Source organism: Bradyrhizobium iriomotense, assembly GCF_018130765.1.
Lineage (GTDB): Bacteria > Pseudomonadota > Alphaproteobacteria > Rhizobiales > Xanthobacteraceae > Bradyrhizobium > Bradyrhizobium iriomotense_A.
Genome location: NZ_JAFCJZ010000005.1, coordinates 225,326 through 282,996 on the forward strand (window position 1 = coordinate 225,326; position 57,671 = coordinate 282,996).

The 57,671-nt window shown below is 64.7% G+C and carries 51 protein-coding genes (2 of these 51 running past the window's edge); 28 read left to right on the forward strand and 23 right to left on the reverse strand.

Going from position 1 to position 57,671, the window contains the following annotated elements; all coding sequences use genetic code 11:
* The 6 genes from JQ635_RS11975 to JQ635_RS12000 form a co-directional block, all read left to right on the forward strand.
* A protein-coding gene (locus JQ635_RS11975) for a GNAT family N-acetyltransferase (protein ID WP_211410060.1) crosses the window boundary here: on the forward strand, window positions 1-330 show its end. 507 nt of this gene lie to the left of the window's left edge; 330 of the gene's 837 nt are visible here — the last part of the coding sequence; its start codon lies off the left edge, out of view; the stop codon is at window positions 328-330.
* A 12-nt stretch (window positions 331-342) separates the two neighbouring features.
* A complete protein-coding gene (locus tag JQ635_RS11980; protein ID WP_211410061.1) occupies window positions 343-1,722 on the forward strand; it encodes an aspartate aminotransferase family protein in 1,380 nt (459 codons plus the stop codon).
* 271 nt (window positions 1,723-1,993) lie between these two features.
* Entirely contained in the window at window positions 1,994-3,598 is a 1,605-nt protein-coding gene (locus JQ635_RS11985; protein ID WP_211410062.1) for an ABC transporter substrate-binding protein, read from the forward strand.
* An 86-nt stretch (window positions 3,599-3,684) separates the two neighbouring features.
* Entirely contained in the window at window positions 3,685-4,635 is a 951-nt protein-coding gene (locus JQ635_RS11990; protein ID WP_211410063.1) for an ABC transporter permease, read from the forward strand.
* Window positions 4,632-5,486 carry an ABC transporter permease gene (locus JQ635_RS11995; RefSeq protein WP_211410064.1) on the forward strand — a complete coding sequence of 285 codons (855 nt, stop codon included), beginning with the start codon at window positions 4,632-4,634 and terminating at the stop codon, window positions 5,484-5,486. The genes JQ635_RS11990 and JQ635_RS11995 overlap by 4 nt, the downstream gene beginning before the upstream one ends.
* The gene (locus tag JQ635_RS12000) at window positions 5,483-7,144 is read left to right on the forward strand and encodes an ABC transporter ATP-binding protein (protein ID WP_211410065.1); all 1,662 of its coding nucleotides are present in this window, start codon (window positions 5,483-5,485) and stop codon (window positions 7,142-7,144) included. Before JQ635_RS11995 ends, JQ635_RS12000 begins: the two co-directional genes overlap by 4 nt.
* Window positions 7,145-7,156: 12 nt before the next feature.
* On the opposite strand, the gene JQ635_RS12005 is transcribed toward JQ635_RS12000, so the two are convergent.
* Window positions 7,157-7,633 (reverse strand): Lrp/AsnC family transcriptional regulator, encoded by a 477-nt coding sequence (locus JQ635_RS12005; RefSeq protein ID WP_018642567.1) that lies wholly within the window; start codon window positions 7,631-7,633, stop codon window positions 7,157-7,159.
* Between the two features lie 235 nt (window positions 7,634-7,868).
* Between JQ635_RS12005 and JQ635_RS12010 the strand changes: the two genes are divergently transcribed.
* A complete protein-coding gene (locus tag JQ635_RS12010) occupies window positions 7,869-9,194 on the forward strand; it encodes an NAD(P)/FAD-dependent oxidoreductase (protein ID WP_211410066.1) in 1,326 nt (441 codons plus the stop codon).
* Window positions 9,195-9,241: 47 nt separating this feature from the next.
* Here the strand turns inward: JQ635_RS12010 and JQ635_RS12015 are convergent, their stop codons facing one another.
* On the reverse strand, window positions 9,242-9,976 hold the full coding sequence (locus JQ635_RS12015; protein WP_211410067.1) for an IclR family transcriptional regulator: 735 nt from the start codon (window positions 9,974-9,976) through the stop codon (window positions 9,242-9,244).
* Window positions 9,977-10,230: 254 nt separating this feature from the next.
* Here JQ635_RS12015 and JQ635_RS12020 point away from each other — a divergent pair, with 254 nt between their 5' ends.
* The 5 genes from JQ635_RS12020 to JQ635_RS12040 all read left to right on the forward strand — a co-directional run bounded on the left by JQ635_RS12020 (window position 10,231) and on the right by JQ635_RS12040 (window position 17,896).
* The gene (locus tag JQ635_RS12020) at window positions 10,231-11,577 is read left to right on the forward strand and encodes an MFS transporter (protein ID WP_211410068.1); all 1,347 of its coding nucleotides are present in this window, start codon (window positions 10,231-10,233) and stop codon (window positions 11,575-11,577) included.
* Between the two features lie 19 nt (window positions 11,578-11,596).
* Complete coding sequence (locus JQ635_RS12025) at window positions 11,597-12,928, forward strand: NAD(P)/FAD-dependent oxidoreductase (RefSeq protein WP_246583466.1); 1,332 nt, start codon at window positions 11,597-11,599, stop codon at window positions 12,926-12,928.
* A 56-nt stretch (window positions 12,929-12,984) separates the two neighbouring features.
* Window positions 12,985-15,036, forward strand: coding sequence for a hydantoinase/oxoprolinase family protein (locus tag JQ635_RS12030; RefSeq protein WP_211410070.1), 2,052 nt, complete (start codon window positions 12,985-12,987; stop codon window positions 15,034-15,036).
* Between the two features lie 13 nt (window positions 15,037-15,049).
* Window positions 15,050-17,059, forward strand: coding sequence for a hydantoinase B/oxoprolinase family protein (locus tag JQ635_RS12035; RefSeq protein ID WP_211410071.1), 2,010 nt, complete (start codon window positions 15,050-15,052; stop codon window positions 17,057-17,059).
* A gap of 96 nt (window positions 17,060-17,155) precedes the next feature.
* On the forward strand, window positions 17,156-17,896 hold the full coding sequence (locus tag JQ635_RS12040; RefSeq protein ID WP_211410072.1) for an ABC transporter substrate-binding protein: 741 nt from the start codon (window positions 17,156-17,158) through the stop codon (window positions 17,894-17,896).
* A 109-nt stretch (window positions 17,897-18,005) separates the two neighbouring features.
* On the opposite strand, the gene JQ635_RS12045 is transcribed toward JQ635_RS12040, so the two are convergent.
* From JQ635_RS12045 to JQ635_RS12085, 9 genes are all read right to left on the reverse strand, one after another.
* On the reverse strand, window positions 18,006-18,641 hold the full coding sequence (locus JQ635_RS12045; RefSeq protein WP_211410073.1) for a response regulator transcription factor: 636 nt from the start codon (window positions 18,639-18,641) through the stop codon (window positions 18,006-18,008).
* Between the two features lie 168 nt (window positions 18,642-18,809).
* Window positions 18,810-19,439 carry a response regulator transcription factor gene (locus JQ635_RS12050; RefSeq protein WP_211410074.1) on the reverse strand — a complete coding sequence of 210 codons (630 nt, stop codon included), beginning with the start codon at window positions 19,437-19,439 and terminating at the stop codon, window positions 18,810-18,812.
* 60 nt (window positions 19,440-19,499) lie between these two features.
* A complete protein-coding gene (locus tag JQ635_RS12055; RefSeq protein ID WP_349631857.1) occupies window positions 19,500-20,705 on the reverse strand; it encodes an ATP-binding protein in 1,206 nt (401 codons plus the stop codon).
* 391 nt (window positions 20,706-21,096) lie between these two features.
* Window positions 21,097-21,345, reverse strand: coding sequence for a hypothetical protein (locus JQ635_RS12060; protein WP_211410075.1), 249 nt, complete (start codon window positions 21,343-21,345; stop codon window positions 21,097-21,099).
* A 14-nt stretch (window positions 21,346-21,359) separates the two neighbouring features.
* Window positions 21,360-22,163: an outer membrane beta-barrel protein gene (locus tag JQ635_RS12065; RefSeq protein WP_246583467.1), complete on the reverse strand. Its 804-nt coding sequence runs from the start codon at window positions 22,161-22,163 to the stop codon at window positions 21,360-21,362.
* 176 nt (window positions 22,164-22,339) lie between these two features.
* The gene (gene arcA / locus JQ635_RS12070) at window positions 22,340-23,605 is read right to left on the reverse strand and encodes an arginine deiminase (RefSeq protein WP_211410076.1); all 1,266 of its coding nucleotides are present in this window, start codon (window positions 23,603-23,605) and stop codon (window positions 22,340-22,342) included.
* 14 nt (window positions 23,606-23,619) lie between these two features.
* Window positions 23,620-25,053, reverse strand: a complete 1,434-nt coding sequence (locus JQ635_RS12075; RefSeq protein ID WP_211410077.1) for a basic amino acid/polyamine antiporter — start codon at window positions 25,051-25,053, stop codon at window positions 23,620-23,622.
* Between the two features lie 164 nt (window positions 25,054-25,217).
* Window positions 25,218-28,283: an efflux RND transporter permease subunit gene (locus JQ635_RS12080; RefSeq protein WP_211410078.1), complete on the reverse strand. Its 3,066-nt coding sequence runs from the start codon at window positions 28,281-28,283 to the stop codon at window positions 25,218-25,220.
* Window positions 28,280-29,368 (reverse strand): efflux RND transporter periplasmic adaptor subunit, encoded by a 1,089-nt coding sequence (locus JQ635_RS12085; protein WP_211410079.1) that lies wholly within the window; start codon window positions 29,366-29,368, stop codon window positions 28,280-28,282. The genes JQ635_RS12080 and JQ635_RS12085 overlap by 4 nt, the downstream gene beginning before the upstream one ends.
* 350 nt (window positions 29,369-29,718) lie before the next feature.
* On the opposite strand from JQ635_RS12085, the gene JQ635_RS12090 reads away from it, so the two are divergent.
* A complete protein-coding gene (locus tag JQ635_RS12090) occupies window positions 29,719-30,222 on the forward strand; it encodes a DUF1269 domain-containing protein (RefSeq protein WP_211410080.1) in 504 nt (167 codons plus the stop codon).
* An 18-nt stretch (window positions 30,223-30,240) separates the two neighbouring features.
* Here the strand turns inward: JQ635_RS12090 and JQ635_RS12095 are convergent, their stop codons facing one another.
* Window positions 30,241-30,951, reverse strand: coding sequence for a Bax inhibitor-1/YccA family protein (locus JQ635_RS12095; RefSeq protein WP_211410081.1), 711 nt, complete (start codon window positions 30,949-30,951; stop codon window positions 30,241-30,243).
* A gap of 265 nt (window positions 30,952-31,216) precedes the next feature.
* On the opposite strand from JQ635_RS12095, the gene JQ635_RS12100 reads away from it, so the two are divergent.
* The 13 genes from JQ635_RS12100 (at window position 31,217) to JQ635_RS12160 (ending at window position 46,309) form a co-directional block, all read left to right on the forward strand.
* Window positions 31,217-31,447 carry a DUF6894 family protein gene (locus JQ635_RS12100; protein WP_211410082.1) on the forward strand — a complete coding sequence of 77 codons (231 nt, stop codon included), beginning with the start codon at window positions 31,217-31,219 and terminating at the stop codon, window positions 31,445-31,447.
* Window positions 31,448-31,599: 152 nt separating this feature from the next.
* Entirely contained in the window at window positions 31,600-33,033 is a 1,434-nt protein-coding gene (locus tag JQ635_RS12105) for a basic amino acid/polyamine antiporter (protein ID WP_211410083.1), read from the forward strand.
* A 30-nt stretch (window positions 33,034-33,063) separates the two neighbouring features.
* Window positions 33,064-33,303, forward strand: coding sequence for a hypothetical protein (locus JQ635_RS12110; RefSeq protein WP_211410084.1), 240 nt, complete (start codon window positions 33,064-33,066; stop codon window positions 33,301-33,303).
* A gap of 29 nt (window positions 33,304-33,332) precedes the next feature.
* Window positions 33,333-34,451, forward strand: coding sequence for an AI-2E family transporter (locus JQ635_RS12115; RefSeq protein ID WP_211410085.1), 1,119 nt, complete (start codon window positions 33,333-33,335; stop codon window positions 34,449-34,451).
* Window positions 34,452-34,461: 10 nt separating this feature from the next.
* Entirely contained in the window at window positions 34,462-35,061 is a 600-nt protein-coding gene (locus JQ635_RS12120) for a hypothetical protein (protein WP_211410086.1), read from the forward strand.
* Window positions 35,062-35,547: a DUF992 domain-containing protein gene (locus JQ635_RS12125; protein WP_211410087.1), complete on the forward strand. Its 486-nt coding sequence runs from the start codon at window positions 35,062-35,064 to the stop codon at window positions 35,545-35,547.
* A 39-nt stretch (window positions 35,548-35,586) separates the two neighbouring features.
* Window positions 35,587-36,657, forward strand: a complete 1,071-nt coding sequence (locus JQ635_RS12130; RefSeq protein WP_211410088.1) for an HlyD family secretion protein — start codon at window positions 35,587-35,589, stop codon at window positions 36,655-36,657.
* Window positions 36,654-39,431 (forward strand): ribosome-associated ATPase/putative transporter RbbA, encoded by a 2,778-nt coding sequence (rbbA, locus tag JQ635_RS12135; protein WP_211410089.1) that lies wholly within the window; start codon window positions 36,654-36,656, stop codon window positions 39,429-39,431. The genes JQ635_RS12130 and rbbA overlap by 4 nt, the downstream gene beginning before the upstream one ends.
* A complete protein-coding gene (locus JQ635_RS12140; RefSeq protein WP_211410090.1) occupies window positions 39,432-40,544 on the forward strand; it encodes an ABC transporter permease in 1,113 nt (370 codons plus the stop codon).
* Window positions 40,545-40,701: 157 nt separating this feature from the next.
* Entirely contained in the window at window positions 40,702-41,271 is a 570-nt protein-coding gene (locus JQ635_RS12145) for an HdeD family acid-resistance protein (RefSeq protein ID WP_211410091.1), read from the forward strand.
* 365 nt (window positions 41,272-41,636) lie between these two features.
* Window positions 41,637-41,879: a hypothetical protein gene (locus JQ635_RS12150; protein WP_349631858.1), complete on the forward strand. Its 243-nt coding sequence runs from the start codon at window positions 41,637-41,639 to the stop codon at window positions 41,877-41,879.
* A gap of 39 nt (window positions 41,880-41,918) precedes the next feature.
* Window positions 41,919-43,160, forward strand: coding sequence for an efflux RND transporter periplasmic adaptor subunit (locus JQ635_RS12155; protein ID WP_211410092.1), 1,242 nt, complete (start codon window positions 41,919-41,921; stop codon window positions 43,158-43,160).
* A complete protein-coding gene (locus JQ635_RS12160) occupies window positions 43,157-46,309 on the forward strand; it encodes an efflux RND transporter permease subunit (RefSeq protein ID WP_211410093.1) in 3,153 nt (1,050 codons plus the stop codon). The genes JQ635_RS12155 and JQ635_RS12160 overlap by 4 nt, the downstream gene beginning before the upstream one ends.
* Window positions 46,310-46,417: 108 nt before the next feature.
* On the opposite strand, the gene JQ635_RS12165 is transcribed toward JQ635_RS12160, so the two are convergent.
* The 9 genes from JQ635_RS12165 to JQ635_RS12205 all read right to left on the reverse strand — a co-directional run bounded on the left by JQ635_RS12165 (window position 46,418) and on the right by JQ635_RS12205 (window position 54,586).
* Window positions 46,418-47,356 (reverse strand): SMP-30/gluconolactonase/LRE family protein, encoded by a 939-nt coding sequence (locus tag JQ635_RS12165; RefSeq protein WP_211410094.1) that lies wholly within the window; start codon window positions 47,354-47,356, stop codon window positions 46,418-46,420.
* A gap of 17 nt (window positions 47,357-47,373) precedes the next feature.
* Window positions 47,374-48,111, reverse strand: coding sequence for an ABC transporter ATP-binding protein (locus tag JQ635_RS12170; protein WP_211410095.1), 738 nt, complete (start codon window positions 48,109-48,111; stop codon window positions 47,374-47,376).
* The gene (locus tag JQ635_RS12175) at window positions 48,104-48,886 is read right to left on the reverse strand and encodes an ABC transporter ATP-binding protein (RefSeq protein ID WP_246583468.1); all 783 of its coding nucleotides are present in this window, start codon (window positions 48,884-48,886) and stop codon (window positions 48,104-48,106) included. Before JQ635_RS12175 ends, JQ635_RS12170 begins: the two co-directional genes overlap by 8 nt.
* Complete coding sequence (locus tag JQ635_RS12180) at window positions 48,883-49,857, reverse strand: branched-chain amino acid ABC transporter permease (protein ID WP_349631859.1); 975 nt, start codon at window positions 49,855-49,857, stop codon at window positions 48,883-48,885. Before JQ635_RS12180 ends, JQ635_RS12175 begins: the two co-directional genes overlap by 4 nt.
* Window positions 49,850-50,740, reverse strand: a complete 891-nt coding sequence (locus JQ635_RS12185; RefSeq protein WP_349631860.1) for a branched-chain amino acid ABC transporter permease — start codon at window positions 50,738-50,740, stop codon at window positions 49,850-49,852. Before JQ635_RS12185 ends, JQ635_RS12180 begins: the two co-directional genes overlap by 8 nt.
* Window positions 50,741-50,742: 2 nt before the next feature.
* The gene (locus JQ635_RS12190; protein ID WP_211410098.1) at window positions 50,743-51,642 is read right to left on the reverse strand and encodes an NAD(P)-dependent oxidoreductase; all 900 of its coding nucleotides are present in this window, start codon (window positions 51,640-51,642) and stop codon (window positions 50,743-50,745) included.
* 4 nt (window positions 51,643-51,646) lie between these two features.
* Complete coding sequence (locus JQ635_RS12195) at window positions 51,647-52,396, reverse strand: SDR family NAD(P)-dependent oxidoreductase (protein ID WP_211410099.1); 750 nt, start codon at window positions 52,394-52,396, stop codon at window positions 51,647-51,649.
* 97 nt (window positions 52,397-52,493) lie between these two features.
* On the reverse strand, window positions 52,494-53,699 hold the full coding sequence (locus JQ635_RS12200) for an ABC transporter substrate-binding protein (protein ID WP_211410100.1): 1,206 nt from the start codon (window positions 53,697-53,699) through the stop codon (window positions 52,494-52,496).
* A gap of 74 nt (window positions 53,700-53,773) precedes the next feature.
* A complete protein-coding gene (locus tag JQ635_RS12205) occupies window positions 53,774-54,586 on the reverse strand; it encodes an HpcH/HpaI aldolase/citrate lyase family protein (RefSeq protein WP_211410101.1) in 813 nt (270 codons plus the stop codon).
* Between the two features lie 111 nt (window positions 54,587-54,697).
* Between JQ635_RS12205 and JQ635_RS12210 the strand changes: the two genes are divergently transcribed.
* Window positions 54,698-55,381, forward strand: a complete 684-nt coding sequence (locus JQ635_RS12210; RefSeq protein ID WP_211410102.1) for a GntR family transcriptional regulator — start codon at window positions 54,698-54,700, stop codon at window positions 55,379-55,381.
* On the forward strand, window positions 55,378-55,953 hold the full coding sequence (locus JQ635_RS12215; protein ID WP_211410103.1) for a cysteine hydrolase family protein: 576 nt from the start codon (window positions 55,378-55,380) through the stop codon (window positions 55,951-55,953). The genes JQ635_RS12210 and JQ635_RS12215 overlap by 4 nt, the downstream gene beginning before the upstream one ends.
* Before the next feature lie 174 nt (window positions 55,954-56,127).
* On the opposite strand, the gene JQ635_RS12220 is transcribed toward JQ635_RS12215, so the two are convergent.
* Window positions 56,128-57,144 (reverse strand): ABC transporter substrate-binding protein, encoded by a 1,017-nt coding sequence (locus JQ635_RS12220; RefSeq protein ID WP_211410104.1) that lies wholly within the window; start codon window positions 57,142-57,144, stop codon window positions 56,128-56,130.
* A gap of 39 nt (window positions 57,145-57,183) precedes the next feature.
* On the reverse strand, window positions 57,184-57,671 hold the 3' portion of the coding sequence (locus JQ635_RS12225) for an ABC transporter permease (protein WP_211410105.1). Its footprint extends 304 nt past the window's final position; 488 of the gene's 792 nt are visible here — the last part of the coding sequence; its start codon lies off the right edge, out of view; the stop codon is at window positions 57,184-57,186.

Here is a 57,671-nt window from a genome sequence, read left to right on the forward strand (position 1 = left end):
GCGGAAGTCGGCCAACTGGCTGTGCTCGATCGTGGCCACGGGATCGCTGGATTTGCGGCGTCGCGCAGCTTCGGCAGAGGTGAAGTGATCGGACCCGTGGTTGCAGCGAATGCCGATGACGGAAAAGCTCTGCTCAGCTTTTTCCTGGCCCGAAGCGAAGGGCGTTTCGTTCGCGTGGATACTGCCGAAGGCGCGCAATTGAGCGCCTGGCTCTCGGAGCATGGGCTGGCCCAGGTGGGCGACGGCATCGCTATGCAACGCCCCGTCGCGGTGCAGTCCAGCCCCTCCCCATTCACGACATTCGCCCTCGCCAGCCAGGCTTTTGGGTAGACGGAGACTTTGATGCTGAGCAATTCGCTGATCGAGCTCGACCGGGCTCACCTCATCCACCCGGTCGCATCCTACCGGGGGCACGAAGCAGCCGGCGTCAAGGTGCTGAAGTCGGCCAGGGGAGCGACCGTGACGGACGCTTCCGGACATCAACTGATCGACGGCTTCGCCGGACTCTGGTGCGTCAATGCCGGCTACGGGCATGAGAGCATCGTTGCGGCCGCTGCCAGCCAGATGCGGGAGCTTCCCTACGCGACAGGCTATTTCAGCCTTGGCTCGGAGCCCGCGATCCGGCTCGCGGCCGAATTGGCGCAGCGCGCGCCTGGCGATCTCAACCATGTCTACTTTACGCTCGGCGGCTCGGATGCCGTCGACAGCACGGTCCGCTTCATCCGCTATTACTGGCACGCGCGGCGCGAGCCGCTGCGCGAGCATTTCATCTCGGTCGAACAGGGCTATCACGGGTCTTCGACCGTCGGTGCCGGGCTGACGGCCCTGCCCGCCTTCCATGCCGGATTTGGCGTGCCGCTGAGCTGGCAGCACAGAATCCCCTCGCACTATGTCTATCGCAATCCGGCCGGCGAGGACGACGACGCCATCATCGCAGCCTCGCTCGCAGCGCTCGACGCGAAGATCGAGGAGATCGGCGGCGCGCAACGCGTCGCCGCGTTCTATGCCGAACCGATCCAGGGCTCGGGCGGCGTGCTCGTACCGCCGAAGGGCTGGATGAAGGCCATGCGCGCGCGATGCAAGGCGCATGGCATTCTTTTCGTCGCGGACGAGGTCATCACCGGGTTCGGCAGAACCGGGCCGCTGTTCGCATGCAGCGAGGACGACATCGTCCCCGACCTCATGACGGTCGCCAAGGGATTGACGTCGGGATACGTCCCGATGGGCGCGGTCTTCATGTCGGATCACGTCTACGACACGATCGCCGATGCGGCGGGCTCCAGCGCCGTCGGCCACGGCTACACCTACTCCGCCCATCCGGTCAGCGCCGCGGTCGCCCTGGAAGTGTTGCGCCTCTACGAAAGCGGCCTGCTCGAGAATGGCACGAAGGCGGGTGCCCGCCTGATGGCCGGCCTTCAATCGCTTAGGGATCATCCCCTTGTTGGAGACGTGCGCGGCCGCGGCATGCTGGCCGCCGTCGAACTCGTCACCGACAAGCAACGCAAGACGCCGCTTCCTGCCGCGGCCGAGCCGGCAAAACGCATCTTCGACCGCGCCTGGAAGAACGGCCTCGTCATCCGCGCGTTCCCAACAGGCGTGCTGGGTTACGCCCCGCCGCTCTGCTGCTCCGAGTCGGAGATCGACGCCATCATCGAGCGCACGGCGAGGACGCTCGACGATACGCTGGCTGATGCCGAAGTTCGCGCCGCCTTGCGACAATAATAGGCATGCACAACGAGCCGGCTGGAAGCAGGTCCGAAATACTGGAAACAGAGACATCTTCGCAATTTTGTGCCGCCGCTCGCGGTTTTTTCGGCCAAAGCCGCGGAACTATCCTGCGAGACTTTAATCGCAGGAAAGAAGTGCAGTTCTGAGTGGAAACACAGCACCGTCGTTACGACGGACCAAGCCGGCATCCACCACAACGGCGCGGCAGAACAATCTGCCGCTCACCGCAATACGAGTCGTAGCCTTAGCCAGCGAGGGGATTGACATGAGCGACACGACGAACTGGTCCTGTTCAGACGATGCCATGATCGAGAACGCCATTCGGCGCGGGGCTTCGCGCCGCGATCTTCTGAAGCTGATGCTCGCCAACGGCCTGGCGATGGCCGCAGCCGGCACGATCTTCGGCCGCGCGTCGGACGCGGTGGCCGCGACGCCTGTGAAGGGCGGTGCCATGAAAGCCGCGGCCTGGTCCTCGTCGACCGCCGACACGCTGGATCCGGCCAAGGCCTCGCTCTCGACCGACTATGTTCGCTGCTGCTCCTTCTACAATCGCCTGACATTTCTCGACCAGACCGGCGTGCCCCAGATGGAGCTCGCCGAATCGATCGAGAGCGGCGATGCCAAGACCTGGACGATCAAGCTCAAGAAAGGCGTCACTTTCCACAACGGCAAGGAGCTGAGCGCCGACGACGTCATCTTCTCGCTGAAGCGCCATCTGGACAAGGCGACCGGATCGAAGGTCGCGGCGATCGCGTCCCAGATGACCGACTTCAAGGCCGTGGACAAGACGACCGTCGAGGTGACGCTGGCGAGTCCCAACGCGGACCTGCCGACGATCCTGTCCATGCATCACTTCATGATCGTGGCCGACGGTACCACCGACTTCTCCTCGGGCAACGGCACTGGTGCCTTCAAGTGCAAGCAGTTCACCCCGGGCGAGCGCTCGATCGGCGTACGGAATCCGAACTACTTCAAGGGAGGGCCGAACGTCGATTCATTCGAGTTCTTCGCCATCCCGGATGAAAACGCCCGGATCAACGCCTTGCTGTCCGGAGACATTCATCTCGCCGCCTCGATCAACCCGCGATCGGTGCGCCTCCTCGACGGCAAGGATGGCCTCGCGCTGTCCACGACCACGTCGGGCACCTACACCGACCTGAACATCCGCATGGACGTGGCGCCCGGCAACGTCAGCGATTTCGTGGAGGGCATGAAATACGTGGTCAACCGCGAGCAGATCGTCAAATCGGCCCTGCGCGGCTTCGGCGTCGTCGGCAATGACCAACCCGTGTCGCCCGCCAACGTCTACCACAATGCGGCCCTCAAGCCGAAATCGTTCGACCCAGACAAGGCCAAGTTCCATTTCCAGAAGGCCGGCGTTCTCGGTCAGACCATCGAGGTCATCACGTCCGAGGCGCCCGGTTCGGCGATCGACATGGCCATGATCATCCAGGCAAGCGCCGCCCAGATCGGCATGAAGCTCGATATGAAGCGCGTGCCCTCCGACGGCTACTGGAGCAATTACTGGCTGAAGGCGCCGATCCATTTCGGCAACATCAATCCGCGTCCGACGCCCGACATCCTGTTCTCCCTGCTCTACAAGTCGGATGCGCCGTGGAACGAGAGCCGGTTCGTGTCGGAAAAATTCGACAGGATGCTGCTCGAAGCCCGCGGCTCCCTCGATCAGGCCAAGCGTCGCGAGATGTACAATGAGATGCAAGTCCTGGTGTCGGAACAAGCCGGCACCATCATTCCGGCCTACATCTCCAACGTGGACGCCATCACCGCCAAGCTGAAGGGACTGCAGCCCAACCCGCTCGGCGGCATGATGGGCTACGCCTTCGCCGAATACGTCTGGCTGACCGCCTGACCGGCACAAGACGAGGTCGCGGCTCGGGGTCCTGGGATCGGAACACGAGCTGACCAAAACCAGCGGCGTGGCGTGGGAGGACGAATGTGAGAGGACAGGTTTCGTCGCTCGTGGTGAGGCGGCTTCTCATCGCCTTGATCACACTCGTGATCGTTTCCTTCGCCGTCTTCTTTGCCACCACGCTCCTGCCGGGCGATACGGCCACGATTCTGCTCGGGCAGTCCGCGACACCTGAAGCCGTCGAGGGCCTGCGCAAGGCAATGCATCTCGACGATCCCGCGATCATCCGCTTCCTGAGATGGATCGCCGGTCTCTTCCAGGGCGATTTCGGCAAGTCCTACGCAAACAACGTCCCGGTCGCCACTCTGATCAGCGGGCGGTTCATCAACACATTGAAGCTTGCGGGATTGACCGCGGCGATCGCCGTGCCGCTCGCACTGACGCTCGGCATTACCGCCGCGATGTGGCGCGGCACACTGTACGACCGCATCGTGACCGTCGGGACCATCGGCATCATCTCGGTGCCGGAGTTCATGATCGCAACGCTGGCGGTGCTGCTCTTCGCGGTCTACCTCAAATGGCTTCCGGCGCTGTCACTCACCAACGAGGTCAAGTCGTTCCATGACCTGGTGCGGATCTACGCGATGCCGGTCATGACCCTCACATTCGGCGTTTCCGCGCAGATGATCCGCATGACGCGCGCCGCCGTGGTCGAGACGTTGAACACGCCCTATGTCGAGATGGCGCTGCTCAAGGGCGCCTCGCGCCCCCGGCTCGTGCTGCGACATGCGCTGCCCAATGCGCTCGGCCCCATCATCAATGCGGTCGCGCTCTCGCTGTCATACCTGCTCGGCGGCGTGATCATCGTGGAGACCATCTTCAATTATCCCGGCGTCGCAAAGCTGATGGTCGATGCCGTTTCGACCCGTGACCTGCCGCTGATCCAGACCTGCGCGATGATCTTCTGCCTGGGGTACCTGGCACTGATCACGGCCGCCGACATCATTGCCGTCCTGTCCAATCCGAGGCTGCGATGACCAATCCGATCTCGTCAAGCCGGCTCGGCATGCGATTGGGCTATCGCTTCAACCTCATAGGCGTGTCGGCCCTTGGCATCCTCCTCCTCTGGGCCGGCGTCGCCCTGTTCGCTCCGCAGATCATCCCGCATTCCGTCGGCGAGATCGTCGACACCGACTATTTTGGCCCCGTGAGCCGGGACCTGTGGTTAGGCTCCGACTATCTCGGCCGCGATATCTTCTCGCGCATCCTGATGGGCGCGCGCTATACGCTTGGCATCTCGCTTGCCGCCGTCTCCGTTGCCTGCTTCAGCGGCGTCGCGCTCGGCATGACTGCGGCAGTCGCCGGAGGGTGGTTCGACAGCATGCTGAGCCGGTTTCTCGATGCGCTCAACTCTATTCCCAGCAAGCTGTTCGGCCTCGTCGTGGTCGCCGCGGTCGGCTCGTCGATCCCGGCACTCATTGCGACGCTTTCGGTGATCTACACGCCCGGCGCCTATCGGTTCGCTCGCGCCCTCGCCGTCAACGTCAACACCATGGACTTCATGGTGGTCGCCCGCATTCGCGGCGAACGCCTGCCCTATCTCATCGCCTCCGAGATTCTTCCAAACATTCTCGGCCCCGTGCTCGCCGATCTCGGCCTGCGTTTCGTCTTCATCGTGCTGCTGCTCTCCGGCCTGTCCTTTCTCGGGCTCGGCGTGCAGCCGCCCTACGCGGACTGGGGCGCACTGGTTCGCGAGAACATCGGCGGGTTGCCCTTTGGCGCGCCGGCGGTGATCTTCCCGTCGCTCGCGATCGCAAGTCTCACCATCAGCGTCAACCTTCTGATCGATAACCTGCCGCGCAGGATCCGCGACCGGAGCGCCGAATGACGGGAAACCTCGTCGAGATCCGCAATCTCAGGGTTGAGGCAACGACTGACGCCGGCAGGCGGGTCGAGATCATCAAGGGCGTCAGCCTCGACATTGCCGAAGGCGAGATCGTCGCCCTCATCGGCGAGAGCGGCTCGGGCAAGACCACGATTGCCATGACGCTCATGGGCTACGCCCGGCAAGGCTGCGCGATCACCGGCGGCGAGGTGCGCGTGGGCGGCGTCGACATGGTGAAGCTTTCGGAAGCGGAACGCGCCGGCATTCGCGGGACGCGCGTCGCCTATGTGCCCCAAAGCGCGGCGGCCGCCTTCAACCCTGCGCTCACCATCATGGATCAGGTCATCGAGGTGGCGCGGATCCACAGGCTCATGTCGGCCGCCGAAGCGCAGGCGAAGGCCCTCATGCTGTTCAAGGCCCTTTCGCTGCCGGAGCCCGAAACGATCGGCAACCGCTACCCGCACCAGGTCTCCGGCGGTCAGTTGCAGCGCCTCGCCGCCGCGATGGCCCTGATCGGCCAGCCGAAGGTGATCATCTTCGACGAGCCCACCACGGCGCTCGATGTCACGACGCAGGTCGAGGTGCTGCGGGCGTTCAAGTCCGTCACGGCGCAGCACAACATCGCCGGCGTCTACGTCTCGCACGATCTGGCCGTGGTCGCCCAGATTGCCGACAGGATCGTCGTGCTCAAGGACGGTGCGGTCCAGGAAGTAGGGACGACCAACGATATCCTCGAAGGACCCCAGCACCCCTACACCAAGGGGTTGCTGGCCGCGTTCAGGCCAAAGACTGAGCAGCGGCAGCCTGACGGCGACGGCGTGACGAAGCGCCCGTTGCTCGAGGTCGACAATCTCACAGTCGGCTACGGACCTCGCTCACGCGATGGACAGCCACTGATCACTGCCGTGCAGGCGGTCAGTCTCACGCTGGATCAGGGGCGGAATCTCGGCATCATCGGCGAGTCCGGCTGCGGCAAGTCGACCCTTGCCCGGGCGATTGCCGGCATCCTGCCGGCTCATGCGGGCGGCATCATCTTCAACGGGCGCGAATTGGGCAGGGTCGGCCGCAACCGCACCCGCAACGAACTCCGCCAGATCCAGATCGTGTTCCAGCACGCGGACACCGCGCTCAACCCGGCGAAGTCAGTGGAAGACATCCTGCGGCGTCCCCTCGCCTTCTACCACGGTATGAGAGGCAAGACGCGCGATGCGCGCGTCAACGAGCTGCTCGATCTGGTCCGCCTCCCCAAATCCGTGCGGCATCGATTGCCGGGAGAACTTTCAGGTGGCCAAAAGCAGCGGGTGAATTTCGCGCGGGCGCTCGCGGCCGAGCCGACGCTCATCCTGTGCGACGAGATCACGTCGGCCCTCGATACGGTCGTGGCGGCCGCTGTGGTCGAGTTGCTGAAGGAGTTGCAGCGTGAGCTCGGCATCTCCTACATCTTCATCAGCCATGACCTGTCGGTGGTCGAGGCGATCTGCGACGAAATCATCGTGATGTATCGCGGTCAGAAGGTCGAACAGATCGCGTCGACCCGCCTGGCAGCACCGGAGCACCCTTATACGCGGCTGCTGTTCTCTTCGGTGCCGAAGCTCGATACCAGCTGGCTCGACAATCTGGAACAGGATGCCGAACAGGTGCGGGCCTATTGCCATCCGTAGACGCAGCCGACATCAAGCCGGAAACAGGCTGGTGAGCGGCATCTGCGAGCGGACGATGGGCGATTTGAGGACGACGAAGCTGAAATACTTGTCGATGCCAATATCCATGTCCGTCAACCGCTCCATGATCGTCTGGTACTCGCCGATGCTGGCGGTGACGAACTTCAGCATGTAGTCGTAGCCTCCCGAGACCAGATGGCATTCGATCAGCTGGTCGACCTTGTCGACCGCCGACAGGAAACGAGCGAAGTCGATCTGCCGATGGTTCTTCAACGTCACTTCGGTGAACACCGTCAGCGTCTGTCCCAGCTTGCGCACATTGATCTGGGCGGCATACCCCTCGATGTAGCCCTCGGCCTGCAGTCTCTTCACGCGCATGAGGCACGGGCTGGGCGACAGATTCACCAGCTCGGCAAGCTCGACATTGGTGATGCGACCGTTCTTCTGGAGTTCGTGGAGGATCTTGATGTCGATCCGGTCCAGCTTCATGGGTGACTCTCCATTGAGCACGCGCCGGAGGGCGCAGCAGAAAATTGGGCACAATGAGGCAAAAGCTCACTTATCCTGCGTCTATTGTCCACCGCTGACATCATATGGCCCGGCCAGAATACAGTTTTGTAGCCCCCCAAGGATGCAGCATAAAGTGCTGAGCTGCCATCGAATCCGGCGCCGCGCGGGGCGATCTGCGGCTTACGATGCGCCGAGCGAAATCTAGGAAGCCAGGATGCCCGCACCGCTCAGCCACATCGAGACCTCGCCGGAGCTTCCCCGTAGCGCCGACGTGGTGGTCATCGGAGGCGGCATCATCGGGGTGTTCGCGGCCTACTATCTCACCCTGCGAGGGCTCGGCGTCGCGCTCGTGGAGAAGGGGCGAATCGGGGCCGAGCAGTCCAGCCGCAACTGGGGCTGGTGCCGGCAGCAAAATCGCGATGCCCGCGAGTTGCCGATGGCGACCAGGAGCCTCGACCTGTGGGAGAGCTTTGGCGCCGAAAGCGGCGAGAGTACCGGTTTCTCTCGCTGCGGCCTTCTGTATCTCAGCAACGACGAGGCCGAGCTCGAAGGCTGGGCGCGCTGGCGCGACTTCGCGCGGACGGTCGGCGTCACCACGCACATGCTCGATGCAACCGCAGCAACGCAGCGAGGCGCGGCGACGGGACGCACCTGGAAGGGCGGCGTGTTCTCGCCGACCGACGGCATCGCCGATCCCGCCAAGGCGGCGCCGGCGGTGGCGCGGGCCATCCTCAAACGCGGAAGCACCGTGCATCAGATGTGCGCGGCACGCGGGCTGGAGACCGAGGGCGGCCGCGTGAGCGCGGTCGTGACGGAGCGCGGCACAATTCGCACGCGTGTTGCCATACTGGCGGGCGGCGCGTGGTCCTCGTCCTTCTGCCATCAGGCCGGCATCCGTCTTCCGCTCGCCTCGATCCGCTCGTCCATCCTGTCGGTGTCGCAAGGTGCGATAGGCCTGCCGGATGCACTCCACACTGCCGCTGTTTCGGTGACGAAACGCGGCGATGGCGGTTATACGCTCGCCATCAGTGGTCGAGGCCGCGTCGATCCGACTGCGCAGCAGCTGCGCTTCGCCCCGCAATTCCTGCCGATGTTTCGGCGGCGCTGGCGCAGTCTGCTCCCGGGTGGCCTCGAAGGCGTCAGGTCCGGACACGAAACGCTCCAGCGTTGGCGCGTGAGCGAGCCGACACCGATGGAGCGCATGCGCATTCTGGATCCCATGCCCGATCGAAACACGATCGAGCTCACGCATCGGCGCGCGATCGCGCTGTTGCCCGCCCTGAAGGACACCAGGATCACCGCCGCATGGGGCGGCTATATCGACTCGACGCCCGATGGCGTGCCGGCCATCGGAGAAACGTCCGGCCTGCCTGGGCTGATATTGGCCGCGGGCTTCAGCGGCCACGGCTTTGGCATCGGTCCCGGAGCGGGGCACCTCATCGCGGATCTCGTGACCGGCGCCGCGCCGATCGTCGATCCCCAGCCCTATCGGCCAGATCGCTTTGCCGGACTTGCAGTCGGAAAGGTCTCGGACTTCTAGGGATCGCAACCGAGAGGCGCGTTGCTGCGAAGCCATGGGACGCAGGCTCAGCCGATACTGATCTTGCGCGCCGTCGCATTGACCATGTCGCCCCAGATCTTCTCGTTCTGCTCGACGTAGCGGGAAGCGGGCATGGAGATGCAGAGGCCGCCGACCGGCCGGCCCTGCGAATCGAGAATCGCGGCACCAATGGCGCAGACGGCGGGACGATAGCAGCGAAGATTCAGCGAATAGCCGCGCGCGCGCACGCGATCGAGTTCCGCGCGCAATGCATCGGGGTCCGTGATCGTGTTCTCGGTATAGCGCTTCAGGCCGCGCTGGATGATGGAATCGATTTCCTCCGGCGAGAGGTGCGCCATCACGGCCGTCCCGATGGCGGTCGCATGAATGGGCGATCGATCGCCGATCGGACTGAAGGTCCTGACACTCTGGGTACAATCCGCGCGATCGATCAGAAGCATCGCATCGAGCCCATCCAGGATCGACAGATGCACGGTCTCGTTCACCTGGTCGCGCAATTCCTGCATCGGCTTGCGGGCCGCGGCGTAGAGCTGTCCGGCTTGGAGCTCGGGCACCTGAAGGTGGAGCACGCGATGGCCGATCTGCCAGCGCGTCGCCTCGCCGCCGACCGGGCGCAGCCAGCCGGTCGTCGCGAATGTCTGCAGGATGCGCTGCGTGGTCGATTTGGGCAGGTCGAGGCGGCGCGCAAGCTCGCTCACGCCGACCGGTTGCATCTCCGCCACCGCTTCCAGAACTTCCAGGCTCTTCAACAGACTCTTCATCACCCTGACCGCGATTTCTGCGGAGCCGTCCGGCCGCGTTCGCCATCCCGCGGGAATGGCCCCGAGCGCGGCCCATAGCACACAGCCGGCTTTCCTCGACAGCGCTTGCCATCCCTTCAGGTCCTTGCTAGCGTCATAAATGGAACGACGTTCCGTATTGTGGCACAACTGCTCGGCCGGGGCAAGACGTGCACGCGGCACTCGTGCTCGACGGTCCGCGCAAGCGGACGGGTCCAACAAAAGGAGTACCGGCATTGACCCGAGACGGAGCGACTGCCCCCGGCCCAATCACCCGCCGCCTTCAGCTGAAGGCGATCTCCGGCGCCGTGGCCGGAAACCTCATCGACTTCCTGGATTTCGCGATTTTCGGCCTGCTGGCGAAGGTGATCTCCACGACGTTCTTCCCGCCCGGCGATCCGACCGTGGCCCTGCTGCAAACGATGATGATCTACGCGTCGAGCTTCCTGATCCGGCCGCTCGGCGGAATCGTCATGGGACGCGTGGGTGATCGCCTCGGGCGCCGTTCGGCCCTCTTCATCTCGGTGAGCGGCATGTGCGTCGTGACCGCTCTCACGGCATTCCTGCCGAGCTACGCCGTGGCCGGCAGCTTTGCGACCGCGGGTCTCGTGTTCTGCCGACTCGCGCAGGGCTTCTTCGCAGGCGGCGAGTACACGGCCGCGACCGCCTATATCGTCGAACAGGGAAGCAGCCAGCACCGGGCGCTGCGGGCCTCTTTCTCTCCCGCCGCCGCCTATTCCGGCACCGCAATCGCGGTCGGCATCTTCACACTCGTCTCGGCCGTCATCGGTGCAGAGAGCATGGCCAGCTGGGGCTGGCGCCTGATGTTCGGGCTTGGCGTGCCGCTTGGGCTGCTGGGTCTCTGGATCCGCACCCAGATCGATGAATCGCCGGAATTTCTGGCGATCGAGGAAGAACGCCGTCGTCTTCGCAGAGAAGCGCCGCCGCTCTCGGCCGTGGTCCGCAGCCAGTGGCGGCGCATGCTGTTCTTCATCAGCATCCTCATGAGCCACACGCTGTCGAACTATCTCGTGCTCGGCTTCCTTGCGACATATCTCACCAACTTCGTGAAGATCGGCGAGACGCACGCATCCCTGGCGATCTTCATTGCGCAGCTGGTGCTGATGGCGAGCACCATCTTCTATGGCTGGGTCAACGACACCGTGGGGCGGCGGCCGACGCTGCTGGCCGGCTGCGTGCTCGTGATCCCCGCGATGTTCCTCTCCTTCTATATCGCAGGCTTCGCCACGCCGGCGAGCGCGATCGCCGCCGCCGTCATTCCGGTGCTGGTCTATCCGCTGATCACCAGCGGCATGACGATCGGGCTCGTCGACATGTTCCCGCGCGAGATGCGTGTGACCGCGAGCGGCATCGCCTACAACACCGGCACCGCGCTGTTCGGCGGAACAGCGCCTCTGGTCGCGTCGTTTCTCATCGAGCGGACCGGAACGCCCTACGCCGTTCCCTGCTATGTCGCGGTGATCGCGACCATCTCCTTCATCAGCGTCTTCCTCTACTACGACCAGAGACGCTCCACGCCCTATGTCGTCCCGGCCGCGGCCGTTGCCGATCCCGTGTCGTAAGCGCTGGAAAGATGCAACGATGACGGCTCGGTCCTCCATCTTCGCTCCGGACTTTTCGGAGACTCCCTATTGGTGGGACGACTGGCGTCCGAACGACGCCGGCGATGGCGGCGTGCCGCGCGAGACCGATGTCGCAATCATCGGTGCCGGCTATGCCGGCATCTCCTGCGCACTTGAACTCGCCGCTCACGGCACCGAGGTCGTCGTGCTCGAGGCCGGGCTTCCCGGCATCGGCGCCAGCACCTTGAGCGGCGGCCAGGTGACCGGCGGCGTGAATGTCGGCAAGAGCATGTCCAAACGCGTCAGCGCGGCGGCCGCGGCCGCCGGCAAGGCCACGGTGGAGGACAGGTTGCGGGAGGCCGCGGCCGGCTACCGCTTCCTCGAGACATTGATCGCGCGACATGGCATCGACTGCGACTACCGCCGTTCGGGCCGCATCGCCGCGGCGTGGACGGCCGCGCAGGTTCGCACCTGGGAAGGACGGATCGCCAGGCTCAACGCACATACCGACAGCGACGTGCGCATGCTGGAGCGCAGTGAGCTGCGCAGCGAGCTTGCGGGCGAAGTCTATGTCGGCGGCGCCTTGATCAACGGCGCGGGACATCTGCATCCCGCAAAATTCTTCGGCGGGCTGCTCGCGGCCGCCCTCGCTGCCGGCGCGAAACTGGCCTGCCATGCGCCCGTCACGTCGATCGAGCGTGCCAGCGCCGGCTACCGGATCGTGACCGGCCGCGGCGAGATTCGCGCAAGACGCGTCGTCATCGCGACCAACGGCTACACGGGCGCGGCCACGCCCTGGCTCAAGCGACGTCTCGTCCCGGTCACGTCCCATCAGATCGCGACCGAGATCCTGCCCGCAGAGCTGCGAAGGTCGCTCATCCCCAAAGACCGCGGCGTCGCCGAGGCGAACCGGGTGACGGCCTACTACCGCTATTCGCCCGACGGACAGCGCTTCCTGTTCGGCGGTCGCGCGCGCTTCTACCCGCTCGACCGCAAGGCGAGCGCAAGGATCCTGTTCTCGCAGATGACGGAACGCTTCCCGCAACTACGCGATGTGAAGGTGAGCCACAGCTGGGGCGGCAAGGTCGCGGTGACGCTGGACGCCCTGCCCCATCTCGGGCGCGATCCGCAAGGCTGCTACTACGCCGCCGGCTGCAACGGCAGCGGCGTCACCACGATGACCTGGCTCGGCCATCGGCTCGCACGCCATCTGCTGGGCGAACACGATCTGGCACTCGACGCCTTCGGCACGCCGCTGCCATCCCATCCGCTCTACCACGGCCAGACGTGGTTCATGCCGATTCTCGGCAGTTATTTCCAGCTGCGCGACCACATGGAGAAGCGCCGCTGAAGCCTTTGCCCGCCCGCGGGCATGGTTCGACACGATCTAAAGGAGAGACCTGAACTATGGGTTTGAGAATAGGCGTCGATATCGGCGGCTCCTTCACCGATTTCGCAGTGCTCGATGAGCGCAATGGCACCGTGCGCAGCCTCAAGGTGTTCTCGCGCCCGGACGCGCCGGGCCGCGAGGTCGCCGATGGCATGCGCATGCTCGGCGAGCGCTACGGGATTGATCCCGCCGAGGTCGTGCATTTCACTCACGGCACCACGGTCGGCGTCAACGCGGTCGTGCAGCGCAAGGGCATCCGCCTCGGGCTGATCACCAACCGCTATTTCGAGGACGTCCTCGTGCTGGCGCGTCTCAAGACACCCGACATGTATCATCTGATGTCGGCGCGGCCGGAGCCGCTCGTGCCACGCTATCGCACCTTCGGCATCGACGGGCGGCTGGACGCCGAGGGCAAGGAGCTCGAGCCCATCGATGCGGCAAGCGTGCGCGAAGCGGTAGCGGGGCTGAAGCGAACCGGCTGCGAGGGCGTCGTCATCTCGCTGCTGCACGCCTACCGCAATCCCGAGCACGAACGACAGGTGCGCGCGATCATCGCCGAAGCGGCGCCGGAGCTCTTCGTCTCCTGTGCGAGCGAGGTGTGGCCGATCATCCGCGAATACGAGCGCACCAACACGGCGGTGATCGGCGGCTATGTGCAGCCGGTCGTCTCGAACTACCTGACGTCTTTGCAGGCGGCATTGCGCAGCTCCGGCGTGACCGCGGATCTCAAGGTCACCAAATCGAACGGCGGCGTGATGAGCGCCGAGCGCGGCAAGACGGATTGCGTCCAGATCGTGCTTTCAGGCACGGCATCCGGCGTGATCGGCGCCGCCTGGGTCGCGCAGCTTTGCGACCTGAAGAACGTCATGAGCCTCGATATCGGCGGAACGACCGCGGATGTCGCGCTGATCGTCGGAGGCGAGCCGCAATACGCGACGGGCGAATATATCGGCGACCATCAGATCCACATCCCGTCCGTCTCGGTGACCTCGATCGGCGACGGTGGCGGATCGATTGCACGTGTGGATCCGTTCGGCGTGCTCAAGGTGGGACCGGAGAGCGCAGGTTCGACCCCGGGCCCGGTCTGCTACGGGCGCGGCGGACGCGAGCCTACCATCACCGATGCTTTCGCCGCCATCGGCGTGCTCGGTCAGACCGCACTCGGCTATGATTCAGTCAGGCTCGACGTCGCTGCCGCGCGCGAGGCCATCGCGCCTCTCGCCGCTCGGCTCGGCGAATCGATCGAAGCCGTTGCCGAGGCGATCATCAATGTGTCGATCTCGGGCATGTATTCGGGGATCAGCCGGCTGATCTCGCGTTTCGGGATCGATCCCAGGGAGTTCGCGCTGATGGCCTTCGGCGGCGCGGGTCCGATGCTCGCCTGTCATCTCGCGCGTGCGCTCAATATGGAACAGATCACAGTGCCCTTGACGCCGGGCGTGCTGAGCGCGCTCGGAGGCCTGATCGCCGACACGCGCAACGATTTCGTCGCGGTCGCCTGGTGCACGCTCGGAGACGACGATTGGGAGTCGCTCGAGCGCACGCGGCTGGCCCTGGAGCAGGAAGCGCTCGATTGGGTGCGCGCCGAGGTCGGCGCCGGACCGGTGCCGGAGCTGACCTACACCGCCGAGATGCGCTACCAGGGCCAGTCCTTCGAGATCGAGACCGCGTTCGACGCAGAGGCGATGCGCACGAAGGATATCTCTGCCCTTCGCGAGGCTTTCCATCAGGCCCACGAGCGTCTCTATCGCTACCGCGACGAGAAGGCCGTCATCCAGGTGGTGGCGCTGCGCGTCGTGGCCAAGGTTCGCACGCCGCGTCCGATGATCACCCCCATTCCGGACTCGACGGGGCCGGCGAAGCCCGCCGCGACGGTACCGTGCTGGATGGATGGCGCGATGCGGCAGATGCCGCTCTATCGGCGCGAGACGCTGCGCGCCGGCGACCGCTTCGCAGGGCCCGCGATCATCGCACAGGACGACACCACCACCTGCGTGCTCCCCGACTTCGAGGTGAATGTCGACCGCTGGGGCAATCTCCACATCATCAATCTCGCCGCGAAGGCCTAAAGGATTTTGAATCATGGCACTCAGTGGTTCCGCTCTCCAGATCTTCGCCAATTACTGCGTGGCCGCCGCGGAGAGCATGGCCTACACGTTGATCCGCACGGCGCATTCAACCTTCGTGAAGGAGACTGAGGATTTCTCCTGCGCGCTGATCACCCCGGAGGGGCTGGCCTTCGCGTCCCCGAAGACGCTGGGAGCGACGTGGTACATCGGCCTCGACTACGGTCCGGTGCTCGGGCGGATCGGCGAATATCGCCCCGGCGACATCTGCATGACCAACGACGCCTATAGTGGCAGCGTAGCGACGCATACGCCCGATATCCTAATGTGGAAGCCGGTGTTCTACCGGGGCGAGATCGTCTGCTATGTCGGCGGCCATATCCACAACACCGACATGGGCGGCGCGGTCCCGGCATCGTTGTCGCGCAGGCTGACAGAGATCCAGCAGGAAGGCATCCGCTTTCCGCCCTGCAAGATCGTCGACCAGGGCGAGCTCGACGAAGGCCTGCTCGACATCATGACCATGAACGTGCGCGCGCCGTCGCAAAATCGCGGCGACCTGCAGGCGCAGATCGCCATGCTAGTGAACGGCGAAAAGCGCGTGCTGGAGATCATCGAGCGCTTCGGCATCGACGACTTCAAGGCCGGCATGTACCAGGTGATGGATTACGCCGAGAAGCAGGCCGAGGCGGTTCTGAAGACAATCCCCGACGGCGAGTACTTCTTCGCCGAATATGCCGACGAGGACAGCGAGGGCGGCAAGCCGATGCGCCTGGCGCTGACGCTGACGATCGACAACGGCCGGGCCGTCATGGACTATACCGGCAGCGATCCGCAGCTCGCCTCTTCGCTGAACATGCCGACCGGCGGCATGCCGCGCCATGCGCTGGCGCTGGTCGGCTTCCACTATGTTCTCTACACGCTGGACAGCGATATCCTGCTCAACTCCGGGCTCGACCGCGTGGTTCGCTGCATGCTGCCGGAAGGCACCGTCGTCAATGCGACGGCGCCGGCAGCCGTCGGCATGCGCAGCCTGACCTGCAAGATCACGCACATGCTGACTTTCGGCGTGTTCTCCCGCGCGATACCCGAGCGCCTCCCCGCCTGCTCGGCCGGCGGCATGGCGATCGTCACGGTGAAGACGATGGACCAGGCCGGGCGCGGGGTCATGGCCTCGCTTGGGCCGGTCGGCGGCGGAGCGGGCGGCATGGCGAATGGTGACGGCAGCGACGGCTCGGGCGCCAACAACGCCTTCCTGCGCAACACGCCGGTCGAGATCAACGAGCTGGAAGTGCCGATCCGCATGCGGCGCTATTGCCTCGCGCCGGACTCCGGCGGCGCCGGAACCTATCGCGGCGGCCTCGGCCTCATCATGGAGTTCGAGGTATTCACGCCGGGCACCACCGTCACCGCACGCAATCGCGATCGCACCTATTTCGCCTCCTGGGGCGTCCTGGGTGGCGGTGCCGGCGCCAACGCGATCTTCACCAGGAATCCCGACGGTCCGGACACCGAAGCGCTCGGCAATACCGACGTGGTGCCCTGCAAGCCTGGCGACCGGATCCGCCTCGTGGGTGCCGGCGCCGGAGGATTTGGCGATCCGCTCCTGCGCGAGCCACGCCGCGTGCTGATCGATGTTCTCTCGGGCTACGTCTCGCTCGATGCGGCGCGAGCACTATACGGCGTCGTCATCGAGGGCAGCCGCGTCGATGAGGACAGGACGCGCAGGCTGCGCGAAGAGATGCGGAAGGCGCGGCCGGAGCAAGAGGCCGTGTTCGATTTCGGCAGCTATCGCACCGCCTTCGAGGCCCGTTGGACCGAAGCTCGCTACCGCGAACTCACCGACATTCTGGCGCGACTGCCGGTGGCATGGCGGTTCTTCGTCAAGCATCAACTGTTCGACGCACTCGACGCGCGACTCAAAGCCGGCAGACACGAAGAGGATGCCAGTCTGGTACGAGAGCTCTTCGAAGAATTGGCGGCGCGCTATCCCACGCTGCGCACGGAGCGGCAGGCGGCAGGCTAGCTGCAAACGCCACCCATCGACCGAAGGAACAACAGAGTGGCCCGCTAGGGAATATTCGCGTCTCAGGATCTTCAGCGACAACTGGAAAGGTGACCCATGATTTCTCGCCGACTTCTTCTTTCAATGATGGCAGCTGCGCCCGCAGCATCGTTGAACGGCATCGGCAGGGCCGAAACATTGATGCAAGTCGGCTCGACGCCGACAGGCGTGCCTTTCACGTTCCTGGACACTGCATCCGGAACCATCCAGGGCATGATGATCGACCTCATTCATGCCGTCGGCGACGATCTGAATTTCAAGGTCCAAATCCAGCCGATGGGATTCTCGTCGCTCATCCCGGCATTGACCTCGGGCAAGATCGAGATCATTTCGGCAGCGATGTCGACCTCTCCGGAGAGAGCCGGGGTCGTGGACTTCACCGACCATCCGAGCGAGGACAAGGCCGCGTATCCCTCCATTCAAGCGATGCAGGGCTATCGCGTCGGGGCGCAGGTCGGCACGCGCTATCTCGACCTCTTGCAAAAGAGCGGCGTCTTTTCCGAGGTTCGTTCATACGAAACGATCGTCGACATCATCACGGACGTAGCTGCGGGCCGCCTGCAAGCGGGCTTTGGTGACGGACCGATCCTGGGTTACCAGTTCAGCCATGCCAGCTATCCCAAGGTGCGGCTCGTTAGCGAGTACAAGCCCTTCGTCGTCGGTCCGGTCAACATCGGTGTTCGCAAGGGACAGGAAGCACTGGTGACCCGGATGAATGCCACCATAGCCAGGTTCAAATCGGATGGAACGCTCGCCAGGATCCTGGCGAAGTGGAATCTCCCGACATCAGCGAGTTAGACACCGGACGAGGCATCTTCGCCGTTGCGCCGAACGTATCATGAGCGAGTTCAGGATATGGTCATCATACGCACCCGAGCGCTGTCTGGTGCGGCACATCAGCATCCGTTCAGGGCGAGACCAGCTTCTTGCGCACGGCATAGCGCACCAGCTCGGCGGTGGACGACATTCTGAGCTTGCGCATGGCCGAGGCGCGATGGGTCTCGACGGTCTTCACGCTCAGATTCAGGATCGCGCTGATCGACCTGTTGGTATTCCCTTCCGCGATCAGCTGGACCACGCTCTGCTCGCGTGATGTCAGCAGCATGTCGGCCCGGTTCTGCTTGTTCGCCTGGTAATCATGCAGCAGCTTTTCCAGGAGGACGCTGGTGAAGTAGGGCCTGCCGTCGAGCAAGGCTTCGATAGCGGAAATCAGGTGCTTGCGAGCATCGGACTTGAAGAGGAAGCCGCGAATACCGGCGAGGATGGCCTCCGTCAGGAGTTCCTCACTTTCGTGCATGGTCAGGATCAGCACCTCGGTTCGCACATGCAGCGTCCTGAGGCGACGGCTGACCTCCAGGCCGTTCATGATCGGCATGGAGTAGTCGACAATCACGACGTCCGGTCGGGTTTCGAGCGCCAGCGCGACGGCCTGCTCGCCGTTGGTGGCCTCTCCGCTCACGATCCAGTCGGAACGCGTTCCAACGATCGCGCGAAGGCCGGAACGTACGATTTCATGATCATCCGCAATCAAGATGCGTTTCACGACATCGTTCCCGTTTGCCGGCTCCTATCCGACCGGGCGGACAACGGCAGTGACCGGCCGTAGGGTCAAGCGATCATACGGCGCCCTGCGGCCAGCGTTATCCAACAAAACCCTGAGATGTCCCGGCGAAGGTACTGACGCCCAGGGTCGGCTCGCCGACGTCACCGTTCAGGCCTCGACCAGCCCGGTCCGGACCGCGTATCGGACGAGGCCCGCCGTCGAATTCACCTCGAGCTTGCGCATCGCAGCCGCCCGATGCGCCTCGGTTGTCTTGACGCTGAGATTGAGGATCGCGCTGATCCCCTTGTTGCTGTAGCCTTCCGCAACCAGCTTGACCACGAGCTGCTCGCGCGCCGTCAGCTCGTGATGCCGCTCGCCGTTGGCGCCCGATCCGCGGTCGAATTCCGTCACGCAGCTCGTGGTGCAGAACGGCCGGTGCAACAGCAGCGCCTCGACCGCCGCAAGCAACAGCTTGTTGGCATCCGACTTCACCAGGAACGCACGCGCGCCGGCCTCGAATGCCTGCTGCGCGATCAGGCCCGAATTGTGCACGGTAAAGATCAGGACCTCGGTCTGCAACGGATAGTCCTTGATCCGCCGCGCAGCCTCCACGCCCGTCATGCGGGGCATCGAGAAATCGAGGATAGCGACGTGAGGCTGGCTCTCGATCGCCGCGGCGACCGCCCGGCCGCCATCGGTGACCTCGGCCACCACTTCCCAATCCGCCCGCTGTTCGAGCACGGCCCGCAAGCCGGACCGTACCGCTTCGTGATCGTCGGCTATGAGAATTCGTTTCATGGCAGCACGCTCCAAATCCTTCACGGCGGTTCGGCCGCCCTTCCGGCCTGCCGCCGCGGGCTAGTGTTCTTTCGCTGATCGTGTGCCTGCGTGGGCCCTCATGATGGTCGTGGCTCTTCGCCGGTTCCGCCCGTTCGCCGCGAGACGACGCGGAAACATCGCGCACAGGACGGTTCCGGAAAGTGGCGCGGTCCCGCTGGACCGGATGTCGAGCGTACCTCCGATCTCATGCAGCCTCACCCGCATCGCGGGAATGCCGACCCCGGTCGACACGGCCTTGTGGCCGCGCCCGATCGCATCGGGAAGACCGCGTCCATTGTCGCTGATCGTCAGCACGAAATGGCCGTCGGCGAGGTCGATGACGATGGCCACCTCCGTCGCCTTCGCATGACGGAAGACGTTCGTGAGACCCTCCTGAATGACGCGCAGCAGCGAACGCTTCGTTTCATACGGCAACCGATCGACATCCGGCACGATGTCCACGGTCACGCGCAAGGAACTGCGCGCCGCAAATCCTTCCGCGTATCGCTCGATCGCGGCCTTCAATCCCTCACCCGCCAGATTCCGCGGATGCAGAAGATAGGCAAAGGCGCGGAGTTCCCGGAGGGCTTCATCGATCGACGCGTCGATGTCGTCGCAGAGCCGCTCCGCAAGGGCCGCGTCGCCCAGATTGCTCCGCATCCGCATCAGGCCAAGGCTGGCGGCGATCAGATGCTGACAGGTCGAATCGTGCAGATCGGATGCGATCCGTTGCTGGATGCCTTCCTGCATGGCGAGCAGACCGACGTCGATATCGAGCCCGTCGTCGCATGCGGCGGCGTTCTTGAAAGGACCATTGCGCAGCTCGCGGTGGCTGCCGATCAACCGGACCACACCGCCGTCTACGATCGGCCTGACCGTCGTTTCCATCGCCCGCGGCGACCCGCCGAGCGCGAGTCGCTGGCGGATCCTGACTTCCGTTCCCTCCGCGAGGCCCGCCTGAAGCGCCTCACAGACGGACCTTGCGTCGTCCGCACTTATGCAATCGAAAACGTCCATGTCGCTGACGTCTTCCGACGATACGCCGAGCCGCGACTCGAACGCCGGATTGATTCCCTCGTAGGCGAAGTGTCCGCGGAAGGATGGCCGCGCGGCGAAGAGAAGATCTGCCGAAGACGTCCAATAGAGCTCGTCGATCGGTTCTTGCGAACCTATGCGCAGCCAGTTCTTCAGACCGGTTCGATCCGACTCACTGTCGGGACAGCCATTTGGCTTCACGGTACGCACTCACTCTATTCCGGCGACGCCCGATATTGGCGACGATATCGCAGGTCCCCTCCCCGCCCCACCGGCGAGACATCCGCCACCGGATCCGGAAGACGCACGCCGTTGGGGCCGACCAATCATACACCCCGCCGCGGGGCCACACCATCAGGTAGTATTATTTCCAGATTGAAATCTCGAATTCGTGAGGCGTGCTTTCCGCGGCGGGCGCTATGCAGTTTGTGCCACGCCCGCGACGTCAAATCCGATGCAACAGAGATTCAAAATCAAGATGTGGTTGGCCGCGAGGTCATTGCGGCAACGTGGTTGCACCGATACGCAGCAGCACGCCTTCCGCAATTTGCCAGCACCATTCGCGGCGCTCGACAGCGCGTCGGGCGCGATGCAGACCAGCCTAGCGGCTGCTGCTCGTGCCTGACTTCTTCTTCCTCGCTGCTTTCGCCGCTGGTGCGGGGCGGGTCGGCGCAATATCGAGGGGATGCGACGGCTGCTGCAGACGGTGCGTTGCGGCGTCGTCCCGAAGCGCATCAGTATCGAGACGCTGGCCTCGATCCACCGCATCGCGCGGATCGGCGAGCGCCACCGATGCCGACAGACTTCCGGCGACGATGCAGGTCAGCGTCAACAGGCGTCTTGCGAGCATCTTTCAGGTCTCACTCAAAAGGCGAAATCCAGGCGAGGGCCGATGCGAACGTCCCTGTACCGCCGCAGCGGAACGTTCGATGTTCGCGCCTCGTATAGCACGGTGGTCGTGAGCGCCACATTGCTGGCGAAGTTATACTTCAGGCCCACATCAACCGAATAGAGCTGATCCTGACGGCCAGTGTTGAGCCCATCGGTGAACCAGTAGGCCTCGAACAGCGGTGTGCTCACGACCGACCATCTGGGATCGAGCTTGACCTCGATACCGAGCACAGCGTCAAAGCGCCAGCGGCGCGCTTCCGCGAGGTCCGAGAAGCGATAGGTCAGCAGCAGCAGCGGCGAGAACGTCGTGTTGTCGATACGGAAGTCGCGCGCCACCGAGCCCATCACATCATGAGACGCGAATGCGAGGTCGCGGTAGACCCCGTCGAAATCATATCGGTTTTCATAAATGGCGGAGAAGCGCCAGCCATTCCAATTCTCGGTCAAACGCGCGCCCATGCGCGCCACGGCGAAGTTGCCGTCCTTCTCCCGCGAAAAGGCTTCGTACTGGGCGCGCGCGTAGAGGCGGTAGGACAGATCGTTGGTGAGGTTTCCGTCCAGCCTGACACTGATGTCCGGCTCGTAGTAGATGTCCGACTTGCGGTTGTCGCGGGTGAAGAGCGCGTTGTCGGTGAAGGTCGGCGAGATGGAACCGACGACGCTCCAGGACGGCGCGGAATAGTAGGGGGCAGCGGCAAGCGGGCTCGTCTTGAACTCGTTGAGATCTAGGTCCGCCGCCCTGGCCGTGCCCGCACCGAGTAAGCCGAGGACGGGCAAGCCGACGATCGGCGGAAGAAATCCAGAGCTTCGCATGGCGCCCACCTCCGATGCTGCTGGGCAGACCGGTTTGGCGCCACGCTGCGCAAGGATTGTGGCGTGTTAATGTCACATTTTTAAATCACTGGTTGATGCGATCGATCAGTGTTCGGTGGAGGCCGCGAGGTCGCGCACGCCTAGTAGTCGACCGCATCCCTGATGATCGGACATGTCATACAATGACCGCCGCCGCGCCCCCGTCCGAGCTCCGCGCCGACGATGGTGATCACCTCTATGCCCTCCTTGCGCAGCAGCGTGTTTGTGTAGGTGTTGCGGTCGTAGGCAAACACGACGCCGGGGGAGGCGCAGACCAGATTGGCGCCACTGTCCCACTGGGTTCGCTCGCGCAGATAGGCATTCCCGCCGGTCTCCACGACACGCAGCTTCTTCAGGCCGAGCGCTTCTGCGACGACGTCCACGAAGGGCTTCTCGTCCTTGCGCAACTCGAGGCCGGCCGAATTGTCGGCCGGTCGATAGGAGAATGCGGTAATGTTGTTGACGATATCGGGATAGAGCAGCACGCAATCACGGTCGGCGAAGGTGAAGACGGTATCGAGATGCATCGCCGCGCGGAGCTTGGGCATCGCGGCCACGATCACCCGCTCGGCCGCCTTCTTTCTGAATAGCGCCGCAGCAAGCTGACTGATCGCCTGCCGCGAGGTCCGCTCGCTCAGCCCGATCAGAACGTTGCCCTTGCCGATCGGCATTACGTCACCGCCTTCCAGCGTGGCGAGGCCGTGATCCTGCGTCGGATCCCCCCACCAGACATTGACCTTGCCGGCGAAGTCCGGGTGGAACTTGTAGATAGCAGTGGCGAGGATCGGCTCTTCATGGCGCGCCGGCCAGAACAGCGAGTTCAGCGTCACGCCGCCATAGATCCAGCAGGTGGTATCGCGCGTATACAGCGTGTTCGGAAGAGGCGGCAGCAGATATTCGGTCATGCCCGCCGCTTCCCGGATCAGCCTGAGCATCTCACCGCCATGGGCCTCGGGAAAATCGTGGGTCGACAGTCCGCCGATCAGGGTCTCCGCCAGCTCACGAGACTTGAGGCTTTCCAGATAGCCGCGCAACTCGTCGATCAGCCCGAGCCCGACCTGATTGGGAACCACCTGGTTGTCGAGAATCCACTTCCTTGCCTCCGGAATGGTCACGGTGTCGGTGAGCAGATTGTGCATCTCGACGACATCGATGCCGCGGTCGCGCATCTTCTGCACAAAGTCGAAATGATCGCGCTTGGCATTGTCGACCCACAGCACATCGTCGAACAGCAGAGTGTCGCAGTTCGTCGGCGTGAGGCGCTGATGCGCGCGGCCCGGCGAGCAGACCATTACCTTGCGCAGTTGACCGACTTCCGAATGAACACCGAACTGGATCCTTGAATCCGACGTCTGCGCTGTCGCCATGGGAGATGCCTCGCCTAGATGGTGATGTAGCCGGTGACGAGGCCATGAATCCCGACCACGGCGCCTATCACGGCCACGATGAAGATGACCCAATCGATCGACGTGAAGATCTTCGCCTTTTGCTGGAGGCGCGCCCAGAAATACAGCGCCGTGCCGGGAGCGTAGAGGATCGCCGACAGGAGCAGATATTTCATCCCGGCGGCATAGATCAGGAACAGCGTGTAGACGACGGCAATGCCGGTGAAGATCAGGTCGCGTCGCCGTTCGCCCGGGCTCTTTTCGTAGGTCTCGCCCCGCTTGACCAGCAGGAGCCCATAGGCGGCAACCAGAAAAAACGGAATGAGGTTCATGACGCTCGTCAAATTGAGCATCAACGCGAAGGCATCCCGCGACCAATAGGTGCTGATGACGAACAGCTGCACGACGATATTGGTGAGCCAGAGCGCTGCGGCCGGCACCTTGTTGGCGTTCTCGGTGCCGAACACGCGCGGCATATCCCTGGTCCGGCCGGCGGCGGAGAGCACCTCGGCGCAGATCAGAGACCAGGCGAGATAGGCTCCTAGCACCGAGACCAGAAGTCCGATGCTGACGAAGACGGCGCCCCAATGCCCGACCACCGCCTCCAGCACCGTTGCCATCGACGGCTGCCGCGCGTCGGCGATCTCGGCGCGCGGCAGCACGGCATAGGGCAGCATCGTCACGAGCACCATGAGGCTCGTGACGACCGCGAAGCCTATGATCGTCGCGGCACCGACATGGGACCGCTCCTTGGCGTAGCGGGAATAGACGCTGGCGCCCTCGATCCCGAGAAATACGAACACCGTGACCAGCATGGTCGCGCGGATCTGATCGAACAGACCCTTGTCCGGCATCCCCTCGCCTCCCCAGAAATTGGCGCGGAACAGGTCGACCTTGAAGGCAAACGCCAGGATGACGATGAAGATCAGGATCGGCACGATCTTGGCGATGGTGACGATAGTGTTGATCGCGGCGGCCTGTTGCACGCCACGCAGGATCATGAAGTGGAACAGCCAGATCCCGATCGAGGCGACGATGATCGCGGCGACCGTATTGCCGTCACCAAACACGGGAAAGAACGCGCCAAGCGTCGACTTGATCAGAACCCAGTAGGACACGTTGCCGATGCAACTGCCGGTCCAGTAGCCGAGCACCGACAGAAAGCCGGGATAGTCGCCGAAACCCGCCTTCGCGTAGGCGTAGACGCCGGCATCGAGATCCGGCTTTCGCTCGGCCAGAGTCTGAAACACGCGCGCCATCGTGTACATGCCGCCGCCCGCGATGCACCAGGCGAAGATGGCGCCAAACGGGCCGGTGGCTATGCCGAACGTCCGCGGCAGCGAGAAGATGCCTGAGCCCACCATGGAGCCAACGACCATTGCCGTCAGTGCGAACAACGAAAGCTTTTGGGCCGTTGGCGTCGCAGTCATGGAGGGACCTCGAACCGCGAACGATGACCGGTGCCGTGACCCGGTGTTCTCACCGACGTCCTGGCCGGCGCTCATTCCGAGGCCGAACCATGCGCCCTGGCATGAAGGCGGCCTATCAGGTGATTACCTAGTCGGAGTCCGGGATTACCCTCGCGGCACGACGCTCAGGCCGCGCTGGCCGCATCGGGGGCCGCGACTGGCTCCTTTCCGCCTGACCAAGCCACATACAAGGTCGGCAGAAAGACGAGCGTCAGAACGGTTGCGACGAGCAGTCCGCCCATGATCGCAAAGGCCATCGGCCCCCAGAAGACGGTCGGCGCAATCGGAATCATGCCGAGGACGGTGGAGACCGCCGTCAGCATGATCGGACGAAAGCGGGAGCTGCTGGCATCGACCGCGGCCTCCCAGGGGCCCTTCCCTCGCGCGCGTTCGGCCTCGATCTGCCCAATCAGGATCACCGCGTTCTTGCTGATCATGCCGAGCAGCGCGAGGACGCCGAGAATGGCGACGAATCCCAGCGGCCGTCCTGACAAGAGCAGCGCCGCGACCACGCCAATCAGACCAAGCGGTGCAACGCTGACCACCATCAATAACCGCGGGAAGCTCTGCACCTGGACCATCAGAACCGTGAACATGACGAAGAGCATCACCGGCACGACAGCCATGACGGATGCCTGGGACTTCCGACTCTCCTCCACGGTGCCGCCGACCACGACATCGTAGGACGGCGGCAGCGTCGCCCTCAGCTTGGCGATGGCGGGAGCCAGCGTATTGACGATCCTCTCCGGCAGCACCCCGTCGGGAATGGCAGCTCGCACCGTCAGGGTGGGCACGCGGTCGCGCCGCCAGATCAAGGGGAATTCCTGATCGTATTCGAAAGAGGCAAACTGGCTCAGCGGAACGGTCCGGCCACCGGGGATCGGCACCTGCAACGTTCGCAAGCTCGCCAGCGAGACACGCTGTTCGTCCGTCGCACGGACCACGACGTTGACCAGATAGATATCGTCCCGAACCTGTGTGACGGGTGTACCGGTGATCACGGTGTTCAGGACGGTAGAGATCGCCTGCGAACTCAGACCGAGAAGGCGCGCCTCATCCTGATTGACGCGGATGCGCACCTGGCGATTCGGCTCCATCCAGTCGAAGTTCGTGCTTCTGGCGCTGGGTTCGGAGGCGAGGATCCGCGCCACCTCGAGCGCGATGTCGCGCACCCGCTCGACGTCGGGGCCGCTGACACGATATTGCAGCGGCCATCCGACCGGGGGGCCGAGGCCAAGCGGCGAAACCGACGAGATCGCGTTCGGGAATTCATTCGCCAGGAACCGCTCCAGCTTGGCACGCAAGCGCTCGCGCGCCGCAACGTTTCTGGCGACGACGACGGCCTGGGTAAAGAACTCGTTCGGCAACTCGACGCTGAGAGGCAGATAGAAGCGGATCGCACCGCGGCCGACATTGGTGCTCCAATGCGCGACGTCGGGATCACCGGTCAGCGCCTCGTCCAGGCGCTTGGCCGCGGCTTCGCTGGCGTAGATCGAGGCGTTCTGCGGCAGGCTGACGTCGACGAGCAGCTCCGGCCGGTCGGACAGGGGAAAGAACTGCTGCGGAATCAGTGGAAGCGCGAGCATGGATGCGACGAAGAGCGCCGCCGTCCCGCCCAGCGTCAGCCATTTGGCGCGGATCGCCAACACCAGAAAGCGCCGATACAGCCGGAAGACCGCTCCGGGAGCGGCAGCACCGGTCTGCTTCGGCGGCAGAAGGATGGCGACGCCCAGCAGCGGCGCGAAGATGACCGCGACGAACCACGATGCCAGCAGTGCGATCGCAACCACCACGAACAGCGAGAACGTGTACTCGCTGGCGGCGCTGGCGGCAAAGCCGACCGGAATGAAGCCGGCGATGGTCACCAGCGTACCGGCCAGCATGGCGAGCGCATGGGTACGGAAGGCGTAGCTCGCGGCCGCTATCTTGCTGTCGCCCAGTGCCAACCGATTGAGCGTGGCATCTGTCGTCGTCATGGCGTCGTCGACCAGCAGCGCGAGCGCGATGATGAGGGCACCGAGCGATATTCGCTGCATGTCGATGCGAAGAAGCTCCATGCTCGGAAACACGATGGCAAGCGTGAGCGGAATCGCCAGCGCGATGACGAGGCCGGGGCGAAGGCCGAGGCTGACGAAGCTCACCGCGAGAATGATGGCGATCGCCTGCACCAGCGAGGTCATGAACTCGCCGATCGCCTTGTCCACCACGACGGCCTGATCGGCAACCAGGCTCGGCTCGATTCCGATCGGCAGATCGGCGGTGATGGCTGCCATTGCGGCTTTGACGTTCCTGCCGAGAGCGAGGATATCGCCGCCATCGCGCATGGCGATCGCGAGCCCGATTGCCGGATGGCCGTTGACCCGGAACAGCGGCTGCGGCGGATCGGCGTAGCCGCGCCGCACCGCCGCAAGATCGCTCAGGCGGAGCATGCGACCGCCGGCTGCGAAGTTGATGCCGGCGATGTCCTGCTCGGACTGGAAGCTTCCCGATACCCGAAGCGAAATTCGCTCGGAGCCGGTCTGGATCGTCCCGGTCGGCATCACGACATTCTGAGCCTGCAGAGCGGCGATCAGGGCTGTCCGATCGACGCCGAGATTTGCGAGCTCCTTCTTGGAGAATTCGACGAAGATCACCTCGTCCTGCGCGCCCAGCAGCTCGATCTTCGCAACGTCTGGCACGCCCAGCAGGCGCGATCGGATCGCCTCGACCCGGTCACGCAGCTCGCGCTCGGTAAACCCGTCGCTGGTGAAGCCGTAGACGATGCCGAAGGTGTCGCCGAAATCGTCGTCGAACGCCGGGCCGACAACCCCCGCAGGAAGCGTATGGCGGATGTCGCCGATCGTCTTCCGCACCTGATACCAGGTATCGGCGACATCCCTTGCGTTGGCGCTCCCCTTCAGGTTCACGAAGATCGTGGTGAGGCCGGGCCGGGTGAAGCTGCGCAGGAAGTCCAGATGCGGCGTCTCCTGCAATTGACGCTCGAGCCGCTCCGTCACCTGCTTCATCGTCTCTGCGGCCGTCGCTCCCGGCCACGCTGCCTGGACGACCATGGTCCTGATGGTGAATGCAGGGTCCTCGTTCCGGCCGAGACGGACATAGGACAATGCGCCGGCGAGCACGGCGACGAGCATGAGATAGATGACGAGCGAGCGGCGCTCGAGCGCCCATTCCGAGAGGTTGAAGCCGGTCATGGCTCCGACCCGAGCACGCGCACCTTCTGGCCCGGGTGAAGTGCCTGAACGCCCGCGGTCACGACGATCTCGCCGGCGTCGAGCCCTTGCGAGATGATCACCTGGGCCTGATCGAACCGTAGCACATCGACGTTCCGGGCAGAGACCGTCTTGGTCAGGGGATCGAGGATCCAGACGGCCGGCTGTTGGTTCATCCTGGTCAGCGCTGTTGCGGGAATGTCGATCATCGGTCCGGCGCTCGCCTCGGCACGACCGACCACCGTGGCTCCCAGCCGCATCGCGGCGGGCGGATCGCTAAGTCCCACCCTCACCTCGAAGGTCCGCGTGACCGGGTTTGCCTGTGCGGCAACCTGCCGGATGCGCCCCTGCGCCGTCACTGCCGGATCGTCCGTCAGGCTGACCGTCACTTGCAGATTGGCGGGAGCCGCTCGCACCAGTTGGGCGGGAACCTCGAAGACCGCATCGCGGCCATCCTGCCGCGCAATCCGCGCAATGGTTTGTCCCGCCTGGATCACCTCGCCGGCCGCCGGCCCCGTCTCGGTGATCTTGCCCGGCGCATCGGCCCGCACCTCGGTGAAGTTGACCTGGTCGTGGGCGGCGCTCAACTGGGCCTCGGCCGCGTCGACCTGGGACTGCGCCGTCTGTTGCGCCTGCGTCGCCGCCTCGAAATTGGCGCGCGTGGTCCATCCCTGCGCGAGCAATGTCTGCTGGCGTTCGAAATGATTGCGTGCCTGGGTGAGCTGTCCTTGCGCGGCGGCGAGGGCCGCTTTCGCCTGGCGCAGCGCGTTCACTTCGTTCTGCGATTCCAGTTGCGCCAGAAGCTGGCCGGCCTCGACGCGATCGCCGAGCCTGGTGTTGTTCGCGAGCAGCCGTCCGGAAATTCGGAACGCAACACTGATCTCATCCTCGGCTTCGACATGTCCGGTGAAGACGAACGGCGTCGGCGACTCCCGCTTCTCGATCGTCGTCGTGCGAACCGGTCGTGGCGCCGGCGCAACGTCGCTGGCCGCTTCCCTTTCGCAGGCCGCCAGCAGCAGCGATGCCGCGCCTGCAAGAACCATCGTCGTGAGCGTCCGCGTCGGCATGACATGATCACCGGTCGACTTCACCGGATTTGATTCTGCCGAGGAGCCATCGTCCTTGTATCGGTAAATCTACTGAGGGCTCGTGGATACAATCGTGATCGACTTCTTGCTCGACACGCGATCGACCGCGCGCGCTGCACGCGCAGCGTCTCCATCAAGTCTCCGACAATGACTGGATGATTCCCTCTCCCGTGCCAGGCAATCACCCGATAGCGAGAGCGTTGCGGGCGCCCCTATTGGGACATTCATCCGCCTGAGGCAGGGTTTCCTCTGATCCCGGAGGTGCAGCCCGCGGGATACCGTCCGCACCAACATTTTGGTCCGCATTTTCGATCCAACGGGAGGTCTTCATGTCCGATCTGGTCGCGATCGTGTATCCGTCCGAGGCAAAAGCCGAAGAAGTGCGTCAGCGGCTGCTCAAACTGCAGAAGGAATATCTGATCACCATCAGCGACGCCGTGATCGCCGTGAAGACGGATGCGGGCGGCATCAAGCTCAATCAGCTCGTCAACACCACTGCCATGGGCGCGATGACCGGGAGCTTCTGGGGCCTCCTCATCGGAGTCCTCTTTCTCAATCCGATCCTCGGGGTCGCCGTGGGCGCCGCGTCGGGCGCGCTGGGCGGTGCGCTGTCCGACTTCGGCATCGACGACTCCTTCATGAAGAACCTGTCAGCCAATCTCCAGCCCGGTAACGCCGCCCTGTTCGTCCTGATCAAGCACATGACCGCGGACAAGGTGATCAAGGAGATCAAGGACGCCGGCGGCGTCGTGCTCAAGACCTCGCTCGATGAGACCAAGGAAGCGGCGTTGCGCGACGCCCTCGCCAGTAGCGTGGAGCGACCGGCGGCCTGAGCCGCCGGCTCTCGCGTCTCAACGACGGCCACCGGAAAGTCGCAGCAGCATCATGAACAGGTTGAGGAAATTGAGATAGAGCGACAGCGCGGCGACGACCGACTTGCGGCCCGCGGCGGTGTGGTCATCCGAGATCTCGTACATCCCCTTGATACGCTGGGTATCGTAGGCCGTCAGGCCGGCAAACACGCCGACACCCACGATCGAGATCAGCCAGTCGAGTGCGCTCGACCCCAGGAACAGGTTGACCAGGCTCGCGATGATGATTCCGATCAGGCCCATGAACAGGAACGTGCCCAATCCCGAGAGGTCACGCCGGGTCGTGTAGCCGAGGACACTCAGCGCGCCGAACATTGCGGCCGCGATGAAGAAGACGCGGGTGATCGACGAACTGGTATAGATGTGCAGCAATATCGATAGCGACACGCCGACCAGCGCCGAATAGACGAAGAACAGGGTCCGCGCCGTGGACACCGACAGCGTGTTGATGCGCGAGCCGATGAAGAACACCAGGGCGAGCGGCGCCAGGATGAAGACCCACATCAGGGGGCTCTGGAGCAACTCGGGGCCGATCGACTGATAGGTCACCCAGGCGACGACGGCGGTCAAGCCGACACCGGCGGCCATGTAGCCGTAGATGCGCAGCATGTAATCGCGCAATCCGGCATCCACCGCGATCTGACCGCCGGCGGCGTCTGTGGCCGTCAGGTTGTGATCATAGTTCGACATCGCTTGCCTCCTCTGGCGCTCGCCGAGTGAGGCCACGCTAACCTTCGAACCTGCAGACCAACATCGGTCAATCCCCCGAAGGCCATCGGTGAAAACCACCGCCTTGCGATGCAAATCGCACGGCGGCGCCAGAGCGCCCATGGCACCCGCGTTCATGACCAATCCGCAAGTCGGGAACTTCTGTCTGCCGCCCTTAAGTCTTTTGGCGGAGGCACCTTACGCCGTTGTCACTGGAGGCCCGCCGCGGTCCGGCCTAATCGGGGGCATGCGCTTTTTCTTCCATATCGCGGACAAGTACGGTGTCTCGACCGACCGGATCGGATGCGAGTATGCCGGGCAGGACGCAGCCGTCCTGCATGCCAGCCGCCTAGCCGCCGAGCTTGCCAAGGCCGGCGAATTCTTCCGTGGCAGCGTCGTCCTCGTTGCCCGGGCCGCGGGGTCCTTCTCCTGCTCCGCGAGCGAGGAGGACGCCGCCGCGCTGCCTCCCAACACCTGACGCCCGCACCAAGACGCTCCGCGCGCCCGCCGATTTCCTGCCCTGCTCCCTACAGAGAATCCCTGATGGGCGTACGGGGTGCGGCCCTCTAAGGTTCGCGCATGAGGCGGTCGCTGCAACTGCGGCCGTCTCGGATTGGAAGGCCATCCGTCATGGCGGCGAACGAGGCCGATCAGAAACTCTCGCGCAACGCGCTGATTGCGCTTGTGATCGGGTCGATGGTCGGCTCCGGCATCTTCGCATTGCCGGCCCAATTCGGACGCGCCACCGGCGCTCTCGGCGCGATCATCGCCTGGGTGATTGCGGGCACCGGCATGCTGACACTGGCCTTCGTGTTCCAATCGCTGTCCCGGCGCAAGCCGGAGCTCGACGCCGGCATCTACGCCTACGCCAAGGACGGCTTCGGTGACTATATCGGCTTTGCCTCCGCGGTGGGCTATTGGATCGGCTGCTGCCTCGCCGACGTCGCCTGTCTCATCCTGATCAAGGCCACGCTCGGGCAGTTCTTCCCCGTCTTCGGCGACGGCACGACGCCAATCGCGATTGCCTCGGCGTCCCTGTTGCTGTGGAGCGTCCATGTCCTGGTGCTGCGGGGCATCAAGGGGGCTGCCGCGCTCAACACCGCCACGACCTTCGCGAAGATCATTCCGATCCTGCTGTTCATCGTCGTGGCTGCGATCGCCCTGAACGGCGAAGTGTTCTCGGGCAATTTCTGGGGTGCAGAGCGGCCGGACGCCCGGGACGTGCTGACCCAGGTCCGCAGCACGATGCTGCTCACGGTATTCGTGTTCGTCGGCATCGAGGGCGCAAGCGTGTATTCGCGCTACGCCAGGACGCGTTCCGACATCGGCATCGCAACGGTCACCGGCTTCCTGACGGTGCTCTGCCTTCTCGTGCTCGTGACGCTCCTGTCCTACGGCATCCTGACGCGGGGTGAGCTCGCGGATCTGCCGACACCGTCGATGGCAGGCGTGATGGAAGCGATGGTCGGCCGCTGGGGCGGCGTGTTCATCAGCATCGCCTTGCTGATCTCGATCCTCGGCAACTACCTGTCCTGGTCGCTGCTTGCGGCCGAGATCCTGCACTCGGCCGCGAACCAGCGCACCATGCCGGCCTTTCTCGCGCGCGAGAACGCGCACAAGGTTCCTGTCGGTGCGCTCTGGCTCACGAACTGCGTGATACAGACGTTTCTCTTCGTCAGCTGGTTCGCCGAATATGCCTTCACGCTCGCCCTAAAGATGACGAGCGCGATGACGTTGATCCCGTATTTTCTCGTCGCGGCGTACGGCCTGAAGCTCGCATCGACCGGCGAGGCCTATGATGCCGACGAGCGCGCCCGCACCAGCGACGGGATCGTCGCAGCCGTCGCGACGCTCTACGCGGCCGGCATGATCTACGCCGGCGGACCGAAATTTCTCCTGTTGTCCGCAATCCTCTACGCGCCGGGAACGCTGCTGTTCCTGATCGCCAAGCGCGAGCGCAAGGAGAGGCTGTTCAGGCCGGTCGAATCCGTCCTGTTCGGGGCCATCGCCATCGCCGCGGGCGCCGGAATCTATGGGCTGGCTGTCGGAGCCATCTCGATCTGACCTGTTATCGCTGACCGCATGGAGGCGAGTATGAACATCTGGACCGTGTATCGCTCCTTGATCCTGGGCGCAGTGGTGGCCGTCGCCGCGCCGTCGACCATTTGCGTGGCTCAGCCGAAGGACGGCACCGTGGCGGCACCGAACCAGACCGGCACGGCCGCGCCGAGCGATGCAAGGCCCAACACCAATACGAATCCGGTCAAGCACCGCTACTGGCGTCATCGCGGCGGCAAGCATCCGCACTATGGCAGCCGCCGCGTTCGTACCTGAGACACGGCCACATGACGGCGGACCGATCAATGAGCGATTCCAGGATCGGACCAGAGCGGGTCCGCGGGGTCGTTCTGCACGAGAGCCCCGTCGACGAATCCGGGCAAGCCGGAGGGCCGAGCCTCCTCGCGATCGGCCTCACTTTGCTCGCCGTAGCCGTTGCCCTGTTCCTGGTATGGCAAACGGTGTCCAGCCTCCTCATCGTCTTCGCGGGGGTGCTGTTCGCAGCCTTTCTGGATGCCGCGGCGCGGGCCCTGGCGCCTGTCCTTCCGCTCAACCGTATCTGGCGTCTGACATTCGTTCTCATGCTGCTCTCGGCCCTGTCGGGCTTCGGGCTGGTTTGGGGCGCCGGCAAGCTGCCGGAACAGACGCGCCTGCTGCTCAAGGTCATGGATGCCCAGGTCGATATTCTGCAAGAGCACCTGTTGTCCTATGGCGTGGACCTGCTCGGCCCGGAATGGGGGCGCGACTTCGCGCAATGGCTGTTCGCCGATCAGGGCCGGTTTCTCAGCCACGCGCAGTTCCTGCTGGGGGGCGCCTCGAGCCTTCTGACCGGCGTGCTCGTGGTCGTGTTCCTGGGGATTCTCTTTGCCTTCGATCCCACCAGCCACCGCGAGAGCCTGGTCTTGTTGGTCAGACCATCCTATCGCGCCCGCATGCGCGCCGTGATGGACGAGATCGGCAACGTCATGCGGCTGTGGTTCGTCGGCCAGTTGATCCGCATCATCCTGATGACGCTCTGCGTCTGGCCCGCACTCTATCTCATCGGACTGCCAGGGCCGTTCCTGCTGGCGCTGCAGGCGGGCTTGTCGAATTTCATCCCCTATCTCGGGCCGATCGTCGCCGCGATCCCGATCGCGCTCGTGGCGATGCCGCTCGGCGCCTCGCTGCTGATCTGGGCCGTCGTCGTCTACACCATCATCCAGTCGATCGAGGGCTACGTGATCGGCCCCCTGATCCAGCGCCGGGCGGTCGAGACACCGCCCGCCTGGACACTGGTTGCGATCGTCCTGCTCGGCGCCCTGTTTGGCGTCATGGGCATCGCGCTGGCGATGCCGCTCGTCGCCGTCGGACGGGTCGCGATCATCCGGTTCTACGTCGAGGACTATCTCGGCGACCGCCGCGAGCCGGCAACGGAAAAATCGTGAGTGACCCGCCATGAGCGAAATCGATGCACAGCCGCGCGATGCCCCCGAGCCTCCCCCGAGGCGCGCAGCGGCAGGCCATTTTCTCTGGCAGCAGCTTCCGTATGTCGTCGCGCTGCTGCTCGCCATCGCAGGCGTCGCTTATACGAACGTCTCGCACCAGCCCCTGGTCGGCTATTGGGAGTTCCTGGCGCTTGCCATCGGCGTGGTCTGCGTCATCACCAAATGGCCGGAGACCGAAGGCAGGGAGAAGCAGATCCGCCTGGTGTGGACCCAGGCACTGCACTGGATCGCGGTCCTGATCACGATGAACATCATGCTGGTCTCCGGGGTTCAGCAGATGCTTCCGACGCCGGCGACCGGTCTCGTGCTGCTGACGCTGCTTGCGCTCGGCACGTTCCTTGCGGGCGTCAGCCTGCTGTCGTTGCAGATTGCCTTTCTCGGTCTTGCGATGGGCGCGGCCGTCCCGGCGATATCCTGGCTGAAGCAATCCATCTTCTTCTTCCTGCTCGGCGCCGTGCTGCTGATCGGCCTCGCGATCTCGTTCTGGCTGCGCCAGGACAGCCGCCCCGCGGGCGCAGCGACCGGAGCCCAACACCAGACGGAGGCTTGAATGCGAACATTGCGATGTCTTGCGGCCATCTGCGCGTTGACCGTTCTTTGCACCACCACGGCGTCCGCGCGGGCCGAGAGATTCAGGATTGGCAGGCTGCTGTGCTTCTCCGAACCTCGCGTCGGGCTGGTGCTGGGCTCGACACAGGCGATGCGCTGCGTATTCACCGGGCTGCGCCCGCCGCGGCAGTACGTCTACGAGGGACGGATCAGGCGCGTCGGCCTCGACCTCGGCGTGACCAGCGCCGGCACGCTGTCCTGGGCCGTCTTCGCCCGGAACTCGCGGATAGGCCCCGGCACGCTCCGCGGCAGCTATGTCGGCGCGAGCGGCAATTTTGCATTGGGTCCCGGCCTCGGCGCCAACGTCCTCATCGGCGGCTCACGGCAGAGCGTGATGCTGCAGCCGATCTCGATCGAACGTTCGATCGGGCTCAATCTCGCGGCTGGCGTAACCCATCTGACGTTGGGACCGCGAGGCCCGCAATAATCTGCATCCCCTGGTGGTTCAATGAAAACGACCTGGACCATGACACGCAATCGAAAACGCTGGCTGATCGCCATCCTCGTTGCTGCTTTCGGCGCAGGCGGATACTTCGCCTGGCAGACACTCGGGAGCGACAGCCTTCCGAGCGGGTTCGCCAGTGGCAACGGGCGCATCGAGGCCATCGAGATCGACATCGCCACCAAGACGCCCGGGCGCATCCGCGACATCCTGGTGCGGGAAGGCGATCTTGTCTCGGCGGGACAGGCGCTCGCGCAGATGGATACCGTGCAGCTCGAGGCGCAGTACCGCCAGGCCCAGGCTCAATTGCGGCGTGCCACGATCGGCATCGAGACCGCCAGGAGCCTCGTGACCCAGCGCCAGGCCGAGAAGAAGTCCGCGACGGCCGTTGTCGACCAGCGCGGCGCAGAGCTGGACGCCGCCGATCGAAAGCTGCAGCGCTCCGAGCAATTGATACGAACCAATGCCGTATCCCAGCAGGTGCTTGACGACGACCGCGCGGCTGCCAACGGCGCCCGCGCAGCCGTCGCCGCGGCGGAGGCCCAGCTCGCCGCCTCGGGCGCCGCCATCGGTGCGGCCGAGGCGCAGGTGGTCGATGCGGAGGCAGCGGTCGAGGCGGCAAAGGCGGCCATCGAGAGCATCAAGGCCGACCTCAACGATTCGACACTCCGCGCACCGCGCGACGGGCGCGTCCAGTTTCGCGTCGCCCAGCCTGGCGAGGTTCTCAGCGCCGGCGGACGCGTGCTCAATCTGGTCGATCTCGGCGATGTCTTCATGACCTTCTTCCTGCCGACGGCGCAGGCCGGCCGTGTCGCGATCGGCTCCGAGGTCCGCCTCGTCCTCGATGCCGCGCCGCAATGGGTCATCCCGGCCACGGCGACGTTCGTTGCCAGCGTTGCCCAGTTCACGCCGAAGACGGTCGAGACCGAGGAGGAGCGACAGAAGCTGATGTTTCGCGTCAGGGCGCATATTTCGCCGGAGCTGCTGCGACGAAACATCGAGCAGGTCAAAACCGGCCTGCCCGGCCGCGCCTTTGTCCGCCTCGATTCCAACGCCGCGTGGCCGGCACAGCTGACGGAACGCCTGGTCAAATGAACAACGAGTCGCCCGAACCTCGATCCTCCGTCGCGCCGGTGATACGCCTCGAGGGGGTCGGCCTGCACTACGGGGCGATCCGCGCACTTGATCGCATCGCGCTCGAGATTCCCGCAGAACGCATGGTGGGCCTGATCGGTCCCGATGGCGTCGGCAAGTCCAGCCTGCTGTCGCTTGTTGCCGGGGCTCGCGCGATCCAGGATGGCCGCGTCCACGTGCTCGGCGGAGACATGGCCGACGCCGCTCACCGGCGGCGGACCTGCCCGCAGATCGCCTACATGCCGCAAGGCCTCGGCAAGAATCTCTACCCGACGCTCTCCGTCTTCGAGAATGTCGATTTCTTCGGCCGCCTGTTCGGCCATGACAGGCGCGAGCGCGAGGAGAGAATTCGACAGCTCCTGGGGAACACCGGCCTTGCGCCGTTCGCCGACCGGCCTGCGGGCAAGCTGTCCGGCGGCATGAAGCAGAAGCTCGGGCTCTGCTGCGCCTTGATCCACGATCCCGACCTGCTGATCCTCGACGAACCGACCACCGGCGTCGACCCGCTCTCGCGCCGCCAGTTCTGGGAGCTGATCGACGAGATCCGGAAGGATCGCCCCGGTATGAGCGTCATCGTCGCGACCGCCTACATGGAGGAAGCGGCGCGGTTCGACTGGCTGGTTGCGATGAATGACGGGCATGTGCTCGCCACCGGGACTCCGGCCGAGTTGCTGCGACAGACCGGCACCGACAATCTCGATGCCGCCTTCATCGCCCTGCTGCCCGAGGAGCAGCGTCGGGAGCACAGGGAGGTGGTGATCCCGCCTCGCGCGCGCGATCGCGACGACGACATTGCGATCGAGGCCAAGCATCTCACCGTCAGATTCGGCGACTTCACGGCGGTCGACAATGTCAGCTTCCGCATCGCCCGCGGCGAGATCTTCGGCTTCCTCGGCTCCAACGGCTGCGGCAAGACCACGACGATGAAGGTCCTGACCGGACTGTTGCCGGCCAGCGAGGGCGATGCCCGGCTGCTGGGGCGCGAGGTCGATCCCAGGGACATGGATGTGCGGCATCGCGTCGGCTACATGTCGCAGGCGTTCTCGCTCTATTCCGAGCTGACGGTCCGCCAGAATCTCGAGCTGCACGCGCGCCTGTTCCGGCTCGCATCTGAGACGATCGACGATCGGGTCCGCGACATGGCCGGACGCTTCGATCTCACCAAAGTGATCGACGCCCTGCCCGACGCCCTGCCGCTCGGCGTCCGCCAGCGCCTTTCGCTGGCCGTCGCCATGATCCATGCGCCCGACATCCTGATCCTGGACGAGCCGACGTCGGGCGTCGATCCCGTGGCGCGCGACGGCTTCTGGCAGATACTGTCCGACCTGTCGCGCCAGGACAGCGTCACCATCTTCGTTTCCACCCATTTCATGAATGAGGCGGAGCGCTGCGACCGCATCTCGCTGATGCATGCCGGCAAGGTCATGATCAGCGATACACCGGAACGGATCGCAGCACGGCGCGGCAATGGAAGTCTCGAAGAGGCTTTTGTCGCCTACCTCAAGGACGCAATCGCCGCGACGGAGACGACTGAGACCGCTCCCGCGCCGCAAGTGGCAACCACCGCGACCGCGAAGACGCACGGCGCGATGCATGGCGCATTGAGGTTCTTCGATCCGCGCCGCATGTTCGCCTACACGCAACGGGAAGCGCTCGAGCTCAAGCGCGATCCGATCCGCGCCACCCTCGCGATCCTCGGCAGCCTCATCCTGATGTTCGTGATGGGCTATGGCATCAACATGGACGTCGAAGACCTCTCCTTCGCCGCCATGGACCGCGACGACACCACGGTGAGCCGGGACTATATCCTCCAGATCGCCGGCTCGCGCTACTTCACCGAGCTTGCGCCAATCACCGACTATGACGATCTCGACCGGCGCATGCGCAACGGCGAGCTCAGCCTCGCCATCGAAATTCCTCCGGGCTTCGGCCGCGACGTCGCGCGCGGCAGCAATGTTCAGATCGGCGCATGGGTCGACGGCGCAATGCCGTCGCGTGCCGAGACGGTGCGCAGCTACGTGCAGGCGATGCACGCGACCTGGCTGGCGCAACGCGCCCGGCAACTCTATGGCAATGCCGCCACGACCGGCGACTTCCAGCTCGAGGTCCGCTTCCTCTACAACCCCGACATCCGGAGCATCGTCGCGATGGCGCCGGCCGTGATCCCGATTCTGCTGCTGATCATTCCGGCGATCCTGGCGACGCTGAGCGTCGTGCGCGAGAAGGAGCTCGGATCGATCATCAATTTCTACGTCACGCCGGTGACGCGCATCGAGTTCCTGGTCGGCAAGCAGCTTCCCTACGTCGCGCTCGCCATGCTGAACTTCTTCCTGCTGACCGCCTTCGCAGTCTTCGTATTCCGTGTCCCCTTCACGGGCAGTTTCGTCGCGTTCACGTCGGCCGCGCTCCTGTACGTCATCATCACTACTGCGATGGGTCTGGTGATTTCGTCGTTCATGACGAGCCAGATCGCTGCGATCTTCGCGACGGCGCTGCTCACCATGATTCCGGCCACGCAATATTCGGGACTCGTCGATCCCGTATCCTCGCTCCAGGGCGCCGGCGCGATTATCGGGAGGATCTATCCGGCCGCGCACTTCGTCACTATCACGCGCGGCACATTCTCCAAGGGGCTCGACTTCGGCGATCTCTCCGGACCGTTCCTGGCACTTCTCGTCACCATTCCGGTGCTGCTCTCTCTCGGCGTCGCATTCCTCAAGAAGCAGGCGAATTAGATGCGCAGCGGCAATATCGTTCAGCTCGGCGTCAAGGAACTGCGCGGCCTCGTGCGCAATCCCATGATGCTCGCGCTTATCATCTACGCCTTTACCGTCTCGATCTACACCGCCTCCAGGGCCCAGCCGGAGACGCTCAACCAGGCGGCACTGGCCATCGTCGACGAGGACAAGTCGCCCGCCGCCACGCGCATCATCACGGCGTTCAGCCCACCCTATTTCGCGGTTCCGCGACTGATATCGCAGTCGGACATGATGAGCCGCATGGACGCGGGCCTCGACACCTTCGCACTCAACATCCCACCCAACTTCCAGCGCGACCTGCTTGCGCAGAGATCGCCGGCCATCCAGCTCAATGTGGATGCGACCCGGATGTCGCAGGCTTTCACGGGAAGCGGCTATATCCAGTCCATCGTCAGCGACGAGGTCAGCGAGTTCCTGTCACGCTATCGTTCGGCTGCCCCCCTGCCGATCGATTTGGCGCTGCGCGCACGCTTCAATCCCGAGCTCAACAAGAGCTGGTTCGGGGCCATCAACAACATCATCTCCTCCGTCACGATGCTGTCGATCATCCTGACCGGGGCGGCCCTGATCCGGGAGCGCGAGCACGGCACGATCGAGCATCTGCTGGTCATGCCGGTGACACCCTTCGAGGTGATGGCGAGCAAGATCTGGTCGATGGGGCTGGTCGTCCTGGTCGCAGCCAGCGTGTCGCTCATCTTTGTCGTGCAGGGACTGCTGGCCGTCCGGATCGGCGGCTCGGTCCCCCTCTTTCTGTGCGGCACCGCGCTCTATCTCTTCGCCACCACCAGCATGGGCATCTTTCTCGCCACATCCGCCGGCACGATGCCGCAGTTCGGTCTGCTCTTGATGCTGGTGCTGATGCCGCTACAGATGTTGTCGGGCGCCACGACACCGCGGGAGAGCATGCCCGAGCTGATCCAGAACATCATGCTCGCCGCGCCGAACACCCATTTCGTGATCATGGCCCAGGCCATCCTGTTTCGCGGCGCCGGGCTCGGCGTCGTATGGCCGCAGCTCGCGGCATTGCTGGTGATCGGCGGACTCTTGTTCGTCCTGTCCCTGCGTCGCTTCCGGCAATTCCTGCGGTGAGGTCCTGCGGGATCAGCTGCGTCCGGCCGGTACAGACCCGAAGAGGAATGCGAACATTCCCGCCCGGCGGCTCAGGGTTTCGTCTGATGTCGGCGCGGCGGGTTCGCCGCTAGGATTCACCGTCTTTCGATGGAACCATCGTGTCCGGGAGGATTGCATGACAGCCTATGACAGCCGGTCCGGCATCGAAGCGCTGGGCCCTCCGCCGCTCTGGGTCTGCGCTCTCCTCGGCGCCGTCTTGATCGCCGCCGGCATTTTCGCTTTGGGCGACGTTGCGTTCGCGACCATCATCAGCGTCAAGTTCATCGGGCTTACCGCGATCGCCGCCGGCGGGTTCGAGATCGCGCATGCGTTCTGGACCAAGGAATGGGGTGGCTTCCTGTGGCGGATCGTTCTCGGCGCGCTCTACCTCGTCTTTGGCCTGCTGCTTCTCACACAGCCCGCCTCCGGCGCGCTGATCCTGACCTATTTCCTCGGCGCGGTGCTGTTCGCCTCCGGCGTCATCCGGTGCGTGCTGAGTTTTGCCTATTGGCATCAGAACGGCTGGATGATGCTGATCTCCGGCATCTTTGCCGTCATCGCCGGCGTGCTCATCCTGTTCGGCTTCCCCGACATCAGCGTCTGGGCGCTTGGCTTCCTGCTCGGTGTCGACCTGATCTCGCATGGCCTCGCATGGTTGCTCTATGCGCTGCAATCGCTGCGGACAGCCGAATCACAAAGGAGATAAGCACAATGAATGCTCCCAACCGCCGTGCCTTCCTCGGTCTTGCAACGAACGCCATTGCCGCGGCCGCAATCGGCACCGTCGGCGTTCGCCTCATCGGCGTCGCGGAGGCGATGCCGATCGATCCCGATCCCGGGCGGGCCGGCGGGTCGTCGATCCCTGTCATGCCGGCGCAGTGGGGACCGGGGCCCGGTCCGGGCTGGGGAGGCCCGGGCTGGGGCGCCCCGCCACCGAGTCCCGGTTGGCGTCCCCCACCGCCGCGTCGTCGTCGCCGCTGGGTTTGCTGGTGGCATCGCGGCCGCCGTCATTGCGGATGGCGCTGGCGCTAGGACGCGTCCCGAGCCCTTGCCAAGGTGATGGAGGGAATTGTGCGCAACAATTACCAATGGGTCCTCGCCGCCGTGCTGGCCGCGCTTCTCGTTGCGGCGCCCTGGTTTTGCGTGTCGGTCTGGCGCTCGACGCCGGCGATGCCGGTCTACGGCAATGTCATCCTGGCCGGGGCCGCCGTCCTCGTCCTGGTGTCGGGCTGCGGCCTGATCGCACTGATGTTCTACAGCCATCGCAAGGGCTACGACGAACCCGCGCGCAGCGACAGGGCCGCGCGGGAGTGACCCGGTCCGCTGTTCTGAGCCTGGAGCAAGGAGCGGATGATGAAGCTTGGCGACGTCCCGATCCGATTGCTGGCGACAGGCCTCATGACCGCGCTGACCTGCGGGGTCGCCCGGACGCAGCCTGCCGCCCCCGCGCCTACGGTCGGAATCGTCGAGGTGACACGGCGGCCGATCACTGAGAGCAGCGAGTTTCTCGGCCGCATCGAGGCGATCAACCGGGTCAACGTTGCCGCCCGCGTCACTGCTTTTCTGGAACAGCGGCTCTTCAACGAGGGCGCCGAGATCAAGAAAGGTGACCAGCTCTATCGCCTCGAGCGCGGTCCATTCGAAGCCGATCTTGCGGCCAAGAAGGCGCAGGTGGCACAGCTCGAGGCAACGCTGGAGAATGCAAGGCTGACGACGGAGCGCGCGCGGACCCTGCTCGGAGGACCGGCCGGGCAGCAGTCGACGTACGACGCTGCGATTGCAAACCAGCGCAGCCTGGAAGCCCAGGTGCAGGCCGCGCAGGCGCAGGTCCAGGCCTCGCAAATCAACCTCGACTACACCGTGATCAGCGCGCCGATCGACGGCAAGATCGGACGCACGGCGGTGACAGAAGGCAACATCGTCAGCCCCTCGTCCGGCGTGCTGACCACCATCGTCAGCCAGGATCCGATGTACGTCACCTTTCCCGTGCCGCTGCGCCAGGGGCTCGAGCTGCGCGAGCGATACGGTCCGCAAGGCGGTCTTGAGGCGGTGGTGATCCGATTGCGGCTACCCGACGGGCGCATGTACGGCCAGTCCGGCAAGCTGAACTTCGTCGACAACAGCATCGCGCAAAACACCGACACGATCACGGTGCGGGGCGAGATCGCCAATCCGATCCTGCGCGCCCCGTCCGCAGCGGGCGTCATCGCCCACGAGCTGACCGACGGCGAGTTCGTGACCGTCGTGCTCGAAGGCGTCCAGCCGATCGAGGTGCTGGCGATCCCGCGTTCGGCGGTGCTGTCCGACCAGCGGGGCGACTACGTCCTCGTGGTGGGCGCGAACAACAAGGCCGAACAGCGGCGCATTCAGCTCGGACAATCGACACCGACGATCGCCGCGGTCATCGACGGGCTTGCGGCCGGCGACAAGGTGATCGCCGAAGGCCTGCAGCGGGTTCGTGCCGGCCAGACCGTCACTCCGGATCCGGCAAGCGCACTCATTCTGTCGAGCATGAAGGGCGCATCGAGCGGGCCGGCGCTACCGGCCGACCACGGCACCCGTCCCCCGACACGCCCGGCGGATGGCAGCCCATGATATCGGACGTCTTCGTCGACCGCCCGCGGCTATCGATGGTGATCGCTTTCATCATCACCATCGCCGGCGCGCTGGCGCTGACGCAGATTCCGGTGGCGCAATTTCCGGATATCGTGCCGCCTCAGGTCACCGTGGCCGCGACCTTCCCCGGCGCCTCGGCCGAAGTGGTGGAGAGCAGCGTCGCCCAGCCGCTGGAGGCTCAGGTCATCGGCGTCGACCGCGCGCTGTACATGAAATCGACCAGCGCCAATGACGGCAGCTACACGCTGACGGTTTCGTTCGCGCTCGGCACCAATCCCGACATCAACACCGTCAACGTCAACAATCGCGTGCAGAGCGCGCTGTCGCAATTGCCCACGGAGGTGCAGCAGCAGGGCGTCACCGTGCAGAAGCGGTCCTCGTCGATCCTGCAGTTTCTGGTGCTGTACAGTGCCGATGGCCGGCAGGATCCGCTCTTCATCACCAACTACGCCATCATCAACGTGCTGGACGCGATTGCCAGCACCCCCGGGGTGGGCCAGGCCAATCTGTTCGCCAAGATGAACTATTCGATGCGGATCTGGTTCGATACGCAGCGGCTCACCAGCCTCGGCCTGACCCCGGCGGACGTGATCGCCGCAATCCGCGCGCAGAGCGTCCAGGCTCCCGTCGGCCGTATCGGCGCGCGGCCGATCAGCAGCGACCAGCAGTTCCAGTTCAACGTGCAGACACTGGGCCGGCTCGCCACCGTCGATCAATTCGCCAACATCGTGCTGCGCGCCAATCCGGACGGATCATCGCTGCTGGTGAAGGATGTCGCCCGCGTCGAGATGGGCGCGCAAAACCTCGACAGCGAAGCGCGGATCGACGGGCGCGCCGCTGTTCCGGTCGCGATCTATCTCGCGCCGGGCGCCAATGCGGTGACCACCGCGCGCGCGGTGGCGGAGACGATGCAGCGGCTGTCCGCCCGGTTTCCCGCGGGCCTCAGCTATCTCGTGCAATACGACTCCACGACGTTCGTCCGCGACACCATTGCGGAGGTGTTGCGGACACTGGGCGAGGCGTTCGTCCTGGTGGTGATCGTGGTCTATTTGTTCCTCGGAAACCTCAGAGCCACGACGATTCCCGCCGTCGCCGTCCCGGTCAGCCTGGTGGGCACCTTCGCCGTCCTGCTGACTTTCGGCTATTCGGCCAACACGGTATCCCTGCTCGCCATGGTGCTCGCCATCGGCATCGTCGTCGACGACGCCATCGTCGTGGTGGAGAACGTCGAGCGCGTCATGGCAGAGGAGCCCGACCTGTCGCCGGCGGAGGCCAGCAAGAAGGCCATGCGGCAGATCACAGCGCCGATCATCGCCATTACCCTGGTGCTGCTCTCGGTGTTCGTCCCGATCGCATTCATTCCCGGCATTTCGGGCACGCTGTTTCGTCAGTTCGCGGTGACCATCAGCGCCGCCATGATGATCTCGGCCTTGAACGCGCTGACGCTCTCGCCGGCGCTGTGCGCCCTGCTGCTGCGCCACGGTGGCCCGCGCCGGGGTCTCATCGGCCGCGTGCTCGGCGGGATCGACTGGGTGCGCGATCGCTACAGCAGCGGCGTCCGCCACCTGGTGCGCATGGCCTCCTTGTCACTGCTGCTCGTGGCGGTCTTTGCCAGCGGGATCTTCGGCCTGTCGCTGGTCACGCCGACGGGCTTCCTGCCGGAGGAGGACCAGGGAGCCTTCTTCACCTCGGTGCAATTGCCCGATGGCGCATCGGTGGCGCGGACCAGCGCGGTCACACGGCAAGTCGAGGACATCCTGAAACAGATACCGGCCGTCGACCACGTCCTGGCGGTGATCGGCTTCTCGCTGCTCGACGGCGCCTCCGAGCCGAACAGCGCGCTGGTGGTGGCGCGGCTGAAACCTTTCGCCGACCGAAAGGCGGCGGCGGATTCGGCACAGGCGCTGATCGCCAGGATGTTTGCAGCCGGCGCGCAGATTCGACAGGCCAACGTGCTCCCGTTCAACCTGCCGCCGATCATCGGGCTCTCGACCGGAGGCGGCTTCGAATATCAGTTGCAGGCGCTGGAGGGACAGTCTCCGGCCGCGATCTCCAGCGTCACCAACGCACTGATCGGCGCCGCCAATGCCGATCCTCGGCTTGCGCGCGTATTCTCGACATTCACCGCGACCAACCCGTCGCTCTATCTCGATATCGACCGCCGCAAGGCCCAGGCGCTGGGCGTCACCGTCAGCGACATCTTCACTGCTCTCCAGGCCACGCTTGGCGGAATCTATGTCAACAATTTCAACCTGTTCGGCCGGACCTGGCAGGTCAATCTTCAAGGCGAGGCGTTCGACCGGGCCGACACCTCGGACATCTGGCGCATCTATGTGCGCAACAGCACCGGCGAGATGGTGCCGTTGAGATCGCTGGCGGGGCTGAAGATCGTAACCGGGCCGCAGGTCATCACCCGCTACAACAACTACCGCTCGGTGACCATCAACGGCAGTCCTGCGCCGAACATCTCCTCGGGCACCGCGATGGCTGCCATGACTGAGATCTCCGACACCGTGCTGCCGTCGGGTTACACTTTCGCATGGACCGGCACCGCCTATCAGGAGCAACAGGCCGCCGGCCAGACCGGCATCGTGCTGATGCTGGCCGTCTTGTTCGCCTATTTGTTCCTGGTCGCGCTCTATGAGAGCACCGTGATCCCCATCCCCGTGCTGCTCTCGGCCGTCGTCGGCGTGCTCGGATCCTATCTCGGCATCAAGGTCGCGGGGCTCAACCTCGATCTCTATGGCCAGATTGGCCTCGTGGTCCTGATCGCCCTCGCCGCCAAGAACGGCATCCTGATCGTCGAATTCGCGAAGGAGCAACGCGAGGCGGGCATGGCGCTCGATGAGGCCGCAGTCCAGGGCGCCCATATGCGCTTTCGCGCCGTCATGATGACCTCGGCCGCCTTCATCCTCGGCCTACTGCCGCTCGTCGTCGCAACGGGCGCTGCAGCGCTCAGCCGTCGCGCAGTGGGCACGGCGGTGTTTGCCGGCATGCTGGCCGCAAGCTCGATCGGGATATTCCTGGTGCCGATGCTCTATGTGGTCTTTCAACGCATCCGCGAGCGCGCGAAAGCCGCTTTCAAATCAAGCCATCGGCCGAATTCGCCCGACCGCAATGTGGTCTAAAGCGCGATGAGATTTGGATGAATCGTCCTCGCGCTTTAGGTTGTTGTTTGCGCATGATCTTTTCGGAAAACCGCTTCGCACTTTTCCGGATCATGCTTTAGGCGGGCTTCAACCGCGTGCGGTCAGGGGATCGTTGAGGGCGAGACCCGCCCTCGGCCAATCGACCGCAATCAGCCGCCCGGTGCCGGAGAGTGTGATGAAGGCGGTGCGCATATCCGGGCCGCCGAAGCAGATGTTGGTGCAATAGACCTCGTCGGCTTCGTGGAATTCGATCAACCGGCCGTCCGGCGAAAACACGCTAACACCGCCACGTACCAGCGTTGCGACGCAGATGTTGCCGCTCTCTTCCACAGCGAGCGAATCGAACCGCTGGTAACCCGGCAGTCCGTGCAGCAAGCGGCCGCCATTCGGCGATGGCCACGATTCCTTGGCAACCTCGCCTTCGCCGGTGATGGGATAGCTCCAGATCCGGCTGGTCTCGGTCTCCGAAACGTAGAGCGTACGCCCATCCGGTGACAGGCCGACGCCGTTCGGCGTCATGATCGGAAAGATCGCTTCCTTGATCATCGAGCCGTCGGTGCACGCATAATAGACCGCGCCGCGATCCATCAGCCGGCCATAGGTCTTGCCGAGATCGGTGAACCAGAAGCCGCCCTTGTCGTCGAAGACGATGTCGTTTGGCCCTTTCAGAGGGACGCCGTTGCAACTGTCGTAAAGGGTTTTGACGGCGCCGGTAGCAAGGTCGACCTGCTCGATGCGCCCCGTCGTATAGTCCTCGGCGCGGCCGGTCGGACGGGCAAAATTGCTTTCGTCCCTCTGCCAGGAAAAGCCGCCATTGTTGCAGACATAGCATTTTCCGTCCGGGCCGATGGCTGCGCCATTCGGCCCGCCGCCGAGATGCGCAATCACCTCTTTCCGGCCCGACCGAAGCACGCGCGTCAACCGGCCGCCCTCGATTTCAACGACGATCACGCTGCCATCGGCGAGCGCGACCGGCCCTTCGGGAAAGGCCAGTCCACTTGCGATCTCCTTGCCCTCGAGGCGCATCCCGTCACTCCATCTCTTTATGCCGGCGCCGGCTGGCCCGCGCCGAGATAGGCTTCCACGGCCTCGGCCCGGCTCGCCGGCGTGGCGAGATCTGCCGCGTTGCGATGACCGACGATGACACCGTTGCGCACGAAATAGAGCTCGTCCGCCACCTTCATCGTCATGCGGAAATTCTGCTCGACCAGCATGATGGCAAGGCCGGTGTCCTGCTTGATGGTCACGAGGCGCTCGAACACCCGTCGGATCAGCAGCGGCGCCAGTCCCAGCGACGGCTCGTCGAGCAGGAGCAGCCGCGGCGCGCTCATCAGGCCGCGCCCGATCGCGAGCATCTGCTGCTCGCCGCCGCTCAGCATCCAGGCCGGCGACTTCAGGCGGTTCGCGATCTCGGGGAACAGCTCCAGCATGAGATCGCGCCGCTGTCGCTGCACCCGCGCATCGAGGAAGAAACCGCCGAGCAGGAGATTTTCCGCGACAGTCAGCGAGCCGACAATCTGGCGTCCCTCTGGGACATAGACGATGCCGCGCCTGACGCGCTGCCGGGCGGCGAGCGCTGCGATGTCCTCGCCGGCAAAACGCATCTCGCCCACCGCCGGCACCAGGCCCGCGATGGCCTTGAGCACCGACGACTTGCCGGCACCGTTGGCACCGAGCAGCGCCACCACGCCTCTCTCCGGCACAGCAAGATCGACATTTTCGACGACGCGCGCCCTGCCATAGCTGACCGCAAGGCCGCGCGCCGAGAACAGCTCAGTCATCGGCGTCGTCTCCGAGGTAGACGCGGATCACGTCCGGATGCGCGCGGATTTCCGCCGGCGTGCCGTTCGCGATCATCCTGCCGAAATTGAGCACATAGATGTGCTCGCAGAGCTCCATGATCAGGTCCATGTCGTGCTCGACGACGAGAAGCACGAGGTCGGGCCGCATCAACCGCTTCAGGGCACGCATCAGGTCACGCGTCTCGACGGCGTTCAGTCCCGCAGCCGGCTCGTCGAGCAGGATTGCCCTGGGTTCGCTCGCGATGGCGCGCGCGATCTCGGCGAGACGCAGCGTGCCCGGCGGCAGATCTGACGGCTTATGATGGGCGGCGGAAGCAATGCCGAGCTCGCTCAGCGCCGCCATGGCGCGGCGCTCGGTGTCCTCTCGCTCGGCCTGCTGCGCCGGCGTCGGCACGAAGGCGCTGAACCATCCGGACCGCCGCTTCAGGGTGAGACCGACGAGAACGTTCTCGAGCAGCGACAGCTCCGGGCACATCGCCAGATTCTGGAAGCTGCGGGTGATGCCGCACGCGGCCCGCTGCGCCGGACCCATGCCGTCCAGCGGTGTGCCGGCAAAACTGCTGTGGCCGCGCTGGCCGTGGTAGAGCCCGGTGAGACAGTTGAACAGGCTGGTCTTGCCCGCGCCGTTCGGCCCGATCAGGCCGGTGATGACGCCGGGCTTCAGCGTCAGCGAGACGTCGCTGAGAACCTGAAGCCCGCCGAAGCCGAGCGAGATGCCTTCGGCGACGAGCCCGCTGCCGATGGTGGCCATCATCGTCCCCTCCGGCGTGGCAGGAAGCGGCGCAGGTCGCCGGCATTCGCTGCCAGCGTGACGACGATCAGCGCCACGCCGTAAAGGATCGGAACCCAGTCGCCGGCTTTCGCGAGATAGGTCGGCACCAGTGTGATGAAGGCGCCGCCGACGAGCGCCGCCGGCAATGACAGCCGGTTCAGGCTGACGACCGAGCCGACCAGCAGGAAGACGCCGCTGAAGAAGGTAAAGCTGTTCGGCGAAACGGTCGACGATGCAAAGCCCGTCATGGCACCTGCCAGCGAGGCCAGCGCGGCGCTCAACGTGAAGATCGAGACGCGCGCCCAGCTCCGTGTGATCCCCATCGCCTCGGCCGCGCGCGGCTGGGCCTGCGCCATCAGCAGCGCCAGGCCTTGCGCCGACTTGCGGAAATGCGAGAGCGCCAGACAGACGACGACCAGAAGCACGAGCGCCACGTAGTAGCGCTGCAACGCCTTCGAGATGCCGGGGATCAGGTCCTGTGCGATGTAGAGACCTTCAAAGCCGCCGGTGAACTTCTCGAAGCCGATCAGGATCTCCGGCAACGCGAGCGCCAGCGCCATGGTTGCCACCGCCAGATAGATCCCGGACAGCCGCCGTGAGGGGAATGCAAAGACGAAGCCCGCGATGGCGCCGAGCAGAACCGCCAGCGGCAGGCTCACGGCGATCGACAGGCCGAGGCGGTGCTCGACGATCGCAACGGCATAGGCTCCGAGCGCCACGAAGAAGCTGTGCCCGATCGACACCTCGCCACCGTAACGCACCAGCATGCTGACGGAAAGAACAGCCAGCGCGTTCGCAAAGCACAGCGACAGGCTGTAGAGCAGGAAGCCGCCGGCAAGCAGCGGCAGCAGCGCCAGCGCCGCGACCAAAGCAAAGATCGACAGCCGCGCGGCATCGACATTGCCGTTGCGCGCCGACACGCCGGCCTTGGTCCCGTGAGCAAGCTCAGACACGGCCACCGATCGCCCTTTCCAAAAGTCCGTTGGGGAAGAAGTTGAGCGTCAGCAGGATCACGCCGAGCAGGAACGTGTTCATGAATTCCGGCGAGACGTAGAACGAGAACAGGTTCATGGCGATGCCGACCAGGATGCCACCGACGGCGGCGCCCGGCAGGCTCGAGAAGCCGCCGACCACGGCCGCGGTGAAGGCCTGCAGCATGAAGGACGGCACCGTCGTCGAGCTCAGGAACGTCGTCGGCACGATCAGCAGTGCTGCAACGAGACCGAGGACAGCGCCGGCGAGCCAGGAGAACAGGTGAACCGAGCGCAGGTTCAGCCCGCAGACCTCGCAGGCGAACGGGTTGGTCGATACCGCGCGGAAGGCGACTCCGAGCTTGGTGCGCTCGATGATCACGAACAAGCCGGCGACGATCGCGATGGTGACGGCGAGGACGGCGAGATCGTAGGAGGAGACTCTGACCGCGCCGAGGCTGAAGCTGAATCGCGGCACCGGGAGGTCGAGATTGACGATATCGGCGCCGAACACGAGCTGAACGCCGCCTTGCAGGACCAGCCCGACGCCGAGCGTTGCGATGGTCGAGGCGAGATCGGATTTGAAGACGATCGGCGCGATCAGGGCATAGCTTACGACCGCAACCGCGCAGGCAATGCCGAGCGCCAGCGCCACCGCGCTGCCCCAGGACAGGCTGAGCAGGCTGCCGCTGGAGAAGCCATAAACCACGAAGGCGCCGAGACAGGCGAGATTGCCGTGCGAGAAGTTCACGACGCGCGAACTCTTGAACACCATGACGAGACCGAGCGCACCGACGCCGTAGAGGCAGCCGGAGATGATGCCAGACCAGAGCAGCGGCAGAATGTCCCTGATGAATCCGGCCACGCTCACCCCTGCCCTTCGCTGGGCACGCCGCCCTTCTCGATGAACTCGATCACGCCGGGGAAATAGCGGCCCGACAGGCCGTGCCGGCACGCCGCGTCGTAGTAGCGGCGCGCAAGCTCGGCGACACCGGGACGGGTGCCGGTATCGGCGGCGAGCTGAAGCACGTAGTCGAGGTCCTTCAGCACGTATTCCGGCGGAAAGGCCTTTTCCGGAAAATTGCGCGGCAGCATCGCCTTGGTGCCGTGATTGCGCAGCACGAAGCTGTCGCCCGAGCCCTTCGACACGGCGCTGAGCAGCGTCTCGGGCTTCACGCCGGCGCGCTCGCCGACCACCATCATCTCGGCCAGCGCCAGCGTGTGCTCGAACACCAGCGCATTGTTGATCAGCTTGACGACCTGGCCGCAGCCGACCTCGCCGCAATGGGTGACGTCGGACCCGATATAGTCGAGCAGCGGCTTGATCTGCGCGAACACAACCGCCTCCGCACCGACCATGATGCTGAGCTCGCCGCGCTGCGCGGCCTCCCGCGTGCGCGCCACCGGCGCGTCCGCGAAGGCAAAGCCCTTGGCCTTCAGCCGATCGGAGACGCTGCGCGCCAGCGAAACGGGCGTGGTGCTGAGGTCGACGATGGTCGTCCCCGGCCGCGCGGCCTGCGCGATTGTGGACGCGACCGCTTCGACCTGAGGGCCGCCCGGCAAGGATAGGAAGATGACATCCGCGGCGGCAGCCAGCGCTTCGAGCGAGGCGGCGGCTTCCGCCTTGGTGTCGGACAGCGCGGCGACCGCCGCGGCGTCGCGGTCGAACATCAGCACGCGACCGGCATGCTTCTTCGCCATGTTCCTGCACATCGGCCCGCCCATGACGCCGAGGCCGATGAAGCCGATGGTCTTCGCTGCGTTCATGAGCTCAATCCATCAACATGCCGCCATTGACGTCGAGCACCGTGCCGGTGATCCAGTTCGACGCCGGCGAGCAGAGGAACAGAATACTCTGGGCGATATCCTCGGGCTGGCCGAACCGCCCCAGCGGCACGGCGCCATTCGGCGACGGCGCTGCCCGGTCGGTGACAGTCGCCCACATGGGCGTCTCGACCGGGCCCGGCGCGATGATGTTGGCGTAGACGCCCTTGCCAGCCCCGTTCTTGGCGACCCATTTCATCAGGCCGTGCACGGCGGATTTCGCCGCGACATAGGCCGGGCCCGACGCGACGCCGCCGATCTTGGCGGCGATGGAGCCAAGCGCCACGATCTTGCCGAAGCCGCGCTCAGCCATGACCGGGTAGAGCTTGCGCACGGGATTGACCGTGCCCATCAGGTTGACGGCCAGGATCCTGTCCCACTCTTCATCTGTCGACTGCGGCAACGGCGTATTGGCGATCGTGCCGGCGCAGAGCACGAGGATGTCGATCTTGCCGCGCGCCTTCAGCTCCGCGTCGATCAACCTCTCGACGGCTCCGCGATCCGTCACGTCGCAGCGACGATAGCTCGCTCTTTCCGGAAACTTGCCGCCGTCTTCAACAATGTCGGTGGCGATGACGTCGGCGCCGGCCGCGCAGAACGCGGCAACGACGGCGCGGCCGATGCCGCCGGCAGCTCCCGTGATGAGGGCAATTTGTCCGTCGAGACGCGAGGGCCCGCTCAAGGGCGATCCAGCCATGTCGTGCTTTCCTTGTTTTTCTTGCCTTGTTTTTCTTGGTAGTTGAGACGAGCAGCGGGGGACCGTGTCTTGCGGTCACCCGCTGCAAACGAACGGCTCAGGCCGGCTTGGCGTCGAAGGCCACCGCAGGATAGGGCTTGAAGTCGCGCACCATGACGAAGGAGCCCTGCGCTTGCAGGATCGCTTCCTGGCGCGTGCCGCGGTGATCGGCGCCGGTGAAGGTCACCTTGCGGGCGCCGCCGACCGAAGCGTTGCTCAGCGTGTTGCCCGCCTCGACCAAATTGGCGCGCGTGATCGGCTTGCCGCTGTCGACCAGCGCACCGAAGATGCTGCCGAACAGCGCGGCATTGCTCCAGCCGTTGAGCCCGAACACGCCGACTGGGTCGTTCGGATAGTACTTCGTCACCGCGTCACGATAGGCCTTGATCTCGGGTTCGGCGCTATCGACCGGCAGCAGCCACGAGGAGAAGTAGACGCCGTTGAGGAGATCGCCCGTCAGCTTGTAGGTCGCGGGATCGGCGGTGAAGAAGGGCGCAAACCACGTCATCTTGACGCCCTGGCGATCGGCCGCCTTCAGCGCAGCCGCGAGATTGGCATTGGAGCCGAACAGGATCGCCGCCTGCGCCTCGGAGTTGGCAACGCGGCGGATGTGCGGGGTGAAGTCGGTGGTCTTCACCTCGAACGGCACCGACTCCGCCGGCGTGAGCTTGTTGGCCTCCATGAAGAGATCGAAGCCGCGCTTGGCCGAGCGTCCGAGCTCGTCATTCTCCCACAGCAGCGCGATCTTCTTCAGCTTGAGATCGTTGACGGCGAACTCGGCATTGGAGGCCGCCGACCAGCCGTAATCGGGCAGCAGCGGAAAGATGTTCGGCTCGGCGAAAAACGCGCTGGCGCCGCCGATCGGCCCGATCATGGCGAGGCCGTTTTCCTTGGCATAGGGAATGACGGCGACATTGGTGGCGGTGCCCACCGCGGCCACCAGTGCGAAGATGTGATTGTCCTCGACGAGACGCCGGACGGCGGCGACGCTGCGGGCGGGATCGTAGCCGTCGTCGAGCGTCACATAATTGATCTTCCAGCCCTTGATGCCGCCGGCCTCGTTGACACTCTTGAAATAGGCGTCCGCGGCGTGGGTCAGGATGGCGTAGAACGGGACCGGCCCGGTGACCGGGGTGAACCCGCCGATGGTGATGGTCTTGGCCGCGGCATCGACGCCGATCTCGTCGGCGAGGAGCGATGAGCCGGGATAGGCCGACGCCAGCGCGGCGGCGCCCGACAGCTTGAGAAAGTCACGCCTCTTCATAGGCCCCTCCCCGATATTTGTTTTTCTCCGACAATCTTTAGAGCGCGGAACTTGGCTGGTCAAGAGAAAATGCATTATGCATTATGTCCAAGCGCGCCGGCCAGGATCAGCTCGGCGCGGCGGATGACCGGCGCATCGATCATCTTGCCGTCCAGCGCCACCGCGGCGCCGTTGGCACCTTCGGCGACCTCCAGCACCCGACGGGCCCAGACGACTTCATCGGCCGTGGGCCGGAAGGCCTCGTTGACCAGCTCGACCTGGGCCGGATGGATGCAGAGCTTTGCGCCAAAGCCCAGCGCCTTGGCGCGGCCGACCGCCGCGCCGAAGGCCGCGGGATCCGTCCACGACGTCGTCACGCCGTCGATCGGCGGCGCCAATCCGGCCAGCCGCGATTCCAGCACGATTTGCAGGCGAACCGGATCAAGCTCCTGTGCTGTCTCGGTCACGCCGGCATCGATGCCGAAGTCGAGATTGCCAAAGGCCAATTGCGAGACCAGCCCGCTCTTGCCGATACTCCGCAGCTCCGCGTAGCCCCTGACCGTCTCGATCAGCGCGATGACCTCGGAAGGCCGATCCAGGGATCCCACCAGGCGATTGAGCGCGCCGGGCTCGGCCTTCGGCAGCATCAACCTAGTCACGCCGGCGCGACGGATCATGTCCATGTCAGCAGCGAAGAACGGAGTATCGGCTCCGTTCACGCGCACGATCGCATCGCCCCGCCCGCTCCACTGCGCGATGAAGCCGCGCGCCGCGCCCTTGTCGGCTGGCGCGACAGCATCCTCGAGATCGAGGATGACCTGATGGGCGCCGCAGGCCGCCGCCTTATCGAACCGCTCGGGTCGGTTGGCCGGGACAAACAGGAAGGAGCGGGACAAAGCGCTGGACATTGGGTCTCAACCTCGATTATGCATTATGCATTATCGTTTGTACTTCTATCCTCCCCGATGTGCCGCGTCTATGGTGGTCGCGGGCAAATCAGGCGGGGGCAGCGGCATCCAATGGAATATCGGACGAAAGAGGAGCAGGTCGCCGACTACCTCCGCGAGGGCATCATCTCGGGGCGGTTGCCGCGCGGCGCCCGGCTGAAGCAGACCGAGATCGCCCAGGAGCTCAAGATCAGCATCACGCCGGTTCGCGAGGCGCTGAAGCTGCTCGAGGCGGAAGGCTATCTCGCGAGCGACTCCTACCGCGGCGCGACCGTGGCGCCGTTCGACGTCGAGGCCTCCACCGAGATCCTGAAGCTGCGGATCACGCTCGAGACCCAGCTGGTCGAAAGCGCCGTGCGCAACATCACCGCCGAGGAGATCGCCGAGCTGCGCGAGTTGGCGCGGCAGTTCGAGGAGGCTGCACTCGCCAATGACAGCACGTCGGCGCGCGGCATCAACTACCGCTTCCATCGCCGCATGTACGATTTCGCGCGGCTGCCGAAGACGCTGCATTTCGTGCAGGTGCTGTGGGCGCAATATCCGTTCGACGTCATCAATCGCATCGGCGGCCGTGCCGTGCGCGCCGCCAAGGAGCACAACGAGCTCCTGAAGAACGTGATCGAGGGCGACGCCGCGAGCGCGATGCTGACGATGCGGCAGCACATCGAGACCGGCTGGACCGAGTTGCGCAACAGCATGCCGGCGAGGTCCGAAAATCCCGTCAAATCGAAGAGCTCTGAGAAGGAGACGCTATGAAGCCGATGCTGCTCGTCATGGATATGCTGAACGACCTCGTCCACGAGAACGGCGCGGGCGCAAAGACATATGTCCCGCTGATGAAGGAGCGTGACGTGCTCGGCCGCACCAGGGCGCTGATCGCGAAGGCGCGCGCCGCCGGTGCGCTGATCGGCTACGTCCGCGTCGGCTTCTCGCCCGACTACAGGGAATGCCCGCCCAATTCTCCGATCTTCTCCCGCGCCAAGGGCGCCGGCCTGTTCAAGCTCGGCACCTGGGGTACCGAGGTGCATCCCGATCTGAAGCCGGAGGCCGGCGATTTCGACATCGTCAAGCATCGGGTGAGCCCGTTCTACGGCACCTCGCTGGAGCCGATCCTGCGCGCCCATGGGGTGACCGATCTGATCCTCACCGGCGTCTCCACCAACGGCGTGGTCCACACCGGCGCGCGCGAAGCGCACGACCGCGACTATGCCTGCACGGTACTGGAAGACTGCTGCGCCGGCGGCACCACGGACGAGCACGACAGCGCACTGCGCTGCCTCGCCCGCTTTGCGGCGATCAAGAACAGCGCCGATGTGAGCTTTGGCTGACGCTCTTCTTCCCTTCTCCCCCTGTGGGAGAAGGTGGCGCGAAGCGCCGGATGAGGGATTCGTTCCGCACACTCAACTGCGAGAGTCATGCGCGGAGAGAGACCCCTCACCCGGCTTTGCTTCGCAAAGCCACCCTCTCCCGCAAGGGGAGAGGGTGCACTGCCAACGCGGCACTCACGTCCCCAGCCATCGCGGATTGATCGCCTGCTGATAGGTGACGCCGCGCACGGCATCGCTGAACTTCAGCTCGAACTCGATATTGTGCGCGAACTGCTGCTCCGACAATGTCGGCGGTACCGAGACCGTCATGCGCTGATCCGACACCGTGTGCTTGATCAGCTCGACATTCGTCTGCTGAAAATATCTGTCATGCAGGAGCTGGCCGGCGGCCGCAGGGTCATTCCGGATCAGCTCTGATGCCCTGGTCATCCCGCGGACCAGCGATGCAGCGACCTCCGGGTTCCTGTCGAGAAAATCCGGCCGGCCGCACAGCACGGTGTAGAGAAAGTTCTCGATGCCAGGCACCTCGCCGTGCGACGGACGCGCCGCCCAGACCGCGAGGCCGTCTTCCACGGCCTGATTGTTCGCAGGCGCCGTCGTGTTGAAGCCGTCGATCTGGCCGGAGCGCAGCGCCAGATACATTTTGTCGAGCTTGACCACCGTGAGGCTGACGTCCTTCTCGGGATCGAGCCCGCCAAGCGACAGCAGATAGCGCCAGATCTTGTCGGTGCCGCTGCCGCGCCCGGAGATCGCGAGCGTCAGGCCCTTCATCCGCGCCATGCGCTCCTTCAGCGGCATCTCGGGCGCGAGACCGATCTTCTCCGCCGTCTTCCGGCTGACGACGGCATCGCTCGCATATTGCGACATCAGCGGCGCGAAGGCGTTGATCTTCTGGCCCTTGGCGACGGCCAGAATCACGTCGCTCATCACGAGACCGGCGACATCGACGCTGCCGCCGAGAATCGCCGCCATGCTATTGGTGCCGCTGCCGGTATCGATCAGCGTGACGTCGAGGCCGGCATCCTTCATGAAGCCGGCCGCCGTCGCCACCAGCAGCGGCAGATAGGCGAAGGTGTAGCCGCCGATAGCAATTGTCACCGGTCTGCCTGCGCCCTGCGCCCGGCTTGGTGTGACCTCGCTGGCCAGCGCGGCTCCGGCCATACCACCCAGCATCATCCGACGCGTGATCATGATGTCCTCCCTCGTCTTGTTATTGTGACCGTCTCCCTGTCAGCGCCAGCGGAAGATCCAGCTCTCCAGCCGTCCGAGCGCTTCGTTCAACAGCGTGGTGACGAGCATCAGCGCGAACAGCGCGGCGAACACCCCGGCGGTGTCGAGCTGCCCCGCCGAGTTCTGCGTGAGGTAGCCAATGCCGGCATTGGACGCCATCATCTCGGCCGCGACCGCGCCGACGAAGCCGTAGGGCAGACCGAGCTTCAAGCCGGTGAACAGCCACGGCAGCGCCGACGGAAAGATCACCATGCGCTGGACTGCGAATTTGCCTCCGCCCATGGTGCGGAGCGCATCGACCATCTTCTGGTCGACCTCCCGCACGCCGCGCAGGGTCGAGAAGAACACCAGGAAGAAGACGCTGATCGCGGCCAGCACGATCTTCGGCGCGAGCCCGATGCCGAACCACATGATGAAGAGCGGCGCGAGCGCGACCTTGGGCACGCCGTACACCGCCGTGACGAACGGATCGACCGTGCGATGCAGGG

Excerpts from the sequence above, each read along its gene's own strand:
- JQ635_RS12205 (WP_211410101.1), bottom strand. The coding sequence starts at position 54,586 with ATGTCCAGCGCTTTGTCCCGCTCCTTCCTGTTTGTCCCGGCCAACCGA.
- JQ635_RS12060 (WP_211410075.1), bottom strand. The coding sequence starts at position 21,345 with ATGCTCGCAAGACGCCTGTTGACGCTGACCTGCATCGTCGCCGGAAGT.
- JQ635_RS12010 (WP_211410066.1), top strand. The coding sequence starts at position 7,869 with ATGCCCGCACCGCTCAGCCACATCGAGACCTCGCCGGAGCTTCCCCGT.
- JQ635_RS12215 (WP_211410103.1), top strand. The coding sequence starts at position 55,378 with ATGAAGCCGATGCTGCTCGTCATGGATATGCTGAACGACCTCGTCCAC.
- JQ635_RS12125 (WP_211410087.1), top strand. The coding sequence starts at position 35,062 with ATGCGAACATTGCGATGTCTTGCGGCCATCTGCGCGTTGACCGTTCTT.
- JQ635_RS12025 (WP_246583466.1), top strand. The coding sequence starts at position 11,597 with ATGACGGCTCGGTCCTCCATCTTCGCTCCGGACTTTTCGGAGACTCCC.
- JQ635_RS12090 (WP_211410080.1), top strand. The coding sequence starts at position 29,719 with ATGTCCGATCTGGTCGCGATCGTGTATCCGTCCGAGGCAAAAGCCGAA.
- JQ635_RS12110 (WP_211410084.1), top strand. The coding sequence starts at position 33,064 with ATGAACATCTGGACCGTGTATCGCTCCTTGATCCTGGGCGCAGTGGTG.
- JQ635_RS12155 (WP_211410092.1), top strand. The coding sequence starts at position 41,919 with ATGAAGCTTGGCGACGTCCCGATCCGATTGCTGGCGACAGGCCTCATG.
- JQ635_RS12140 (WP_211410090.1), top strand. The coding sequence starts at position 39,432 with ATGCGCAGCGGCAATATCGTTCAGCTCGGCGTCAAGGAACTGCGCGGC.
- JQ635_RS12005 (WP_018642567.1), bottom strand. The coding sequence starts at position 7,633 with ATGAAGCTGGACCGGATCGACATCAAGATCCTCCACGAACTCCAGAAG.
- JQ635_RS12115 (WP_211410085.1), top strand. The coding sequence starts at position 33,333 with ATGAGCGATTCCAGGATCGGACCAGAGCGGGTCCGCGGGGTCGTTCTG.
- JQ635_RS12040 (WP_211410072.1), top strand. The coding sequence starts at position 17,156 with ATGATTTCTCGCCGACTTCTTCTTTCAATGATGGCAGCTGCGCCCGCA.
- JQ635_RS12015 (WP_211410067.1), bottom strand. The coding sequence starts at position 9,976 with ATGAAGAGTCTGTTGAAGAGCCTGGAAGTTCTGGAAGCGGTGGCGGAG.
- JQ635_RS11980 (WP_211410061.1), top strand. The coding sequence starts at position 343 with ATGCTGAGCAATTCGCTGATCGAGCTCGACCGGGCTCACCTCATCCAC.
- JQ635_RS12160 (WP_211410093.1), top strand. The coding sequence starts at position 43,157 with ATGATATCGGACGTCTTCGTCGACCGCCCGCGGCTATCGATGGTGATC.
- JQ635_RS12120 (WP_211410086.1), top strand. The coding sequence starts at position 34,462 with ATGAGCGAAATCGATGCACAGCCGCGCGATGCCCCCGAGCCTCCCCCG.
- JQ635_RS12000 (WP_211410065.1), top strand. The coding sequence starts at position 5,483 with ATGACGGGAAACCTCGTCGAGATCCGCAATCTCAGGGTTGAGGCAACG.
- JQ635_RS12100 (WP_211410082.1), top strand. The coding sequence starts at position 31,217 with ATGCGCTTTTTCTTCCATATCGCGGACAAGTACGGTGTCTCGACCGAC.
- JQ635_RS12075 (WP_211410077.1), bottom strand. The coding sequence starts at position 25,053 with ATGACTGCGACGCCAACGGCCCAAAAGCTTTCGTTGTTCGCACTGACG.
- JQ635_RS12035 (WP_211410071.1), top strand. The coding sequence starts at position 15,050 with ATGGCACTCAGTGGTTCCGCTCTCCAGATCTTCGCCAATTACTGCGTG.
- arcA (WP_211410076.1), bottom strand. The coding sequence starts at position 23,605 with ATGGCGACAGCGCAGACGTCGGATTCAAGGATCCAGTTCGGTGTTCAT.
- JQ635_RS12200 (WP_211410100.1), bottom strand. The coding sequence starts at position 53,699 with ATGAAGAGGCGTGACTTTCTCAAGCTGTCGGGCGCCGCCGCGCTGGCG.
- JQ635_RS12165 (WP_211410094.1), bottom strand. The coding sequence starts at position 47,356 with ATGCGCCTCGAGGGCAAGGAGATCGCAAGTGGACTGGCCTTTCCCGAA.
- JQ635_RS12130 (WP_211410088.1), top strand. The coding sequence starts at position 35,587 with ATGACACGCAATCGAAAACGCTGGCTGATCGCCATCCTCGTTGCTGCT.
- JQ635_RS12220 (WP_211410104.1), bottom strand. The coding sequence starts at position 57,144 with ATGATCACGCGTCGGATGATGCTGGGTGGTATGGCCGGAGCCGCGCTG.
- JQ635_RS12030 (WP_211410070.1), top strand. The coding sequence starts at position 12,985 with ATGGGTTTGAGAATAGGCGTCGATATCGGCGGCTCCTTCACCGATTTC.
- JQ635_RS12095 (WP_211410081.1), bottom strand. The coding sequence starts at position 30,951 with ATGTCGAACTATGATCACAACCTGACGGCCACAGACGCCGCCGGCGGT.
- JQ635_RS12190 (WP_211410098.1), bottom strand. The coding sequence starts at position 51,642 with ATGAACGCAGCGAAGACCATCGGCTTCATCGGCCTCGGCGTCATGGGC.
- JQ635_RS12210 (WP_211410102.1), top strand. The coding sequence starts at position 54,698 with ATGGAATATCGGACGAAAGAGGAGCAGGTCGCCGACTACCTCCGCGAG.
- JQ635_RS12105 (WP_211410083.1), top strand. The coding sequence starts at position 31,600 with ATGGCGGCGAACGAGGCCGATCAGAAACTCTCGCGCAACGCGCTGATT.
- JQ635_RS12170 (WP_211410095.1), bottom strand. The coding sequence starts at position 48,111 with ATGACTGAGCTGTTCTCGGCGCGCGGCCTTGCGGTCAGCTATGGCAGG.
- JQ635_RS11995 (WP_211410064.1), top strand. The coding sequence starts at position 4,632 with ATGACCAATCCGATCTCGTCAAGCCGGCTCGGCATGCGATTGGGCTAT.
- JQ635_RS12175 (WP_246583468.1), bottom strand. The coding sequence starts at position 48,886 with ATGATGGCCACCATCGGCAGCGGGCTCGTCGCCGAAGGCATCTCGCTC.
- rbbA (WP_211410089.1), top strand. The coding sequence starts at position 36,654 with ATGAACAACGAGTCGCCCGAACCTCGATCCTCCGTCGCGCCGGTGATA.
- JQ635_RS12145 (WP_211410091.1), top strand. The coding sequence starts at position 40,702 with ATGACAGCCTATGACAGCCGGTCCGGCATCGAAGCGCTGGGCCCTCCG.
- JQ635_RS12080 (WP_211410078.1), bottom strand. The coding sequence starts at position 28,283 with ATGACCGGCTTCAACCTCTCGGAATGGGCGCTCGAGCGCCGCTCGCTC.
- JQ635_RS12050 (WP_211410074.1), bottom strand. The coding sequence starts at position 19,439 with ATGAAACGAATTCTCATAGCCGACGATCACGAAGCGGTACGGTCCGGC.
- JQ635_RS11985 (WP_211410062.1), top strand. The coding sequence starts at position 1,994 with ATGAGCGACACGACGAACTGGTCCTGTTCAGACGATGCCATGATCGAG.
- JQ635_RS12195 (WP_211410099.1), bottom strand. The coding sequence starts at position 52,396 with ATGGCTGGATCGCCCTTGAGCGGGCCCTCGCGTCTCGACGGACAAATT.
- JQ635_RS12085 (WP_211410079.1), bottom strand. The coding sequence starts at position 29,368 with ATGCCGACGCGGACGCTCACGACGATGGTTCTTGCAGGCGCGGCATCG.